The organism is Streptomyces sp. NPDC001381 (genome assembly GCF_042895685.1).
Lineage (GTDB): Bacteria > Actinomycetota > Actinomycetes > Streptomycetales > Streptomycetaceae > Streptomyces.
Genome location: NZ_JBIAWO010000002.1, coordinates 1097088 through 1154758 on the forward strand (window position 1 = coordinate 1097088; position 57671 = coordinate 1154758).

General features: G+C 72.1%; 46 protein-coding genes and 1 pseudogene (1 of these 47 only partly in view). 30 read left to right on the top strand and 17 right to left on the bottom strand.

Features of this window, described 5'->3' with window-relative positions; translation table 11 throughout:
- Positions 1-211 precede the first annotated feature (211 nt).
- Both ACFY2L_RS11880 and ACFY2L_RS11885 read right to left on the bottom strand, forming a co-directional pair.
- Entirely contained in the window at positions 212-1258 is a 1047-nt protein-coding gene (locus ACFY2L_RS11880) for a DUF6745 domain-containing protein (RefSeq protein WP_390822175.1), read from the bottom strand.
- Positions 1259-1295: 37 nt separating this feature from the next.
- Positions 1296-1622, bottom strand: coding sequence for a hypothetical protein (locus tag ACFY2L_RS11885; RefSeq protein WP_390656778.1), 327 nt, complete (start codon positions 1620-1622; stop codon positions 1296-1298).
- A gap of 171 nt (positions 1623-1793) precedes the next feature.
- Between ACFY2L_RS11885 and ACFY2L_RS11890 the strand changes: the two genes are divergently transcribed.
- The 5 genes from ACFY2L_RS11890 to ACFY2L_RS11910 are packed head-to-tail and all read left to right on the top strand — an operon-like array spanning position 1794 to position 6941.
- Positions 1794-2747, top strand: coding sequence for an STM4015 family protein (locus ACFY2L_RS11890; protein ID WP_390822177.1), 954 nt, complete (start codon positions 1794-1796; stop codon positions 2745-2747).
- Positions 2744-3868, top strand: a complete 1125-nt coding sequence (locus ACFY2L_RS11895) for an STM4014 family protein (protein WP_390822178.1) — start codon at positions 2744-2746, stop codon at positions 3866-3868. Before ACFY2L_RS11890 ends, ACFY2L_RS11895 begins: the two co-directional genes overlap by 4 nt.
- Before the next feature lie 7 nt (positions 3869-3875).
- Positions 3876-4694, top strand: a complete 819-nt coding sequence (locus ACFY2L_RS11900) for an STM4013/SEN3800 family hydrolase (RefSeq protein WP_390822415.1) — start codon at positions 3876-3878, stop codon at positions 4692-4694.
- Positions 4691-6028 carry an STM4012 family radical SAM protein gene (locus ACFY2L_RS11905; RefSeq protein ID WP_390822179.1) on the top strand — a complete coding sequence of 446 codons (1338 nt, stop codon included), beginning with the start codon at positions 4691-4693 and terminating at the stop codon, positions 6026-6028. Before ACFY2L_RS11900 ends, ACFY2L_RS11905 begins: the two co-directional genes overlap by 4 nt.
- 10 nt (positions 6029-6038) lie before the next feature.
- Positions 6039-6941, top strand: coding sequence for an STM4011 family radical SAM protein (locus ACFY2L_RS11910; RefSeq protein ID WP_390822180.1), 903 nt, complete (start codon positions 6039-6041; stop codon positions 6939-6941).
- 5 nt (positions 6942-6946) lie between these two features.
- On the opposite strand, the gene ACFY2L_RS11915 is transcribed toward ACFY2L_RS11910, so the two are convergent.
- The 5 genes from ACFY2L_RS11915 to ACFY2L_RS11935 all read right to left on the bottom strand — a co-directional run bounded on the left by ACFY2L_RS11915 (position 6947) and on the right by ACFY2L_RS11935 (position 14589).
- Positions 6947-8974 carry a glycoside hydrolase gene (locus ACFY2L_RS11915; RefSeq protein ID WP_390822181.1) on the bottom strand — a complete coding sequence of 676 codons (2028 nt, stop codon included), beginning with the start codon at positions 8972-8974 and terminating at the stop codon, positions 6947-6949.
- Between the two features lie 171 nt (positions 8975-9145).
- Positions 9146-11191 carry a beta-galactosidase gene (locus tag ACFY2L_RS11920; RefSeq protein ID WP_390656784.1) on the bottom strand — a complete coding sequence of 682 codons (2046 nt, stop codon included), beginning with the start codon at positions 11189-11191 and terminating at the stop codon, positions 9146-9148.
- Positions 11192-11271: 80 nt separating this feature from the next.
- The gene (locus ACFY2L_RS11925) at positions 11272-12609 is read right to left on the bottom strand and encodes an ABC transporter substrate-binding protein (RefSeq protein WP_390822182.1); all 1338 of its coding nucleotides are present in this window, start codon (positions 12607-12609) and stop codon (positions 11272-11274) included.
- 101 nt (positions 12610-12710) lie between these two features.
- Positions 12711-13658 (bottom strand): carbohydrate ABC transporter permease, encoded by a 948-nt coding sequence (locus ACFY2L_RS11930; protein WP_390656786.1) that lies wholly within the window; start codon positions 13656-13658, stop codon positions 12711-12713.
- A gap of 4 nt (positions 13659-13662) precedes the next feature.
- Entirely contained in the window at positions 13663-14589 is a 927-nt protein-coding gene (locus ACFY2L_RS11935) for a carbohydrate ABC transporter permease (protein ID WP_390656787.1), read from the bottom strand.
- A gap of 241 nt (positions 14590-14830) precedes the next feature.
- On the opposite strand from ACFY2L_RS11935, the gene ACFY2L_RS11940 reads away from it, so the two are divergent.
- Positions 14831-15874, top strand: a complete 1044-nt coding sequence (locus ACFY2L_RS11940; RefSeq protein WP_390822183.1) for a LacI family DNA-binding transcriptional regulator — start codon at positions 14831-14833, stop codon at positions 15872-15874.
- Between the two features lie 252 nt (positions 15875-16126).
- On the opposite strand, the gene ACFY2L_RS11945 is transcribed toward ACFY2L_RS11940, so the two are convergent.
- Positions 16127-16792 carry a lysophospholipid acyltransferase family protein gene (locus ACFY2L_RS11945; RefSeq protein ID WP_390656789.1) on the bottom strand — a complete coding sequence of 222 codons (666 nt, stop codon included), beginning with the start codon at positions 16790-16792 and terminating at the stop codon, positions 16127-16129.
- Between the two features lie 340 nt (positions 16793-17132).
- Between ACFY2L_RS11945 and pgm the strand changes: the two genes are divergently transcribed.
- Complete coding sequence (gene pgm / locus ACFY2L_RS11950; protein WP_390822184.1) at positions 17133-18773, top strand: phosphoglucomutase (alpha-D-glucose-1,6-bisphosphate-dependent); 1641 nt, start codon at positions 17133-17135, stop codon at positions 18771-18773.
- 137 nt (positions 18774-18910) lie between these two features.
- On the opposite strand, the gene ACFY2L_RS11955 is transcribed toward pgm, so the two are convergent.
- From ACFY2L_RS11955 to ACFY2L_RS11965, 3 genes are read right to left on the bottom strand one after another with little or no spacing between them, the layout of a single operon-like run.
- Entirely contained in the window at positions 18911-19222 is a 312-nt protein-coding gene (locus ACFY2L_RS11955) for a DUF6510 family protein (RefSeq protein ID WP_390656791.1), read from the bottom strand.
- An 18-nt stretch (positions 19223-19240) separates the two neighbouring features.
- Positions 19241-19981: an FAD-binding oxidoreductase gene (locus tag ACFY2L_RS11960; RefSeq protein WP_390822185.1), complete on the bottom strand. Its 741-nt coding sequence runs from the start codon at positions 19979-19981 to the stop codon at positions 19241-19243.
- Positions 19951-20550 carry a sulfite oxidase-like oxidoreductase gene (locus ACFY2L_RS11965; protein ID WP_390822416.1) on the bottom strand — a complete coding sequence of 200 codons (600 nt, stop codon included), beginning with the start codon at positions 20548-20550 and terminating at the stop codon, positions 19951-19953. The genes ACFY2L_RS11960 and ACFY2L_RS11965 overlap by 31 nt, the downstream gene beginning before the upstream one ends.
- Before the next feature lie 344 nt (positions 20551-20894).
- Between ACFY2L_RS11965 and ACFY2L_RS11970 the strand changes: the two genes are divergently transcribed.
- The 8 genes from ACFY2L_RS11970 (at position 20895) to ACFY2L_RS12005 (ending at position 28532) form a co-directional block, all read left to right on the top strand.
- Entirely contained in the window at positions 20895-21740 is an 846-nt protein-coding gene (locus ACFY2L_RS11970; RefSeq protein WP_390656793.1) for a PP2C family protein-serine/threonine phosphatase, read from the top strand.
- Between the two features lie 50 nt (positions 21741-21790).
- Positions 21791-22786, top strand: a complete 996-nt coding sequence (locus ACFY2L_RS11975; protein WP_390656794.1) for an MASE1 domain-containing protein — start codon at positions 21791-21793, stop codon at positions 22784-22786.
- A 137-nt stretch (positions 22787-22923) separates the two neighbouring features.
- On the top strand, positions 22924-23676 hold the full coding sequence (locus tag ACFY2L_RS11980; protein WP_390822186.1) for a YqjF family protein: 753 nt from the start codon (positions 22924-22926) through the stop codon (positions 23674-23676).
- A gap of 211 nt (positions 23677-23887) precedes the next feature.
- On the top strand, positions 23888-24973 hold the full coding sequence (locus tag ACFY2L_RS11985; RefSeq protein WP_390656796.1) for an S-(hydroxymethyl)mycothiol dehydrogenase: 1086 nt from the start codon (positions 23888-23890) through the stop codon (positions 24971-24973).
- The gene (locus tag ACFY2L_RS11990; RefSeq protein WP_390656797.1) at positions 24973-25602 is read left to right on the top strand and encodes an MBL fold metallo-hydrolase; all 630 of its coding nucleotides are present in this window, start codon (positions 24973-24975) and stop codon (positions 25600-25602) included. The genes ACFY2L_RS11985 and ACFY2L_RS11990 overlap by 1 nt, the downstream gene beginning before the upstream one ends.
- A 194-nt stretch (positions 25603-25796) precedes the next feature.
- Complete coding sequence (locus ACFY2L_RS11995; protein WP_390656798.1) at positions 25797-26159, top strand: bifunctional 3-phenylpropionate/cinnamic acid dioxygenase ferredoxin subunit; 363 nt, start codon at positions 25797-25799, stop codon at positions 26157-26159.
- Complete coding sequence (locus ACFY2L_RS12000) at positions 26156-27319, top strand: NAD(P)/FAD-dependent oxidoreductase (protein WP_390822187.1); 1164 nt, start codon at positions 26156-26158, stop codon at positions 27317-27319. The genes ACFY2L_RS11995 and ACFY2L_RS12000 overlap by 4 nt, the downstream gene beginning before the upstream one ends.
- Before the next feature lie 82 nt (positions 27320-27401).
- The gene (locus ACFY2L_RS12005) at positions 27402-28532 is read left to right on the top strand and encodes an aromatic ring-hydroxylating dioxygenase subunit alpha (protein ID WP_390656800.1); all 1131 of its coding nucleotides are present in this window, start codon (positions 27402-27404) and stop codon (positions 28530-28532) included.
- 14 nt (positions 28533-28546) lie between these two features.
- Here the strand turns inward: ACFY2L_RS12005 and ACFY2L_RS12010 are convergent, their stop codons facing one another.
- On the bottom strand, positions 28547-29293 hold the full coding sequence (locus ACFY2L_RS12010) for an IclR family transcriptional regulator (protein ID WP_390657131.1): 747 nt from the start codon (positions 29291-29293) through the stop codon (positions 28547-28549).
- A gap of 202 nt (positions 29294-29495) precedes the next feature.
- On the opposite strand from ACFY2L_RS12010, the gene betA reads away from it, so the two are divergent.
- Complete coding sequence (gene betA / locus ACFY2L_RS12015) at positions 29496-31166, top strand: choline dehydrogenase (protein ID WP_390656801.1); 1671 nt, start codon at positions 29496-29498, stop codon at positions 31164-31166.
- Positions 31167-31169: 3 nt separating this feature from the next.
- Positions 31170-32006 (top strand): 5,10-methylenetetrahydrofolate reductase, encoded by an 837-nt coding sequence (locus tag ACFY2L_RS12020; protein WP_390656802.1) that lies wholly within the window; start codon positions 31170-31172, stop codon positions 32004-32006.
- A gap of 61 nt (positions 32007-32067) precedes the next feature.
- Here ACFY2L_RS12020 and purU read toward each other — a convergent pair whose 3' ends face one another.
- Positions 32068-32940, bottom strand: coding sequence for a formyltetrahydrofolate deformylase (purU, locus tag ACFY2L_RS12025; protein WP_390656803.1), 873 nt, complete (start codon positions 32938-32940; stop codon positions 32068-32070).
- 217 nt (positions 32941-33157) lie between these two features.
- On the opposite strand from purU, the gene ACFY2L_RS12030 reads away from it, so the two are divergent.
- The 11 genes from ACFY2L_RS12030 to ACFY2L_RS12080 all read left to right on the top strand — a co-directional run bounded on the left by ACFY2L_RS12030 (position 33158) and on the right by ACFY2L_RS12080 (position 50461).
- Positions 33158-34627, top strand: a complete 1470-nt coding sequence (locus ACFY2L_RS12030; protein WP_390656804.1) for an aldehyde dehydrogenase family protein — start codon at positions 33158-33160, stop codon at positions 34625-34627.
- Positions 34628-34647: 20 nt separating this feature from the next.
- Positions 34648-35736: a glycine betaine/L-proline ABC transporter ATP-binding protein gene (locus tag ACFY2L_RS12035; RefSeq protein WP_390656805.1), complete on the top strand. Its 1089-nt coding sequence runs from the start codon at positions 34648-34650 to the stop codon at positions 35734-35736.
- Entirely contained in the window at positions 35736-37736 is a 2001-nt protein-coding gene (locus ACFY2L_RS12040) for an ABC transporter permease (protein WP_390656806.1), read from the top strand. Before ACFY2L_RS12035 ends, ACFY2L_RS12040 begins: the two co-directional genes overlap by 1 nt.
- A gap of 13 nt (positions 37737-37749) precedes the next feature.
- Positions 37750-38718, top strand: coding sequence for an ABC transporter substrate-binding protein (locus ACFY2L_RS12045; protein ID WP_390656807.1), 969 nt, complete (start codon positions 37750-37752; stop codon positions 38716-38718).
- 235 nt (positions 38719-38953) lie between these two features.
- Entirely contained in the window at positions 38954-41392 is a 2439-nt protein-coding gene (locus ACFY2L_RS12050) for an FAD-dependent oxidoreductase (protein ID WP_390822188.1), read from the top strand.
- A 126-nt stretch (positions 41393-41518) separates the two neighbouring features.
- Positions 41519-42379, top strand: a complete 861-nt coding sequence (locus ACFY2L_RS12055) for a bifunctional methylenetetrahydrofolate dehydrogenase/methenyltetrahydrofolate cyclohydrolase (RefSeq protein WP_390656809.1) — start codon at positions 41519-41521, stop codon at positions 42377-42379.
- On the top strand, positions 42376-43671 hold the full coding sequence (glyA, locus tag ACFY2L_RS12060) for a serine hydroxymethyltransferase (protein ID WP_390656810.1): 1296 nt from the start codon (positions 42376-42378) through the stop codon (positions 43669-43671). The genes ACFY2L_RS12055 and glyA overlap by 4 nt, the downstream gene beginning before the upstream one ends.
- Positions 43668-44900: a sarcosine oxidase subunit beta family protein gene (locus tag ACFY2L_RS12065; RefSeq protein WP_390656811.1), complete on the top strand. Its 1233-nt coding sequence runs from the start codon at positions 43668-43670 to the stop codon at positions 44898-44900. The genes glyA and ACFY2L_RS12065 overlap by 4 nt, the downstream gene beginning before the upstream one ends.
- Positions 44901-44920: 20 nt before the next feature.
- A complete protein-coding gene (locus ACFY2L_RS12070; RefSeq protein ID WP_390656812.1) occupies positions 44921-48124 on the top strand; it encodes a sarcosine oxidase subunit alpha family protein in 3204 nt (1067 codons plus the stop codon).
- Positions 48117-48734 (top strand): sarcosine oxidase subunit gamma, encoded by a 618-nt coding sequence (locus ACFY2L_RS12075; protein ID WP_390656813.1) that lies wholly within the window; start codon positions 48117-48119, stop codon positions 48732-48734. The genes ACFY2L_RS12070 and ACFY2L_RS12075 overlap by 8 nt, the downstream gene beginning before the upstream one ends.
- 86 nt (positions 48735-48820) lie before the next feature.
- A complete protein-coding gene (locus ACFY2L_RS12080; protein WP_390822189.1) occupies positions 48821-50461 on the top strand; it encodes a serine/threonine-protein kinase in 1641 nt (546 codons plus the stop codon).
- Here the strand turns inward: ACFY2L_RS12080 and ACFY2L_RS12085 are convergent.
- The gene (locus tag ACFY2L_RS12085; protein WP_390656815.1) at positions 50412-50729 is read right to left on the bottom strand and encodes an IclR family transcriptional regulator C-terminal domain-containing protein; all 318 of its coding nucleotides are present in this window, start codon (positions 50727-50729) and stop codon (positions 50412-50414) included. The two genes, ACFY2L_RS12080 and ACFY2L_RS12085, sit on opposite strands and share 50 nt — an antisense overlap.
- Positions 50726-51175, bottom strand: a pseudogene (locus ACFY2L_RS12090) (PP2C family protein-serine/threonine phosphatase); the annotation flags it as partial. The pseudogene ACFY2L_RS12090 and the gene ACFY2L_RS12085, both read right to left, overlap by 4 nt.
- 718 nt (positions 51176-51893) lie before the next feature.
- Between ACFY2L_RS12090 and ACFY2L_RS12095 the strand changes: the two are divergent.
- Complete coding sequence (locus tag ACFY2L_RS12095; RefSeq protein ID WP_390822190.1) at positions 51894-52553, top strand: hypothetical protein; 660 nt, start codon at positions 51894-51896, stop codon at positions 52551-52553.
- A 191-nt stretch (positions 52554-52744) separates the two neighbouring features.
- Positions 52745-54919, top strand: a complete 2175-nt coding sequence (locus tag ACFY2L_RS12100; RefSeq protein WP_390822191.1) for a SpoIIE family protein phosphatase — start codon at positions 52745-52747, stop codon at positions 54917-54919.
- Between the two features lie 55 nt (positions 54920-54974).
- Here the strand turns inward: ACFY2L_RS12100 and ACFY2L_RS12105 are convergent, their stop codons facing one another.
- Together ACFY2L_RS12105 and ACFY2L_RS12110 are read right to left on the bottom strand one after the other, a co-directional pair.
- A complete protein-coding gene (locus ACFY2L_RS12105; RefSeq protein WP_390822192.1) occupies positions 54975-56315 on the bottom strand; it encodes a DUF3500 domain-containing protein in 1341 nt (446 codons plus the stop codon).
- A 195-nt stretch (positions 56316-56510) separates the two neighbouring features.
- Positions 56511-57671, bottom strand: the 3' portion of a protein-coding gene (locus tag ACFY2L_RS12110) for a sensor histidine kinase (RefSeq protein ID WP_390822193.1). It continues 408 nt past the right edge of the window; 1161 of the gene's 1569 nt are visible here — the last part of the coding sequence; the start codon falls outside the window, past its right edge — the gene reads right to left on this strand; its stop codon occupies positions 56511-56513.

Consider the following 57671-nt stretch of genomic DNA (forward strand, 5'->3'; position numbering starts at 1 on the left):
GGGCTCCCGGTCTCCCGCACCCGACGCCCGCCCTTGAGGCCCGTCGGCTGCACGCCGCCCGCACCCGTGACGGCCCGGAGAGCCGTCCGACCCCCGTCTCCCGCACTTGGCGACGGCCCGGAAAGCTGTCAGGACCCCCGTCTCCCGCACCCGTGACGGCCCGGAGGGCCGTCCGGACCCCCGGGTCTCCCGGACCGCGAGGCGCTGCGCCTCACGTCTCCCGCACCGGCGCGTACACGTCCGCCTCCAGCCCGAACGTCCACGCGACGCCCTCGCGCGCCGTCCGGGTCGACGGCGGCACCCGCAGCCAGTAGGTGCGCCGCGTCCCGTCCGGCTCCGGGGTGGAGTTGAGGACCTCCACCATCACCACCGGCTCGTCGTCCGGGAGGTCGATCCGCCACAGGACGCCCGTCTCGTCCCGGTGGACGGGACGCGCCCCGGAGTCCGCCAGATAGCGGTCGTAGCCGTAGTACTCCAGCATCACCCGGCGCAGTTCGGCGTTCTCCTCGGAGCGGATGCGCTCCGGGGTCAGCGCCGGCAGCTCCGCCAGGAAACCGGCCGGCACCGGCATACCGCGCCAGGCGTACAGGGCGAAGCCGTCGGGGTAGGCGAGCGCCGGGCCGTCCCCGCGGTCGAGCCGGCCCGCCTCGTCGCGGTACAGCGCCACCGGCCGCTCGCACACCACCGCCACCCGCTCGAACGGCCACCACCAGCCGGCGCTGCGGCACACCGCGGCCAGCCCGTCGAGCGGGCCGTCGTCCGTGGGGAACGCGGCGAGCCACGGCGCGTCGTGCTGTCCCAGCACCGCGTCCAGCAGGATCAGCCGGATCTCCGCGGCCTCCCTGCCGGTCTCCCCGCCGGCCAGTTCCTCCAGGACGCCGGCCCGGATGCGGTCCACCAGCGTCTGGGTGGAGTCCCACAGCCGGCCACCGGTCGCCGCCCAGTGCGCCGCCCAGCCGGCCGGGCCCAACTCCTGGTGCAGCCGCTGCCGTTGTCCCGCCCAGGGGGCGCTGCGCACGGTCTCCCGCACGCTCGGACCGGTGCCGGTCGTCGCCCGGATCAGCGTCACCGCCTCGCGCGGCGAGCCCGCCCACACCACCTGCTCCGGTTCGGCAAGACCGGCCTGCCGGTAGGCACGGCGCACACCGGCCTCGGCGGCCGCCCGGTCGGCGGGACCGGTCGCCGCGGCACACGCCCGCCAGGCGCGGGCACTCTCGTCGGAGGCCCCTGCCGTCACCCGCGTCGCCGTCTTCGTCATCTGCGCTTCCCCCACTTCCGTTCAGTCCGCTCGCTGTTCAGTCCGCCACGATCCGCACGGACCCCGGCACGTACTCCCGCTGCCGGATCACCCGGTACCAGCCCTTCGGCAGGGCGATCACCGCGTGTTCCTCGTGCACCACCCGGCCGCCCTGCGGCAGATGCAGCAGCAGCGGACCGAACGGCCCCGGCTCGCGCACCAGATCACCCGGCCCCACCACGGCATGGGCGTGCCCGGTGACCTCGCCCAGCGCCAGCACCAGCCGCCCCCGCCCGTCCCGGGCCTCCCGCGGCGCCCGCGCCACGTGCGGCGGCACCGCCTCCGCGTCCACGGGCACGATCAGCACGTCTCCCTGCCGGTACATGGCTCTCCCCTCACCGCCGGGTGCACCGCGCACCGGCCTCATGACCACGAACGTACGGGCCACCACTGACAACGCCCCCGAACCCGGCCCCGCCGCCCGGCGTTGTCAGTGCCTGTTGGTACAACTGCGGGCATCAGGGATCGCACACGTTTTCCGCACAGGAGCAGCCCTATGTCCTACGCCACCCATCTCGTCTCGCTGTACGGGCTGCCCGCCTACACCTTCCCGGGCCCCGACGCGCGCACGGACGACCTGCCCGACGCGGACGGCTTCGCCTGGCGGATCAGCAGCGACGTCTACGACGCCGACGAGGACTGGACGGTGGCGTTCACCCGCTTCTGCGAGGCCGTCGACACCACCCGGGTGCGGGCCCTGATCGTCGGTGCCTGGCAGGAGGCGTACGACACCGAGCCCACCGCCGTCATCGAGGCCCTGGTGGGGGCCCGGGACCGCTTCCCCGCGCTGCGCGCCCTGTTCGTGGGTGACATGGAGTCGGAGGAGTGCGAGATCTCCTGGATCAACCAGACCGACGTCACCCCGCTGCTCACGGCCTTCCCCGCACTGGAGGAGTTCGGGGTGCGCGGCGGCTCCGGGCTGGAGTTCCCCTCGGTGCGCCACGGCGCGCTGCGCAAGCTCGTCATCGAGGCGGGCGGCCTGCACGCCGAGGTGGTGCGCGGGGTCGGCGGCAGCGACCTGCCCGCCCTGGAGCACCTCGACCTGTGGCTCGGCACCCCCGACTACGGCGGCGACAGCGAGGTCTCCGACCTGGAGCCGATCCTGTCCGGCGCCCGGCTGCCGAGCCTGCGTCACCTGGCCCTGCGCAACAGCGAGATGCAGGACGCCGTCGCCGCGGCCGTCTCCTCCGCGCCGGTCGTCGCCCGGCTGGAGGTGCTGGACCTCTCCATGGGCATCCTGACCGACGAGGGTGCCGCGGCCCTGCTCGGCGGCCAGCCGCTGACCCATCTCAAGAAGCTCGACCTGCACCACCACTACCTCACCGAGCCGCTCCAGGACCGCCTGCGGCAGACGCTGGCGGGCGTCGAGCTGGACCTCGACCGCGACGACGCCGACGAGGACACGGAGGACGACGGCACGGTCTGGCGCTACGTCGCCGTGGGCGAGTGAGCGCACCCGTCCCGCCGGGTCCGCGTTTCGCGGTGGTCGGCAACCCTGGGAACCGCCGCGTCGCCCTCTTCGGCGACGCGGTGTCCGCCGCCGGCCTCCCCGCCCCGCGGCTCGTCCCCTGGCGGGACGTGCTGTGCGGCGGGGGCGCCGACTTCGCCGCCGACGAGATCGTCCGCGTCGACTCACCCGGTGAGGACGACGAGGTCGACCGCCTGCTGCGGGGCACCGACGACCCCACCCGGGTCGAGGGCTCGGCCCGCTGGTACGCCCGCTTCACCGCCGCGGTGCGCGGCCTGCGCGGCGGCAGCCGCCTCGACGACCCGGACGACCTCGCCGTGCTGTTCGACAAACGCCGCTGCCACGCCGTCCTCGACGCCGCGGGGATCCCCGTGCCCGCCTCGCCCACCTCGGGCCCGGGCGCGGCCCCGGTGCGCGGCTGGGACGACGTACGGGCGCTGATGCGGGACCACCGGATGCACCGGCTGTTCGTCAAACCCGCGCACGGGTCGTCCGCGTCCGGCGTCCTCGCCGTCGAGTCGGGCGGCGGCGGCCGGATCAGGGCCACCACCTCGGTGGAACGCGCCCCGGACGGCCTTCTGTACAACTCCCTCAGGGTGCGCCGCTACGACCGCGAGCAGGACATCGCGGCCATCGTCGACGCGCTCGCCCCGGACGGCCTGCACCTCGAACGCTGGCTGCCCAAGGCCTCCCAGGACGGCCGCGCCGCCGACCTGAGAGTCGTCGTCGTGGCCGGGCGGGCCACCCACGCGGTGGTCCGCACCAGCCGCTTCCCCCTGACCAACCTCCACCTCGGCGGCAGCCGCGGCGACCTCGACGCCGCCCGGCGCGCCGTCGAGGCGGCGGGCGCCCGCTGGGCCGACGTCCTCGGCGTGTGCGAACGGGCGGCGGCCTGCTTCCCGCGCACCCTCTGCGTCGGCGTCGACCTGCTCCCGGCCGTCGGCTGGCGCAGAACCGCCGTGGGCGAGGTCAACGCCTTCGGTGATCTGCTGCCCCGCCTCACCGGCCTGCCCGGCAGCGGCGCCGAGGGCCTGGACACCTACGCCGCCCAGGTGGCCGCCGTACTGCACGACCGGCACAGAACAGGAACACCCCATGCCTGAGCCCGACATGAAGGAGGTCGTCGGCAGCCACGACATCCTCCTGGTCACCCTCGACACCCTCCGCTACGACGTGGCCGTCGAGCTGGCCGAGACGGGCCGCATCCCGAACCTCACCCGTCACCTCCCCGGCGGCCGCTGGGAGAAGCGGCACGCCCCGGGCAGCTTCACCTACGCCTCCCACCAGGCCATCTTCGCGGGCTTCCTGCCGACCCCGGCCGCTCCCGGCCCGCACCCGCGCCTGTTCGCGGCGAGCTTCGCGGGCAGCGAGACCACCGCCGACGGCACCTTCGTCTACGACACCCCGGACCTGGTCTCCGGCCTGGCCGAGGCCGGCTACCACACCGTGTGCGTCGGGGGAGTGGGGTTCTTCAACAAGCAGGGCCCGCTCGGCTCGGTGCTGCCCGGCCTCTTCCACGACTCCCACTGGACACCGGAGTTCGGCGTCACCTCGCCCCAGTCCTTCGAGAACCAGGTCGCCCACGCCGAACAGACCGTCCGGGAACTCCCAGCCGGCCAAAGGCTGTTCCTGTTCGTCAACGTCTCCGCGCTGCACCAGCCGAACTGGTTCCACCTGCCCGGCGCGACCCGCGAGGCCGGCGACACCCGCGCCACGCACGCCGCCGCCCTCGAGTACGTCGACCGGCACATCGGCCGGCTCTTCGCCGCCGCGAGCAGCAGACGCCGCTGTTTCGCGATCGTCTGCTCCGACCACGGCACCGCCTACGGCGACGACGGCTACACCGGCCACCGCCTCGGCCACGAGTCCGTGTGGACCGTGCCGTACGCCCACTTCTTCCTGGACCACCCCGCCGAGGCCGCCCGATGACCACAGCCCAGCTCACCAGCCCCTACCAGCACTACGTCTACGCCTACCCCCACAAGACCGCCTACCGCCGACTCCCCGACCGCCCCGCCCTCACCGACCTGTGGGCCACCGAACCCAAGAACACCCTCTCCCTCTATCTGCACATACCGTTCTGCGAGGTCCGCTGCGGCTTCTGCAACCTCTTCACCCGCATCGGCGCCCCCGACGGCCTGACCGGCGCCTACCTGGACGCCCTGGAACGGCAGGCGAGCGCCGTACGGGACGCCCTGGGCGACACGGACGAGGTCCGGTTCGCCACGGCCGCCTTCGGCGGCGGCACGCCCACCTTCCTCACCGCCGCCGAACTGGAGCGGCTCTGCGACATCGCCGAGCGGCGCATGGGCGCCGACCTGCGCACGGTCCCGCTGTCGGTCGAGGCCTCACCCGCCACGGCCACCGCCGACCGGCTCGCCGTCCTGGCCGACCGGGGCACCACCCGCCTCAGCCTGGGCATCCAGAGCTTCGTCGACGCCGAGGCCCGGGCCGCCGTACGCCCGCAGCGCCGCGCCGACGTCGAGGCGGCCCTCGGCCGCGTCCGCGCCGCCCGCATCCCGGTCCTCAACATCGACCTCATCTACGGCATCGACGGCCAGACCGAGCGGTCCTGGCGGCACTCCCTGGACGCGGCCCTGGCCTGGCGCCCCGAAGAGCTCTACCTCTACCCCCTCTACGTCCGCCCGCTCACCGGCCTCGACCGCCGCACCCGCGGCCCCGGCCCCGACCCCGCCTGGGACGAACAGCGGCTGCGCCTGTACCGCGCCGGCCGCGACCACCTCCTCGCGCACGGCTACACCCAGCAGTCCATGCGCATGTTCCGCCGCACCGACGCCCCGCCCCAGGGCGCCGACGACTACGCCTGCCAGACCGACGGCATGATCGGCCTCGGCTGCGGCGCCCGCTCCTACACGTCGGGCCTGCACTATTCCTTCGACTACGCCGTCGACATGCACCAGATCCGTGCCATCGTCGACACCTACGTCACGGCCGACGACTTCGCCCATGCCGAGGTCGGGTACCGCATGGACCCGCGCGAGGCACGCCGCCGCCACCTCCTGCAGTCGCTCCTCCAGGCCGACGGGCTCCCGGTCGAGGACTACCGCGCCCGCTTCGGCGGCACCCCGGCCGACGACTTCGGCCCGGAACTGCGGCGCTTCGCCGACCGGGGCTGGCTGGCCGACGCCGACCCCGCGACGCTGCGGCTCACCCCGGAGGGCCTGGCCCACTCCGACGCCATCGGCCCCGAGCTGTTCTCCCCGGCCGTGCGCGCCGCCATGGCCGCCTACGAGAGGAAGTGACCGGCCCGCCATGGACCTGACCCTCCTCTACCGGGGCCCGCTCGCCTCCTGCGACTACGACTGCCCCTACTGCCCGTTCGCCAAGCGCCGCGACTCGACCGAGCGACTGCGCGCCGACCGCGCCGCCCTGGAACGGTTCGCCCAGTGGGCCGCGGCCCGGACCGAGGACCGCCTCTCGGTCCTCTTCACCCCCTGGGGCGAGGGCCTCGTGCGCTCCTGGTACCGGCGCACCCTCACGGAGCTGTCCCACCTCCCGCACATCCGCCGGGTCGCCATCCAGACCAACCTCAGCTGCCGCACCGACTGGCTCAGCGAGGCCGACCACGACACCCTGGCCCTGTGGTGCACGTACCACCCGGGCCAGACGCCCTACGACCGCTTCCTCACCAAGTGCCGTGACCTGGCCGGGCGCGGGATCCGCTTCAGTGTCGGGATCGTCGGCCTCGCCGAGCACCTCGAAGCGGCCCTCCGGCTGCGCGCGGACCTGCCCGAGCACGTCTATCTGTGGGTCAACGCGGCCGAGGGCCACGTGTACACCGACGCCGAGGCCGAGGTGTGGACCGCCCTCGACCCGCTCTTCCCGTACAGCCGCCACCCGCACGCCAGCGCCGGACTGCCCTGCCGCACCGGAGAGTCGGTCGTCTCGGTCGACGGCGACGGCACGGTCCGCCGCTGCCACTTCGTCCGCGCCGAGCTCGGAAACCTCTACGACGGCACCTACCGCGCCGCCCTGCGCCCCCGGCCCTGCCCGCTCGCCGTCTGCGACTGCCACATCGGCTACGTCCACCTGGAGACCCTGCCGCTGTACGACGTCTTCGCGGGCGGCGTCCTGGAACGCGTCCCGGCCGAGGTCCCCGCACGGCACTCCGCCCGCATCACGACGATCGCGATGCGGGCGGAGGCCGGTGCCTAGGGGGGTTACGGGGTCACGTCCGTGACCCTCCAGCGCTGGTTGGAACCGGAGTTGGCCTGCCAGGTGGTGACGGCCGCGCCCTCGTTGGTCGCCTGGCCGCCGACCTCGAGGAGGCGTCCGGTGGCCACGTTGACCAGGGTCCAGGTGCCGTCACCGGTGGTCGACATGATCCACTCGGTGGCCGGGTCCCGCTCCCCGGTGTCGGGCTCCACCACGGGCACGTTGTCCCGGACGGCGAGCCGCTTGCCCTCGGCCGGGTTGGCGAACACGTACCGCTGGCGGTTGCCCTTCTTCCCGTGGCGGGCGTCCAGCCGCCACTCCTGGGCGACGGAGCCGTTGGCCGAGCCGATGACCAGGTTCGTGCCGTTGGCCGCGACGGTCACGGCCTTGCCGCTCTGCACGCCGGTCAGCGTGTAGGAGTGGCCCTTGCTGAAGAGACCCGCGTTCTTCGCGACGCCGGAGACGCCCTTGACGGCGAAGGAGGTCACGGACTGGGCCGGCACGGTGAACGAGGCCCTGCCGTCGACGACCTTGACCGGGGCCTGCTTGCGGAGCTTGCCGTCGGCGCTGGTGACGACCGGGGTGACGGTCGCGTCGCCCTTGACGGTGCGGAACTTCGACAGGTCGATGGTGACCGTGCGGGGCGCGGTGGTGGAGTTGACGTGGACGAGCGAGGCGCCCTTGCCGTTCTTGGTCACGGCGGCGGCGCTGGAGGTGTCGTCCACCTTGATCAGCTTGTCGCCGGGCTTGATGAAGTGCGTGAAGTTGCGCGCCGTGTCGAACTTGGTGTTCGTGTAGATCGGGCAGGACTCCAGCGTGTCCGCTGAGGTGCAGCTGAACGGCAGCTGGATGGAACCCCAGTTGCCGCCCTTCGCGGACTCGCCGCCCGGCTTCATGTTGTCGTAGTCCTCGACCGGCTGCCAGAACACCCAGGCCTTGGGCTCCAGTTCGCGCAGGTCGTTGACGATCTGCTGGGCGAGGCCGAGACCCGGGCGCATGTCGGTGAAGCTCTGCCCGTCGCCCCAGTCGCCCTCGACCTCGCTCATCCACAGCGGCTTGTCGGCCGCCTTGGCGAGGTCGCGCACGGTGGTGCGCTGCGAGGTGCCGTAGGTGTGGACGTTCATCTGGCCGACGGCGTCCTTGGAGGCCTGCGAGTAGGAGTTCCAGTTCGTCGCGAAAATGCCCGGGTTGGTCTCGTCCATCGCCGAGATCTCGGCCTTGACCTTGGCCTTCTTCAGCGCGGACGGCAGCGCGGCGAGCACCTTCTGCTGGAGTTCGGGCCCGATGTGGGCGCCCTCCTGCCGGCCGCCGACGGGCTCGCCGTCCGAGCCCAGGCGCGTGCTCCAGTAGCCGGTGTTGGGCTCGTTGAACGGGTCGATCGTGTCGACCTCGATGCCCTCGGACTTCTCCAGGAGCTTGGTCGCCCCGGCGAGGTAGGCGGCGAAGTCGTCGACCGAGGCGGTCTTGAGCTGGTCGGTGTTGGCGTTGAAGCCGCCGGAGACGTATCCGCTCTCGGTCATGAACCACGGCGGGGAGTTGCTGAACGTCTCCCAGTGGTCGATGTCGTCCTTGATGCGCTCCACCCACCAGCGCTGCGTGGCGTCGGCGTCCTTGTTCCAGTCCGCCGGGTCGTCCGCGCTCCACCAGTCGGTGTCCGTGCGGGTCGTGCCCTCGGGGGCCTTCCACCAGCCCTCGACGGCACCGCCGGCGCGCAGGTAGTCCTTGACGTCCGGCGCGTTGCCGCCGCCGATGTTGTACCGGGCGATGTTCAGCGCGAGGCCGTCGTCGTCGAAGAGGAGCTTCGCGAGCTTCTCGCGGATCGCGGGCGGGTAGTCGCCGGTCGCGTTGGCGAACCAGACCAGGCTGGTGCCCCAGCCCTCGAACGCGTCCTGCCCGTACGACGGGTCCGGCGTCACCGTGACGGCGGCGTCGGCCTGCGCCTGAGCGGGGACGCTCAGCAGGGCGGCCCCGGTGGCCAGGGCGGTCAGCGCGGCGGCCGCGAGAAACCGTCTGCTGTGGGTACGGCGTGCCATCAGTGCTCCCAACTGCGGTGGTGGTCGCTGTGGTGTGCCCCTCCCGCCGCGCGGGCGGGAGGGGACGGCCCCCGGCACGGGTCAGGCCGCGCCGGGGAGTCGTGGGGTGCGGGTGCGATGTCCTGCTAGGGGGTGTTTCGAAAGTCCTGTGCGGGACTTTCGAAACACCCCCTAGGGGGCCTGGCGCAGTACGGCGACCGCGCGCGGCCCGAGGACGAGGGCGCCGTCCGTGCGCTCCCCGCCGGTGAGGAGGTCCCCCTCCAGGCCGGTCACCGGCACGGTCTCGTCGGTCCGGTTCACCAGGAACAGGAACCGTCCCTCGGCTCCCCGCCGGACGGTCAGCTCGACCGAGCCCCGTACGTCCTCGGGGAGTTCACTGCTCACCCCGGCCGGCTCCAGCAGCCGCGGCAGCAGTGAGCGCAGCCCGTCGGCCCCGAGCCGGGTGGAGACGTACGCGGCCGAACCGGTGCCCGTCGTGCGCCGGGTGACCGCGGGACGGCCCGTGTGCACACCGGTGCGGTAGCGGGCCAGGACCTGCGTGTCGGCGTCGTCGGTGACGGTGATCCGGTCGGTCCACAGGGTGCCCGTGGTGGAGTCGTCCAGTTCGACGCTCTCCCCGTCGAGCAGCGGACCGAACTCCTCGATGCGGATGCCGAGCAGGTCGCGCAGGGCGCCCGGGTAGCCGCCCAGCCAGACGTGGTCGTTCTCGTCGACGACCCCGGAGAAGTAGGTGGTGACCAGATGGCCGCCCTGCTCGGCGTACCGCGTCAGCTCCTTGGCGAGTCCGGCGGGCACGACGTGCAGCACCGGCGCGATCAGCACCTGGTGGCGGGAGAGGTCGGCGCGGGTGGTGACGAGGTCGGCGCGAACGCCGAGCGCGAGGAGCGCCGAGTACCAGTCCAGCGCCTCCTGCCGGTAGTCGAGCAGCGAGGTGGGGTGCGAGTCCTGCTCGCTCGCCCACCAGGACTCCCAGTCGTAGAGGATGCCGACGGCCGCCGTCTCCCGCTCCGAACCGGCCACCGGGGCCAGGGCCTCGAGGGTGGCGCCGAGGTCGGTCACCGCGCGGAAGAGGTCGCTGTCCGCGCCGGCGTGGGGCACCATCGCCGAGTGGTACTTCTCGGCGCCGGCCGCGGACTGCCGCCACTGGAAGAAGCACACCGCGTCAGCGCCGTGCGCCACGTGCAGCAGCGAGTCGCGGGCCAGGTCGCCGGGGCGCTTCGCCACGTTGACGGCCTGCCAGTTGACGGCGCTGGTGGAGTGCTCCATCAGGAACCACGGGCGGCCCCCGGCGATGCCGCTGACCAGGTTCGCGGAGAACGACAGCTCGTCGCGGTCCTGCGGGCCGGGGTGGACGTAGTGGTCGTTGGAGACGAAGTCGATCTCGCCCGCCCAGTCCGGGTAGTTCATGCCCTTCGTGCCGCCCATCACCATGAAGTTGGTGGTGACCGGGACGTCGGGGGTGATCTCCCGGAGGATCTCCCGCTCGGCGATCAGATGGTCCTTCAGCGCGTCCGAGGAGAACCGCTTGAAGTCCAGCTGCTGGGTCGGGTTGGGGTGCGAGGCGGCCAGCCGCGGCGGCAGGATCTGCTCCCAGTCGCTGTAGCGCTGCGACCAGAACGCCGTGCCCCAGGCGTGGTTGAGGGCGTCCAGCGTGCCGTAGCGGGCGCGCAGCCACACCCGGAAGGCGCGGGCCGCGTCGTCGGAGTAGTCGTAGACGTTGTGGCAGCCCAGCTCGTTGGAGACATGCCAGGCGACGAGGGCGGGGTGGTCCCGGTAGCGGGTGGCGATCTCCCGGACCAGGCGCAGGGCGTGCTCGCGGAAGACGGGCGAGGTGGGCCGCCAGTGCTGGCGGGCGCCGGGCCACACCGTCTCGCCGTTCGCGGTGACGGGGAGGATCTCCGGGTGGGCCGTGGTCAGCCACGGCGGCGGGGAGGCGGTGGCGGTGGCCAGGTCGACGCCGATCCCGCCCGCGTGCAGCAGGTCCATGACCTCGTCGAGCCAGCCGAAGTCCCAGGTCTCCGGGCCCGGCTGGATCCGGGCCCAGGAGAAGATCCCCACGGAGACGACGGTGACACCCGCCTCCCGCATCAGCCGGACGTCCTCCTCCCACACGTCCCTGGGCCACTGCTCGGGGTTGTAGTCGGCGCCGTAGGCCAGACGCGGGGCGGGGTCACCGTCCGCCCCGCGCCGCATGCGGGACTGGAGGGTGGAGATCATGGCGGTCCTTCCGAAGGGGTGGTGCACGGGGGCGGCGCGGCCCGGGTGCCGCGCCGCCCGGTGTTCTGCTGCGTCGAGAACTACTTCTCGACGGTGAAGCCCTGCTCCTCGCCGTACTTGACCGAGGCCTCCTGCCAGGCCTTCAGACCGTCCGCCAGCGTGGTGCCGGAGACGTAGGCCTTGCCGACCGTGTCGTTGAAGATCGAGTTGGCGTACTGCTGGAAGGGCAGGTACGACCAGTCGTCGGCGACGTTGGCCGCGGACTGGGCGAAGACCTCGTTGGCCTTCTGGCCGCCCAGGTACTCGAACTCCTTGTTGAGGAACTCGGAGGACTGCAGCTCCGCGTTGGTGGCGGGGAAGGCGCCCTCGCTCACCCGGGTGGTCACGCCGTCACCGGCGTTGGCGTACTCGACGAAGGCGTAGGCGATTTCCTTGTTCTTGCCCAGCGCGGGCAGTGCCAGGGAGCTGCCGCCGTTCTCCGCGCTCGCCTTGTCGCCCTTGGCCCAGGCCGGCAGAGCGGCCGCGCGCCAGTCGCCGGACGCGCCCGGCACGCCGGTCACGAAGTTGGCCGGCATCCAGGCACCGGTGGCCAGGGTGGCGATGGTGCCGTCACCCAGACCCTTGTACCAGTCGTCGGTCCAGCCGTTGATGGGCGCGAGGAGCTTCTCGTCGATCAGCTTCTGCCAGACGGCCTCGAACTTCTTGGCGCCCGCGTCGTTGAAGTCGATCTTCACCTTGGTGCCGTCGACCTTGTAGGGGCGCGAACCGGCCTGCCACAGCATGCTGGTGGTGAAGCCCGCGTCACCCGCGTCGTTGGCGATGTAGACCTTGGGGTCGGCCTTGTGCAGCTTGCGGGCCGCCTCCAGGTACTCGTCCCAGGTGGTCGGAACGGCGATCTTGTACTTGTCGAAGACCTTCTTGTTGTAGAACAGCGCCATCGGACCGGAGTCCATCGGCAGGCCGTAGACCTTGTCACCGTCGTTCACGGCGTTCCACGGGCCGGGGGTGTACTTGGAGGCGAGCTTGTCGGCGCCGTACGGGGCCAGGTCGGTCAGGCCCTTGGTGAGGGCGTACTGACCCAGCGCGAAGTACTCGACCTGGGCCACGTCGGGCACGCCCTTGCCGGCCGATATGGCGTTCGACAGCGCGGTGTAGTGCTTGTCACCGGACCGCTCGCTGACCAGGTTGATCTTGACCTTGGGGTACTTCTTCTCGAAGTCGGCGGCGACCGACTTGAGCGTGGGCTCCCAGGCCCAGACGGTGACCGTGCCGCCCTTCTTCAGGGCCGCCTGGATGTCCGAGGCGGAGACGGCCTTGGTGTCGGAGCTGTCGTCCGAGCCGCCGCAGGCGGTGGCGCCCAGGGCGAGGGTGGACAGGAGGGCGAGGCCGCGCAGCAGGCGGCCGGTCTTTCTGCGCATGAAGGTGCTTCCACTTCTTCGTGGGTGGGACAGGTGAGGGTGGGGGTTGCGCAAACGCGGGGTCGAACGTGGGGCTTGGGGGCGGCCGGCGGGCCGCGGGGTCACTCCTTGACGCTTCCGGCGGCGAGGCCCGACTGCCAGTACTTCTGCAGGAACAGGAACGCGGCGATCAGCGGCAGGATGGTGAGCAGGGAACCGGTGATCACCAGGTTGAAGATCACCTCGCCGCCGATGGTCTCCGCCTGGGAGTTCCACGCGCTCAGGCCCAGGGTCAGCGGGTACCACTCCGGGTCCTTGAGCATGATCAGCGGCAGGAAGTAGTTGTTCCAGGTGGCGACCGTGGTGAACAGCAGCACGGTCACGATGCCGGGGGCGAGCAGCGGCAGGGCCACGGTGAAGAAGGTGCGGGCCTCGCCGGCCCCGTCGATGCGGGCCGCCTCGAGGAGTTCGGTGGGGATGGCCTCGGTGGCGAACACCCACATCAGGTAGAGGCCGAACGGCGACACCAGCGACGGGATGATGACCGCCCACGGGGTGTCGGTGAGGCCCATCTTGCTGAACATCAGGAAGGTGGGCACCGCCAGAGCCGTGGCGGGGACCGCGACCGCGCCGATCACCGTGGCGAAGATGCCGCGCTTGCCGGGGAAGTCGAACTTCGCCAGCGCGTAACCGCCCAGGACCGCCAGCAGCGTGGCACCGCCGGCGCCGAGCACCACGTACAGAAGGGTGTTGAGCAGCCAGCGGGTGAACACGCCGTCGTCGTAGGTGAACGTGTCGCGGACGTTGTCCCACAGGGCGAAGTCGTGCGCGAACCACAGACCGTTCGAATCGGCCAGGCCCGCCTGGGTCTTGGTGGCGTTGATCGCCAGCCAGATCAGCGGTACCACGGTGTAGAGGACCACCAGGGAGGTCAGCACCGTCAGCAGTGTGCTGCGCTTCGGCTGCCCGGGGGTGTGCTTGCGGGAACCGCGCAGGCGCGGGGTGCTCCGGCCGGGGCCCGCGGTCTTGGCGGGGGCGCTGGGGGAGGCGGTGGTGAGAGGGCTGCTCATCGGGTCACGCTCCCTTGCGCATGCCGCGCAGCTGCACGACGTAGGCGATGACCATCGTGATCAGGCCCATGATGATGGCCACGGTCGCGGAGTAGTTGTGCTGCTGGCCGTTGAAGGACAGCGAGTACGTGTAGAAGTTCGGGGTGTAGTCCGTGGTGATGGCGTTGCGCGCCAGCGGACGCAGGATGCTCGGCTCGTTGAAGAGCTGGAAGCTGCCGATGATGGAGAAGATCGTCGCGATGACCAGGGCGCCCCGGATGGCGGGGAGCTTGATCGCGGTGATCACCCGGAGCTGCCCGGCGCCGTCGATCTCCGCCGCCTCGTAGAGGGAGTTGGGGATGACCCGCAGCGCCGAGTAGAAGATCAGCATGTTGTAGCCGACGAACTCCCACGTCACGATGTTGCCGATCGACGCCAGCACCAGGTCGGGGGAGAGCGGGTCGGGCAGCGTGACGCCGAAGGCGCCGTTGATGTCGCCCACCAGGCCGTACTTGGTGCCGTACATGAAGCCCCACATCAGGGTGGCGACCACGGCGGGCACCGCGTACGGCAGGAAGATCGTGATGCGGAAGAAGCTCTTGCCGTAGAGCCGCCCGCTGTCCAGGGCCAGGGCCACCAGCAGGGCGATCCCCAGCATGATGGGCACCTGCACCACGAGGAAGAGCGCCACCCGGCCGACGGAGTCCCAGAACTGGTCGTCCTTCAGCGCCTGCGTGTAGTTGTCCAGACCGACGAACGTGGTGCCGCCGATGAGCTGGTCGCGGAACAGGCTCAGGTAGATCGAGTAGCCGATCGGGGCCAGGAAGACCAGGGCGAACACGGCCACGAAGGGACCGATGAAACCCCACCCCGCCCAGGAGCGTCGGTCCCGTCTCGCCGGAGGGGGTGCCGGCCGCGGCGCGGCGGCCGCCGGCGGTTGCAGCGTCGTCATGTCGTTCCTCGCTCGTGCGGTGGTGGAACAGGCGGCGGGTCGTTGCACGGACGTTTCCGATCGCCCCGCCGGCACCATGATGTTTACGCAAACATCGGCCACGCAAGAGCCTGGGCGGACTGTTATGTTTACGTAAACATCTGATGGCGGCATGTCTACACTCCCCTGATTACGATGGTCAAGGGTCCTTTGGGGGCGACCGTGGCACCTGCGCGAACAGAGAGGTGGGGACACTGTGGACATGGCTGAAACAACCCCGGCCGAGACGACGAGACGCCGGACGACAGCCTCCATGGCCGACGTGGCCCGCCTGGCGGGTGTCTCCTCACAGACCGTCTCCCGGGTCTCCAACGGTTACGCGGGGGTGAACGAGGAGACCCGGAGGCAGGTGCTCGCCGCCATGAAGGAGCTCGGCTACCGGCCCAACAGCGCCGCCCGCGCCCTCAAACGCGGGGAGTTCCGCACCATCGGCGTGATCACCTTCTCGCTGTCCAGCACGGGCAACGTCCGCACCCTGGAGGCCATCGCCACCTCCGCCGCCGCCGAGGGCTACGCGGTGACCCTGCTGCCGGTCGCCATCCCCACCCAGGACGAGGTGCGCGGCGCGTTCACCCGGCTCGAGGAACTGGCCGTCGACGCGGTGATCGTCATCATGGAGGTGCACCTCCTGGACGCCGCGACCATCATGCTCCCGCCGTACGTCCAGGTCCTGGTCGTCGACTCCGACGCCGGCGACCACTACACGGTCGTCGACACCGACCAGGCCGGCGGCAGCCGCACCGCCGTCCAGCATCTGCTCGGCCTCGGGCACGAGACGGTGTGGCATCTCGGCGGCCCCGAGGACTCCTTCGCCGCACAGCGCCGCACCGACGCCTGGCGCGCCGCCCTCACCGAGGCCGGCCGCACCCCGCCGCCGCTCATCCGGGGCGACTGGTCCGCCGAGTCCGGCTACCGCGCCGGTCTCGAACTCGCCGCCCGCGAGGACTGCACCGCCGTCTTCGTCGCCAACGACCAGATGGCCCTGGGCCTGCTGCGCGCCCTGCACGAACGCGGGCGGCGCGTGCCCGAGGACGTCAGTGTCATCGGCTTCGACGACATCCCCGAGGCCGGTTCCTTCCTGCCCCCGCTCACCACGGTCCACCAGGACTTCGCCGAGGTCGGGCGGCTGTGCGTGCGGGCCGTGCTGCGGAAGATGCGGCAGCAGGACACGGAGCGGGGGACGACGCTGGTGCCCACCCGGCTGGTGGTGCGGGAGAGCACGGCTCCGCCGTCCAGCGCCGTGTAGGGCCCGTGGCGAAAGTGGCGCCTGCCGCGCGACGCCCGGCAGGCTCCCCCACTGCGTTGAGGGCGTGGGGGGTACCCCCCATTCGCCGCGCCGCCCGAAGGCCCGAGTACGCCTGGTACGAGGGCTTGCGGGCGGCACGCCGAGAGCACGCTCCCCCACGCTCGGCTTCGCTCGCGCGGGAGGGGCCCCACGACGCCGGGCGGCCGCCCTTCGGGCGACGAGGCCGCTCTCGCAACAGGCCCTGGGCGTCCGTCAGCTCCGGCCCCGCAGAGCCGGTTCCCCGGCCGCTCGTACCGCCGTGCGCCATGCCGCCGTGACCGCCTGGTGGGCCGCTCTCGTGCCCCGGTCGGTCTCGGCGGGCAGCCGCATCGGGGCGCCGAGGTGGACGTGGCAGCGGGGGCGGCGGACCGGGGCCGTCAGGGTTCCCGCCAGTTGCTTGGTCGCCGAGCCCGAGGCGATGCGGCGGGCGCCGGCGTGACCGACCGGCACGACCAGCGCGCCGGACCGCTGCGCGAGCCGGGCCAGACCGGTGCGGAACGGCTCCGGCGGTGTCGGCGCCGCGTCCCGGCGGCGCGGCAGGCCGCCCTCGCCGTACAGGAGCACGTGCCGGCCGCCGGCCAGCGCCTCGGCGGCGGCGTCGAGGGCGAGCGCGGCGCGGGCCGTACCCCGGTGGACGGGGATGTGCCCCTCGCGGGCCAGCACCTTCCCCAGCAGCGGGATCCGCCACAGCCCCGCCGTCGCCAGCACCACCGGTTCCAGATCGAAGCGGCGCAGCGCCGCCATCACGACGGCGGGGTCGGCCATCGAGTCGTGGTTCGCGACGAAGATGCTCCCGGCGGGCAGGCGCAGCTTGATCTCACTGGTCACGGTGAGCCGCCCGAAGTACGGGGTCAGGGCGATGACGGTTCGGCTGAACACGGGCGGGCCTCCCTCGGGACGATGATCCGGTCATAGTTTCGCGGGGGCGGAGCGGCGGCGCCTGAGTACGGATACTCATCCGACGGGACGTGACGGGACGTGACGGGAGGGGACCGTGCTGGTCGACCGGCCGGGCGGACGCGTTCGCCGGGGGCGCCCGCACGTCCGCGGGGCCGGGGCCTCAAGTCGGCTCGCCGGCAGGCCGCGTCGAACACGCCACGACGCGCCCCGCTGCCGTGACCCGCCGCCGTGTCCGGGCCGCAGACCTCGCGGGTGATCACCGCGACGGGGGAAGATGGAACCGCAAGCCAATGGTCAACCGACATGGAGGAGCGGGCACATGCAGCACGAGCGAGCGGGCCGGCCGGCCGGCCCCGAGGACCTCGTCGACGTCGCCCGGCTGGTCACCGCGTACTACGCGCTGCACCCCGACCCGGCCGATCCCGCGCAGCGCGTCGCGTTCGGGACTTCGGGCCACCGCGGTTCGTCCCTGAACACCGCGTTCAACGAGGACCACATCGCCGCCACCAGCCAGGCCATCTGCGAGTACCGTGCCGCCCAGGGCACCGACGGCCCCCTCTTCCTCGGCGCCGACACCCACGCCCTGTCCGAGCCCGCCCGCGTCACCGCCCTGGAGGTGTTCGCGGCCAACGACGTCACCGTGCTCATCGACAGCGCCGACGGCTACACGCCCACCCCGGCCGTCTCGCACGCGATCCTCACCCACAACCGCGGCCGCACCACCGCCCTCGCGGACGGCGTGGTCGTCACCCCCTCGCACAACCCGCCCGCCGACGGCGGCTTCAAGTACAACCCGCCGAGCGGCGGTCCGGCCGGCTCCGACGCCACCTCCTGGATCCAGGACCGGGCGAACGACATCATCGCGGCCGGCCTGAAGGACGTACGGCGCATCCCCTACGCCCGCGCCCTCGCCGCCCCCACCACCGGCCGTCACGACTTCCTCGGCTCGTACGTGGCCGACCTCCCCGCCGTCCTGGACCTGGAGGCGATCCGCGCCGCCGGCATCCGGATCGGCGCCGACCCGCTCGGCGGGGCCTCGGTCGCCTACTGGGGCCGGATCGCCGAGCAGCACCGCCTCGACCTGACCGTGGTCAACCCGCTCGCGGACCCCACCTGGCGTTTCATGACGCTGGACTGGGACGGCAAGATCCGCATGGACTGCTCCTCGCCGTACGCGATGGCCTCGCTCATCGACCAGCGCGACCGGTTCCGGATCGCGACGGGCAACGACGCCGACGCCGACCGGCACGGCATCGTCACCCCGGACGCCGGCCTGATGAACCCCAACCACTACCTCGCCGCCGCCATCGCCTACCTCTACGCGCACCGCGAGCAGTGGCCCGCCGACGCGGGGGTCGGCAAGACGCTGGTGTCGTCCTCGATGATCGACCGGGTCGCCGCCGACCTGGGGCGCCGGCTCGTCGAGGTGCCCGTCGGCTTCAAGTGGTTCGTGGACGGCCTGGTCGACGGCTCGCTCGGCTTCGGCGGCGAGGAGTCGGCCGGCGCGTCCTTCCTGCGCCGTGACGGCTCCGTGTGGACCACCGACAAGGACGGCATCATCCTGGCGCTGCTCGCCTCCGAGATCACCGCGGTCACCGGGAAGACCCCGTCGGAGCACTACGCCGCGCTGACGGACCGTTTCGGCGAGCCCGCCTACGCCCGCATCGACGCGCCCGCGACCCGCGAGGAGAAGGCGCTGCTGGCCAAGCTCTCGCCCGCCCAGGTCACCGCCGACACCCTGGCCGGCGAGGCGGTCACCGGTGTGCTCACCGAGGCCCCCGGCAACGGCGCGGCGCTCGGCGGCATCAAGGTGACCACCGCCAACGCCTGGTTCGCGGCCCGCCCCTCCGGCACGGAGGACGTCTACAAGATCTACGCCGAGTCGTTCCTCGGCACCGAGCACCTCGGCCGGGTGCAGGAGGAGGCCAGGGGCGTGGTCATGGCGGCACTGAAGGGCTGAGCCCGCGGCGGTGGGCGGACGCCTGTCCGGCACGATCCGCCGGACAGGCCTCGCCACGGCGCGACGGAACCACCCACCGACTCGCCGTCAGCAACCGCCTGTACCCGTCAGCAGCGGCTCCGCAAGGGGCGGCCGCCTCACGAACATGGTCCGCCCGGTGAACCGGACGACGCCGCCTGGGCAAGAGCGAAGCGGAACGCGCCCGTTCCTCCGCCGAGCGTCAGCCACACGTACCGTCCCTCCCGTACCAGCCGCAGCGCGACGTGGGCGCAGCCGGGGCAGCGGGCGGTGAGGCCCGGCTCGGGGCCGTAGACGTGCAGCTCGGCCAGCGGGCCCGAGCGGGCGCACTCGGGACAGCGCCACCAGGCGGCGGTGGCCTCCACGGAGAGGATCTCCGAGAGCGGTCCGGCGAGGCAGTTGCCGTCGAGATGCGGGGCGGTCCGCGCCATGGGGTTCTCCAAGAGGGGTCAGCCGAAGCGTTCGGTGCGGATGGTGGCGGGGTCCCGGCCGAGACCGGTCAGCAGATCGCCGACCGTCTCGACGAAGGCGGTCGGGCCGCAGACGTAGACCGGACTCGTCGGCGCCAGCCCGGCCGCAGCCTCTGCCAGGTCGGCCGCGGTGACCCGGCCGGGCCCGCGGGAGTCCCCGGGCGGGGACGTCCGCGTGTACACGAAGCGCACGTCGAGGCCGTCCCCGCCCGTGAGGTGCTCGCGGTACCAGACGTCGTCGGGGCCGCGGACCGAGTACAGCAGCCGGAAGTCGCCGCCGCCCCGGGACCGGCGGCGGGCCCGGACCATCGCGGCCAGCGGGACGACCCCCGAGCCGCCCGCCACCAGCAGCACCGGCTCCGTCCGCCCCGGCCGCCACACGAACCAGTTCCCGAGCGGCCCGCGCACCTCCACGTCCGCCCCGACCGGCAGCCCGTCCGCCAGGTACGGCGACACCTCGCCGTCCGGCACGGTCTGCACGCCCAGCTCGATCCGCCCGCCGTCGGCGGGCGCGGCCAGCGAGTAGCTGCGTACGGCCTGATAGCCGTCGTCCGCGGTCAGGCGCACATCGACATGCTGACCGGCCAGGTGTCCGGGCCAGCCCTCGACGGTGAAGAGCAGGGTGCGGGCGGTGGCGTTCTGCGGGCGCCGCTCGACGAGCCGGGCCCTGCGCCAGACGAGGCCCACCCTCAGTCGCCCCAGTTGCGCTGCTCGCGCCACGGGTCGCCGTATTCGTGGTAGCCGACGCTCTCCCAGAAACCGGGCTCGTCCTCGTGCGACAGCCGGAGCCCGCGGATCCACTTGGCCGATTTCCAGAAGTACAGGTGCGGCACCAGCAGCCGGGCGGGGCCGCCGTGCTCGGGGGAGAGGGGATCGTCGTCGTACGTGTGCGCGAGCCAGGCTCGGCCGTCGAGGAGGTCCTCCAGCGGCAGGTTCGTGGTGTAGCCGCCGTAGCTGGTGACCACGACGTGGTCGGCGGCCGTCTCGACGTCCTCGAAGAAGGCGTCCAGGGGCACGCCGCGCCACCGGGTGTCGAACTTCGACCAGCGCGTCACGCAGTGGATGTCCTGCACGGTCTCCTGCTGGGGGAGCGCCATCATCTCGTCCCAGGTCCACGCGTGCGTCTCGCCCGTCTCCGAGGTCACCGTGAACCGCCAGGTGTCGGTGGGCACCCTCGGTGTGGGGCCCGCCGACAGCACGGGGAACGACTCGGTCGGGTACTGGCCCGGCGGCAGCTTGTCGGCCATCCGCCGGGCGCGCCCCCGGAAGCCGGGGGAGAAGGAGTTCACAGCGGTCATCTCCTGAGCACGTCCACCTGCCCGGGGGAGCGTGCGGGTTCGGTAGTCCAGTGTCCGGCGGTGCGGGCCCCGGCACCACTCGGTCGCAGGCGAACGGTAGGACGGCCCGGCGGGCCGGTGTTGCCCGCGCGTGCACGGGCACTGGTCCGCCCGCGCACGGTCCCGGCGACGGGCGCGGTCCGCCCGCTCCGCCCGCGTACGGTCCCGTCCGCACTCTCCCCCGTCTCCGTCACGCCGTCCGGCCATGCCATCGTCCGGATATGATCCTCTAAGCATAAAATGTGAGTTTTGCCCGAAGAGGCTGCCGCCCCGCCGGAGTGATCCCGGAGTGATCGATGTCCCGCATGCGCCCCCCGGACGAAGGCGACGAGCTGCTGGCCAGGCTCGGCTCGCTGACCGCCCAGGCGCGCGAGCGCGCGGAGCTGCAACGCTCCCGCGTCGAACTGGCCCTCGCCCTCCAGCGCGGCATGCTGCCCAGGGACCTGCCCGTCGCCCCCGGATTCCGTCTGGCCGTCCAGTACGCCCCCGCCTGCTACGGCCTCAACGTGGGCGGCGACTGGTACGACGCCTTCACCCTGCCCGACGGCCGCCTGGGCCTGTCCATCGGTGACGTCCAGGGCCACAACATAGAGGCGACCTCGTTCATGGGACAGGTCCGGGTCGGCCTGCGCGCCCTCGCCTCCGTCACCGGCGAGCCCGGCCAGCTGCTCGCCCGCACCAACGACCTGCTCCTCTCCCTCGGCAGCGACCTCTTCGCCACCTGCACCTTCATGCGGCTCGACCCCGCCAGCGGCGTCCTGGAGAGCGCCAGGGCCGGACACATCCCCTGCGTCTGGGCCACGGCCGACGGCAAGTCCGGCATCGCCGAGGACGAGGGCGGACCGCCCCTCGGCGTGGTCGCCGGGACGGACTACCCGGTCACCCGATACCGCCTCACCAAGGGCGGGGTCTTCGTCCTGCTCACGGACGGCGTCGTCGAGGGTCCCACCCTGAACGTCGAGGAGGGCCTCGAACAGGTCGTACGCCTCGCGGGCGCCGCCGCCGTGGCCGGGATGGAGGCGGACGCCCTCGCCGCCGCCGTGATCAAGGGCGCCGAACGCGTCGGACACGAGGACGACGCGGCGGTCCTGGTGGTCGGACACGACGGACTCGTGACGGACGTACCCCGGATGCAGCCATAGCGCCCGCGAGCGCGTTTCACGCCTGGCCGACCGCCCCGTGACGGTGTCTGATGGCTGCTGTGGTGGGTATCCCGGACCTGGACCGGCGCAGCACGGCCCTCTTCGTCCTCCAGACGCTCGCGGTCGCCGTCTGCTACTACGCGGCCGGGCGGCTGGGACTCGTGCGGCAGCTCGTCGTCGAGGGAGCCGTGTTCACCCCGATCTGGCCGCCCACGGGCGTGGCGGTCGCCTGTCTGCTGATCCTCGGCCTGCGCGCCTGGGTGGGCATCGCCCTCGGCGTCCTCCTCGTCATCGTGTCGATCACCTCGCTGCGCCCCCTCGTCCTGATCAACGTGGTGGGCAACACCGCCGCCCCCGTCTGCGCCTGGCTCCTGCTGCGCAAGGTCGGCTTCCGCACCGATCTCGCCCGGCTGCGCGACGGCCTCGCCCTGGTCTTCCTCGCGGCGCTCACCGCGATGCTGCTGAGCGCCAGCGTCGGCGTGGGCCTGCTCGTCCTCACCGGCCGGCTCGACGCGCAGTCCTTCTGGCCGGTCTGGCTGGGATGGTGGGTGGGGGACGCGATGGGCGTCCTGCTCGTCACGCCCGTCCTGCTCCTGCTCCTGTCGGCGCGCCGCACCGTGAACCTGACCCGCTGGAAGGAGGCGGCGGGGCTCGCCGTGATCTGCGTGGCCCTCGTCCCCCTGGCCACCCGGAGCCCGGTCAGCCTGCTCTTCCTCGTCTATCCGCTGCTGATCTGGGCTGCCCTGCGCTTCCTGCTCGTCGGCAGCATGCTGTGCGCCCTGTTCACCTCGGTCATGGCCACGGTCGCCGCGACGGACCGGATCGGTCCGTTCGCCCGGCTCAGCCATGTGGAGGTGATGATCAAACTCCAGGCCTTCAACGGCACGATGGCCCTGACCGCCCTGCTGCTCTCGGCCGTGATCATGGAACAGCGCAACACCAGACGCTCGGTCGAACGGGCCTGCCAGGAACTCGTGGAGGTCCTGGAACACCTCACGGCGGGCGACACCTCGCACGGCCGTCCGGCGAAGGACCAGGACATCTGAGACGCGGGACGTCCGAGACGCGGGACGCCGGAGAGCCTGGACGCCCGAGTGGCTGGACGCTCGCGAGCCGCGCTGCCCGAGAGCGCCGGCCCGGACCCGGGCCGGGTCCGCCGCGGGGCGCCTGACATGCTGACGCCGTGCACAAGCCGGCCCCGCTCAGCCCCGACGCCCCGAGCGCCATAGCCTCCCCGCTTCTCACGCAGCAGTGGCTCGACCTGTGCTTCCTCCACTGGTCGGTCGCTCCGGAGACGGTGGCGGGACTGCTGCCGCCCGGGACCCTCCCGGACACGCACGACGGGACGACCTACGTCGGACTCGTCGCCTTCCGGATGCACCGGGTCGGCTGGCTCCGGCTGCCCGGTGTCCCGTACCTCGGGTCGTTCCCGGAGACCAACGTCCGCCTGTACTCCGTCGACGGGCACGGGCGGCGCGGCGTCGTCTTCCGGTCGATGGACGCGGCACGGCTGATCCCGGTGGCGATGGGGCGGGCCGGCTTCCGGCTGCCGTACCTGTGGTCCCGGATGAGCGTGCGCACGGTCGGCGACACCGTCACCTACACCAGCTCCCGCCGCTGGCCCGGCCCGCGCGGCGCGTACAGCCGTATCGCCGTGCGGCCGGGGGAACGCATCGAGGAGCCGACGGAGCTGGAGCACTTCCTCACGGCGCGCTGGGGGATGCACAACACCTTCTTCGGCGGAGCCGCCTACCTCCCCAACCACCATCCCCGCTGGCCCCTGCACCGCGCCGAGCTGGTCATGTGCGAGGAGAACCTGATCGCCGCGGCAGGCCTCCCCGTGCCGCGAGAGGAGCCGGTCAGCGTCCTGTACTCCCCGGGAGTGCCGGTGCGCCTGGGCCGGCCCGCACGCCCGGCGGGCATCCCCACGCCCTGAGGGCATCGGGGGCGGCGCTCCGCTCCCGCACGAGCGGGACCGCCGACCGGGGCGGCATCGGTGCCGTCGCCGGGACCGACCACGGCCGGTGGACCGCGTCGGCGAACCCTTGACCCGCGATCGGCGCTCCGTGATGCTGTGTTGCGGCACATGCGATGTGTGCCGTAATGAGCAACATCCGTCTCAGTCCCGTACCAGCCGAGGAGTGGCCATGGCTCACCAGGTCCGTGCTGTCGTCGCGCGCGCGAAGGGTGCCCCCGTCAGCCTGGAGACGATCGTCGTCCCCGACCCCGGTCCGGGGGAGGCCCTGGTGAAGATCCAGGCGTGCGGGGTCTGCCACACCGATCTGCACTATCGCGAGGGCGGCATCAACGACGACTTCCCCTTCCTTCTCGGCCACGAGGCGGCGGGTGTGGTGGAGTCGGTGGGGGAGGGGGTGACCGATGTGGCGCCCGGGGACTTCGTCGTTCTCAACTGGCGTGCGGTGTGCGGGCAGTGCCGGGCCTGTCTGCGGGGGCGTCCGTGGTACTGCTTCGACACGCACAACGCCCGGCAGAAGATGACTCTGCTGGACGGTACCGAGCTCTCTCCGGCGCTGGGTATCGGTGCTTTCGCGGAGAAGACGCTGGTCGCGGCGGGGCAGTGCACGAAGGTGGACGCGTCGGTGTCGCCGGCGGTGGCGGGGCTGCTGGGCTGCGGTGTGATGGCGGGCATCGGCGCGGCCATCAACACCGGCAGCGTGGGGCGTGGCGACACGGTCGCGGTGATCGGCTGCGGCGGGGTGGGGGACGCGGCGGTCGCCGGTGCGAACCTGGCCGGCGCGGCGAAGATCATCGCCGTCGACATCGACGACCGCAAGCTGGAGACCGCGAGGAAGCTGGGCGCGACCCATGCCGTCAACTCCCGGGAGACGGACCCGGTCGAGGCGATCCGAGAGCTCACCGGCGGTTTCGGCGCGGACGTCGTCATCGAGGCGGTCGGCCGTCCGGAGACGTACAAGCAGGCCTTCTACGCCCGTGACCTGGCCGGCACGGTCGTCCTCGTCGGTGTTCCCACCCCGGAGATGAAGCTCGAACTCCCCCTGCTCGACGTCTTCGGGCGCGGCGGGGCCCTGAAGTCCTCCTGGTACGGCGACTGCCTGCCCTCCCGTGACTTCCCCATGCTGATCGACCTGCATCTCCAGGGCCGTCTGGACCTGGAGGCGTTCGTCACCGAGACGATCGCCCTCGACGAGGTGGAGAAGGCCTTCGAGCGGATGCACCACGGCGACGTGCTGCGCTCGGTGGTGGTGCTGTGATGGCCGCGCGCATCGAACGGCTCGTCACCTCGGGCCGGTTCAGCCTCGACGGGGGTACCTGGGAGGTGGACAACAACGTGTGGCTCGTCGGTGACGACCACGAGGTCGTCGTCATCGACGCGGCCCACGACGCCACCGCGATCGCCGAGGCCGTCGGAGACCGGCGGCTGACCGCCATCGTGTGCACCCACGCCCACAACGACCACATCGACGCCGCACCCGCCCTCGCCGCGCGCACCGGCGCCCCGGTCCTGCTGCACCCCGACGACCTGCCGCTGTGGAAGCAGACCCACCCCGACCGCGCGCCCGACGGCGACCTGTCCGACGGTCAGGTCCTCACCGTGGCCGGCGTGGACCTGACCGTGCTGCACACCCCGGGCCATGCCCCCGGCGCCGTCTGTCTGTACGCGCCCGCCCTGAGCGCCCTCTTCAGCGGCGACACGCTCTTCGAGGGCGGGCCGGGGGCCACCGGGCGGTCGTACAGCCACTTCCCGACGATCGTCGACTCGATCCGGGACCGGCTGCTGACCCTGCCCGCCGACACCGTCGTGCACACCGGACACGGTGGGACGACGACCGTCGGCGCGGAGGCCCCGCACCTCCAGGAGTGGATCGACCGCGGCTTCTGACCGTTTCGCCGCGGCCCCCGCACGGCGCCCGCACCCCCTGTTCCCGCAGGTGGTGCGGGCGTTTCGAGCTGCCCCGGAGGCGTGCGGCGGACCGGTCCGAAGCGGTCCTTTGGACGCCTTGACAAGGGTTCAGGGCGACCCCAGACTGATGTTGCGCTTACCGCAATCCGTTTCGCTATACGCACCGAGGTGTCATGATGATTCCCGCGTGCCGTCTCGCGGATCTCCCGCGAGGCGAGGCCCACCGGCTCGACATCGACCCGCCGGTCTCGGTGTTCCACACCGACGACGGCGAGGTCTTCGCCATCGACGACACCTGCACCCACCAGGACGCCTCGCTCGCCGACGGCTGGCTGGAGGGCTGCGAGGTGGAATGCCCGCTGCACGCCTCCAAGTTCGACCTGCGGACCGGCGCCGTCGACGCCCCGCCGGCCAAGCTCCCGGTCCGCACCCACGAGGTCGTCGTCGAGGACGGCATGATCTACGTCAAGGTGTCGACCGAGGCCCCGAACCTCCCGCCCTGCCTCGCGTCCCGGCTCGCCGGGGGACCCGCGTGAGGAGCGTCGCCGTGGTGGGCGCCTCGCTGGCCGGGCTGTCGGCGGCGCGCTCGCTGCGGAAGCAGGGCTACGACGGGCGGCTCGTCGTCATCGGCGACGAACTCCACCGCCCTTACGACCGGCCCCCGTTGTCCAAGGAGTTCCTGGCCGGCACCCTCGGCGAAGCGGACCTCGCGCTGGAGGCGGACGACGAGGACCTGGGCGCGGAGTGGCTGCTCGGCGCCCGCGCCACCGGACTCGACCGGGCCGACCGGGCCGTACGGCTCGCCGACGGACGAGAGGTACGGGCCGACGGCATCGTCCTCGCGACCGGCGCCGCAGCCCGCACCCTGCCCGGCTCCGCGGGACTGGCCGGCGTGCACACCCTGCGCACCCTGGACGACGCCCGCGCCCTGCGCGACGAACTCGCCCGCGGCGGGCGGCTGGTGGTGATCGGCGGCGGGTTCATCGGCGCCGAGGTGGCCTCCACCGCGTACGGCCTCGGCCTCGACGTGACGGTCGTCGAGGCGGCCCCGACACCGCTCGCCGGACCGCTCGGCGCCGAGATGGGCACTCTCGTCTCCGCCCTGCACGCGGACCACGGCGTACGGCTCCTGTGCGGTGTGGGCGTCAAGGGGCTGAGCGGGGAGACCCGTGTCGACGCCGTCCTGCTGGAGGACGGCCGCTCCCTCCCCGCCGACACCGTCGTCGTGGGCGTGGGCGCCCGCCCCTGCGTCGACTGGCTCGAAGGGTCGGGCGTCGACCTCGACAACGGCGTCAGGTGCGGTGCCGACGGCCGCACCAGCCTGGCCTCGGTGGTCGCGGTCGGCGACTGCGCCAACTGGTACGACCCCCGGGCCGGCGTGCACCGCCGGGTCGAGCACTGGACCGGCGCGCGCGAGCGCCCCGAAGCCGCCGTGGCCACGCTGCTGGCGGGCGGCGCGGTGGAACCGGGCGTGCCCAGGCCACCGTACTTCTGGTCCGACCAGTACGGCGTGAAGATCCAGTTCGCCGGTCACGCGGCCGGCGCCGACAGCGTGACCATCGAGGAGGGCGCCGCAGACGGGCGCAACGTCCTCGCCGTCTACCGGCGGGCCGGCACCCCGGTCGCCGTACTCGGGATGAACCAGCCGCGGCTGTTCACCCGCTGGCGCAAGCAGCTCGCCTCCGCCACCTCTTGACACCGCCGACCCAAACGCCGTCCGGAGTCGCTCTTCCCGGCGCGTGAATGACCCCTCCACGACGTATCCCGAGGAGTGCACCGTGACCTCGACCAGCCTGCCGGACAGCCTGATCGCCACCCTCCCCGGCTCCTCCTACACGGATCCGGGGATCTTCGCCCAGGAGCAGGAGCGCATCTTCGAAACCATGTGGTTCTGCGTCGCGCGCGCCTCCGAACTGGCCAAGCCCGGCGCCTTCCGCACCGTCGACGTCGGCCGCGAGAGCATCCTCGTCACCCGGGCCCGGGACAACTCCGTCCGCGCCTATTTCAACGTCTGCCGGCACCGCGGCGCCAAGATCTGCACGGAGGAGACCGGTGAGGTGAAGCGGGCCTTCCAGTGTCCGTACCACGCCTGGACCTACGACCTGAACGGCAAGCTCGTCGCCGCGCCCAACCTCACCAAGATGCCCGACGTCGGCCGCACCGAGTACGGCCTGGTGAGCGTCGCCGTGCGGGAATGGCTCGGCTACGTCTGGGTCTGCCTCGCGGAGGACCCGCCCTCCTTCGAGGAGGACGTCATCGGCGAGGTCGTCACCCGCCTCGGCGACGTCGAGTCGATCGAGCGCTACGGCATAGAGAACCTCTCCGTCGGCAGGCGGATCGTCTACGACGTCAAGGCGAACTGGAAGCTCATCATCGAGAACTTCATGGAGTGCTACCACTGCGCCACGATCCACCCCGAACTCACCGAGGTGCTGCCCGAGTTCGCGGACGGCTACGCGGCCCAGTACTACGTCGGCCACGGCGCCGAGTTCGGCGAGGAGATCCAGGGCTTCACGGTCGACGGGTCCGAGGGCCTCGACCGCATCCCGGGGGTCTCCGAGGACCAGGACCGCCGCTACTACGCGATCACCGTCAAGCCGCAGGTCTTCATCAACCTCGTCCCCGACCACGTGATCTTCCACCGGATGTACCCGGTGGCCGCCGACCGCACCATCGTCGAGTGCGACTGGCTCTACCTCCCGCACGTCGTCGAGAGCGGCAAGGACGTCAGCCGGTCCGTGGAGCTGTTCGACCGGGTCAACCGGCAGGACTTCGACGCCTGTGAGCGCACCCAGCCCGGCATGAGCTCCCGGATGTACGCCAAGGGCGGCGTGCTCGTGCCCAGCGAGCACCACATCGGCGCCTTCCACGACTGGGTGAACGAGCGCCTGGGCGCCCCCCGCCCGTAGCCGGGAGGCAGGGATCAGCCGAGGTAGCCCATCCGGTGGCTGATCTCCTCCGCGCCCTTGAGCAGGACCGGGGAGAGTTCGTGCAGCCGCTCCTCGGTGAGGCGGTACGAGGGGCCGGAGGCGCTGAGCGCGGCGATGACCTCGCCGTCCCGGTTGCGGATCGGGGCGGCCATCGCGTGCAGCCCGATCTCCAGCTCCTCCAGGGTCCAGGCGTAGCCCCGCTCCCGTGCGTCGGCGAGGTTCTTCTCCAGCTTCGCCTTCGCGGTGATCGTGTGCGGGGTGACCTTCTCCAGGCCGGCCGCGGCCAGCAGCGCGGCCCGCTCCTTGGTGGGCAGGTGCGCCAGCAGGATCTTGCCGCTCGACGTCGCGTGCAGCGGGGTCAGCTCCCCGACCCAGTTGTGCGCGGCGACGGCCGCCGGACCGCGGACCTGGTACAGGTTGATCGCGTAGTGCTCCTGCATGACCGCGATGTTGACCGTCTCGCCGAGCTCCTCCGCGAGCCGCTCGCAGACCGGCCGGCCCTGCTGGGTGAGGTCGAGGCGACCCGTGACCGCGCCGGCCAGGCGTACGATGCCGAAACCGAGCCGGTACTTGCCGCGCTCGCCCGCCTGCTCCACCAGACCGCGCGCCTCCAGGGCGCCGAGCAGGCGGAACGCGGTGGACTTGTGAACATCGATCTCGGCGGCCACTTCGCTGACGCCCGCCTCGCCGCGCTGGGCCAGGATTTCCAGCACGCTGATGGCGCGGTCGACCGACTGCACTCCGCCGGACTGCGCGGTCGTCGTTTCGGTGTCTGTGCTGTAGTTGCTCACAGCGAAACTATACGCGCAGTAAACAACACCTGTGCAAGTAACCGGATGGAAATGAAGGCCACGTAAGTTGCGTGGACCGCAACCTAGTGCGCATAGCGCTACTGGTACTAGCATGCCTCGCGTATCTGTGGCGCGAGCGAGACGAGGCACCATGGCTTCCCTGCAATACGACTTCGTCATCGTCGGCGGTGGATCGGCCGGCAGCGCACTGGCGAACCGGCTCTCCGCGGACCCCTCCCACCGGGTCCTGGTGCTGGAGGCCGGCCGGTCCGACTACCCGTGGGACGTGTTCATCCACATGCCCGCCGCGCTGACCTATCCGATCGGCAGCCGGTTCTACGACTGGAAGTACGAGTCCGAGCCCGAGCCCCACATGGGCGGCCGGCGCATCTACCACGCGCGCGGCAAGGTCCTCGGCGGCTCCAGCAGCATCAACGGCATGATCTTCCAGCGCGGCAACCCCATGGACTACGAACGCTGGGCCGCAGATCCGGGCATGGAGACCTGGGACTACGCGCACTGCCTGCCGTACTTCCGCCGGATGGAGAACTGCCTCGCGGCCGACCCGGACGACGAGTTCCGCGGCCACGACGGGCCTCTCGTCCTCGAACGCGGGCCGGCCACCAACCCCCTCTTCGAAGCCTTCCTCAAGGCCACCCAGGAGGCGGGCTACGCGCCCACCGACGACGTCAACGGCTATCGGCAGGAAGGTTTCGCCAGGTTCGACCGGAATGTCCACCGCGGGCGCCGGCTCTCGGCCTCCAAGGCGTATCTCAAGCCCGCCAGGAAGCGGCCCAACCTGACGGTGAAGACCCGTGCCCTCGTCACCCGCGTCCTCTTCGAGGGCAAGAAGGCCGTCGGTGTCGAGTACCAGCGCGGCAGGGGCGCACTCCAGCAGGTCCGGGCCAAGGAGGTCATCCTCTGCGGCGGCGCGATCAACTCCCCGCAGCTGCTGCAGCTCTCCGGCGTCGGCAACGCCGGGGAACTGGGCGCCCTCGGCATCGACGTGGTCCACGACCTCCCGGGTGTCGGCGAGAACATGCAGGACCACCTCGAGGTCTACATCCAGTACGCCTGCAAGCAGCCCGTCTCCATGCAGCCGTACCTGGCGAAGTGGCGCGCCCCCTTCATCGGGCTCCAGTGGCTCTTCCGCAAGGGTCCGGCCGCCACCAACCACTTCGAGGCCGGCGGCTTCGCCCGCAGCAACGAGGACGTGGACTACCCCAACCTGATGTTCCACTTCCTGCCCATCGCGGTCCGCTACGACGGCTCCGTGCCGGCCGGCGGCCACGGCTACCAGGTCCACGTCGGGCCCATGTACTCCGACGCCATCGGCTCCGTGAAGATCAGGAGCAAGGACCCGCGCGAGCACCCGGCCCTGCGCTTCAACTACCTCTCCACCGAGCAGGACCGCCGCGAGTGGGTCGAGGCGATCCGGGTGGCCCGCAAGCTCCTCAACCAGCCCGCCCTCGCCCCCTACAACGACGGCGAGATCTCGCCCGGCCCGTCCGTGGAGACCGACGAGGAGATCCTCGCCTGGGTCGCCAAGGACGGCGAGACGGCCCTGCACCCGTCGTGCACCTGCAAGATGGGCACCGACGCCATGTCCGTCGTCGACCCCGCCAGCATGCGCGTGCACGGCCTCGAGGGCATCCGGGTGGTCGACGCCTCGGTCATGCCGTACGTCACCAACGGCAACATCTACGCCCCGGTGATGATGATCGCCGAGAAGGCCGCCGACCTGATCCTCGGCAAGGAGCCCCTGGCCCCGTCCAAGGCCGCGTACTACCGCCACCGCGACGCCCAGCAGCAGGCCGGGTAGACCTTGGCCGCCGAAGGGCTGCGGACGCTGCTGGAACACGTCCGCTACGAGGTGCTGCCCGCGAAGGCGACCGAGGACAAGGTCCTCGCCCATGTCCCGCGCGACGTCGTCGTCACCGTGACGGCGTCGCCGGTCAAGGGCCTGGAACCGACCCTCGGTCTCACCACCCGGCTCGCGGCGCACGGCTACCGCGTCGTCCCGCACGTGCCCGCGCGGCTGCTGCGGGACGACGCCCACCTCAAGGAGGTCGCCGGCCGGCTCCGCGAGGCCGGCGTGGACGACGTCTTCGTCCCCGCGGGCGACGCGGACCCGCCCGCCGGGCCCTACGAGGGTGCCCTGCCCGTGCTGCGCAGGCTGGGCGAGCTGGGCAGTCCCTTCGCCCGGGTGGGCATCACCGGCTACCCCGAGAGCCATCCCCTCATCCACGACGACGTCACCGTCCAGGCGATGTGGGACAAGCGCGAGCACGCCACGTACATCGTGAGCAACCTCTGCTTCGATCCGCGCGTGCTGGGGGAGTGGATCGCCCGGGTACGGCGCCGGGACGTGGTGCTCCCGGTCCACGTGGGTGTCGCCGGGCCCGTGCAGCGGGCGAAGCTGATGGCGATGGCGACGAAGATCGGCGTGGGGGAGTCGGCGCGCTTCCTGACGAAGCACGCGTCGTGGTTCCTGCGGTTCGCCGCGCCCGGCGGCTACTCGCCCGAGCGGCTGCTGCGCCGCACGGAGGCGGCCCTCACGGCCCCGGGGGCGGGCGTGGCGGGCCTGCACCTGTTCACCTTCAACCAGATCGCCGAGACGGAGAGGTGGCGGCGGACTCTGCTGGACCGGCTCGGTGGCTGACGGAGAACCGTATACGGAAAGGGCGGGGCTGGAAGACCAGCCCCGCCCCCTGTGCGCCCGCTCAGCGGAAGACCACCGTCCGGTTGCCGTCCACCATCACCCGGCTCTCGCTGTGCCACTTCACCGCGTGCGCCAGCACCTGGGCCTCCACGTCCCGGCCGACCGTGACCAGCTCCCCGGGGTCGAGCGAGTGGTCCACCCGGACCACGTCCTGCTCGATGATCTGCCCCTCGTCCAGGTCCGGTGTCACGTAGTGCGCCGTCGCGCCGACCAGCTTCACCCCGCGGTCGTAGGCCTGGTCGTAGGGCTTCGCGCCCTTGAAGCTGGGGAGGAAGGAGTGGTGGATGTTGATGGCCCGCCCTTCCAGCTGCTTGCACAGGTCGTCCGAGAGGATCTGCATGTAGCGGGCGAGCACCACCAGGTCGACGTCCAGCTCCCGCACCAGCTCGAGCAGCCGCGCCTCGGCCTCGGCCTTGGTGTCCCTGGTCACCGGGATGTGGTGGAACGGGATGCCGTAGGTCTGCGCCAGACCTTCGAAGTCACGGTGGTTGGAGACGATCGCCGGTATCTCGATGTTGAGGGCGCCCGTGCGCCGGCGGAACAGCAGATCGTTCAGGCAGTGGCCGAAGCGGGACACCATGATGAGCGTCCGCGTCGGCGTCGACGCGTCCCGCAGGGTCCAGGAGATCCGATAGGCCTCCGCCACGGGACCGAACCGGTAACGCAGATTTTCCAGACCGGCGGTTGGATCGGACACGTCGAAGTGGACCCTCATGAAGAAACGGCCCTGGAGCCGGTCGTCGAACTGCTGGCTCTGCAGGATGTTTCCGGAGTTGCGGACGAGAAAGCCGCTCACGGCGTGAACCAGTCCCGCGCTGTCCGGACACGAAAGGGTGAGGACGTACTCACGGCCAGGCTGCGGTCGAGGGGACATGACGACCTCCGTCGATGCGTAATGCACAACTCGGTGAGCGATACGCAACATACTTGGGCGGGATGGGGCTCTTGGTCAAGAGAGAAGGGTCGAGCGGCCCCTTGTGAAATCGTCATCCGCCAACCTCTTGACGTATGTCCGCACATTGGCCAGGGTGTTCCACCACAAGCAATTGGATGCACGATGCGCAACGCATTTCGGCTGAAGGGCTTGGCGCGTGGCAGATCTGTATGTGGACGGTGAATGGCGGGATCCGGTGGCCGGAGGCCTCCGGGAGATCCGATGTCCCGCCGACGGCACGCTCAGCGCGTCCGTATCGGAAGGGACACGTCCCGACACCGAGGCGGCGATCGCCGCGGCCCGACGCGCCTTCGACGAGGGCCCCTGGCCGCACACCCCCGAGCGCGACCGCGGAGCGCTGCTGCTGCGCACCGCCGACATCGTCGAGCGCGACGCCAAGTCGTTCGCCCGCGCCGAGTCGCTGGACACGGGCAAGCGGCTGGTGGAGAGCGAGTACGACATCGCCGACGTCGTCTCCTGCTTCCGATACTACGGGGGCCTCGCCGGAACCGACGCCGGCCGTGTGATCGACACCGGCCGCGACGACGCCGTCAGCCGCGTCGTGTACGAGCCGGTCGGGGTCTGCGGCCTGATCACCCCCTGGAACTACCCCCTCCTCCAGGCGTCCTGGAAGGTCGCCCCCGCCCTGCTCGCGGGCAACACCTTCGTCCTCAAGCCCAGCGAGCTCACCCCCTCCACCTCGATCCTGCTGCTGAAGGCGCTGGAGGAGGCCGGGCTCCCGGCCGGCGCCGGCAACCTCGTCCTGGGCACCGGCCCCGAGGCCGGCGCCCCGCTCTCCGAGGACCCGGCCGTCGACCTGGTCTCCTTCACCGGCGGTCTGGAGACCGGCAAACGGATCATGGCAACCGCCGCGGCGACCGTGAAGAAGGTGGCGCTGGAACTCGGCGGCAAGAACCCCAACGTGATCTTCGCCGACGCCGACTTCGAGACGGCCGTGGACTTCGCCCTCACGGCCGTCTTCCTGCACTCCGGGCAGGTCTGCTCGGCCGGCGCCCGCCTGATCGTCGAGGACTCCGTCCACGACGCCTTCGTCGACGAGGTCGTGCGCCGGGCCCGGCGGATCCGCCTCGGCGGACCCTTCGACCCCGACGCCGAGACCGGGGCGCTGATCTCCGCCCAGCACCTGGCCAAGGTCGAGGCGTACGTCGCCGCGGGCCTCGCCGAGGGCGCCGTCCTGCGCTGCGGCGGTGAGCGCCCCGCCGACCCCGCCCTCGCGAACGGCCACTACTACCCGCCGACCGTCCTCGACGAGTGCCGGCAGGACATGCGCGTGGTGCACGAGGAGTCCTTCGGACCCGTGCTGACCGTGGAGCGCTTCACCGGTGAGGACGACGCCGTCCGCATCGCCAACGACACCGAGTACGGCCTCGCCGGGGCCGTCTGGACGCAGGACGCGGGCAGGGCCCAGCGGGTCGCCCGGCGGCTGCGCCACGGCACCGTGTGGATCAACGACTACCACCCCTATGTGCCGCAAGCGGAATGGGGTGGCTTCGGGCACTCGGGCGTGGGCCGGGAGCTGGGACCGACCGGCCTGAACGAGTACCGAGAGCCCAAGCACATCTGGCAGAACATCCAACCCCGGCCGCAGCACTGGTTCCGCGGCTGAACGCCGAAAAGAGGTCGATCGTGACCCCCACACAGACCGAGGTGCCGCAGCGGCGCGGCACGCCCCAGGACGCGGAGGGCACTCCGGTCATCTCCGTGCGCAATCTGTGGAAGGTGTTCGGGCCGAAGGCCGACCGGGTACCGGGCTCCGAGGAGCTGTGCGGCCTCACCCGCCGCGAGCTGATGGACCGCACCGGATGCACCGCGGCCGTACGCGACGTGAACTTCGACGTCCGCAAGGGCGAGGTGTTCGTCGTCATGGGCCTGTCCGGCTCCGGCAAGTCCACCCTGGTGCGCTGTCTGACCCGGCTGATCGAACCCACCTCCGGCGAGGTCGTCTTCGAGGGCCAGGACATCCGCCAGGCCGACGACAAGCACCTGCGCGACCTGCGGCGCCGCAAGTTCTCCATGGTCTTCCAGCACTTCGGGCTGCTGCCCCACCGCCGTGTGGTGGACAACGTGGCCTTCGGCCTGGAGATCCGCGGCATGAGCCGGGCCGAGCGCACCCGGCGGGCCCTGGAGGTCGTCGAGCTGGTCGGCCTCGCCGGCTACGAGAACTCCTACCCGGACCAGCTCTCCGGCGGTATGCAGCAGCGCGTCGGCCTCGCCCGCGCCCTGGCCGGGGACCCGGACGTCCTCTTCTTCGACGAGCCGTTCTCCGCGCTGGACCCGCTGATCCGCCGGGACATGCAGAACGAGGTCATCCGCCTCCACCACGAGGTCGGCAAGACCATGGTGTTCATCACCCACGACCTCGCCGAGGCCCTCAAGCTGGGCGACCGCATCCTCATCATGCGCGACGGCAAGATGGTCCAGTGCGGCACCGGCGACGAACTCGTGGGCGCCCCGGCCGACGACTACGTACGCGAGTTCGTCAAGGACGTGCCGCGCGGTGACGTCCTCACCCTGCGCTGGATCATGCGGGCCCCCGAGGACGGCGACGAACTGGACGGTCCCGAGCTGGGCCCGGACGTGGTGGTCCGGGAGGCCACCCGGGCCGTGCTGGCCGCCGACAAGCCGGTCAAGGTCGTCGAGGACGGCAAGCTGCTCGGCATCGTGGGCGACGAGGAGATCCTGGCGGTCGTCGCCGGGCAGGAAGGCGGCAGGTGATGGCCGTCGTCATGGAGAAACCGGAGACGACGGAGAAGGCCGCACCGGCCGCACCCGCCAGGGCCGCCCGCAGGATCAGCAGGCCCATGGCCGTCGGTGCGATCCTCGTCGGCTGGCTGCTGCTCTTCGCGGTCCTGCGCGGGAGACAGACGCTCACCCTGGCGGCGGCGGACCTCACCGGTCTGCACCGCTGGTTCAACGACGTCAACGACTCCATCGGCGCCCACCGCAACTCCAACCCGCTCTTCCTCTACTTCTTCAACGAGATCCGGCTGGTCATCGACAACCTGGTGACCTTCGTCCAGGACCTGATCTCCCAGCCCTCCGGTGCCCGCCCCGTCCCGCAGATCGGCTGGCTCGGTGTCGTCGGGATCGCCGGCTACGTCTCCTGGGCCGTGGGCAACTGGCGGGTGGCGCTGCTGGCCGTCGCCGGGTTCACGTTCTTCGGGCTGCAGGGGCTGTGGCAGGAGAGCATGGACACCCTGGCCCTGACCCTCTCCGCGGTCCTGGTCGCGCTGCTGTTCGCGATCCCGCTCGGGGTGTGGGCGGGCCTGTCCGACCGGTTCAACCGGATCGTGACCCCCTTCCTGGACTTCATGCAGACGATGCCGACCTTCGTCTACCTGGCCCCGCTCACCCTGTTCTTCCTCATCGGCGGCGCCTCGGCCGTGATCGCCACCGCGATCTACGCGGCCCCGCCGGCCATCCGCATCACCGCGCACGCCCTCCGCTCCGTGCCCGAGACCACCGCCGAGGCGGCCGAGTCCCTGGGCGCGACCCGGCGGCAGGCCCTGCTGAAGGTGCTGCTGCCGATGTCCAAGCGGACCGTGGTGATGGGCGTCAACCAGTCGATCATGGCCGCGCTCGCCATGGTCACCATCGCCGCCCTGATCGACGCACCCGGCCTCGGCAAGACCGTCGTCCAGGCCCTGCAGTCGCTCGACGTCGGCACGGCCTTCAACGCGGGGCTGGCCATCGTCGTCATGGCGATCGTCCTGGACCGGGTCACCACCGCGGCCAGCGCCCGCCAGGAGGCGGCCCGGAGGTCGAAGAACCGCTTCCTCAGGTGGCGCCGGCCGCTGCTCGGCGTGGGCGCGGCGGTCACGGCGGTCCTCGTCTACCTCTCGCACACCTACGTGTGGGCGGCGGAGTTCCCCGGCGAGGGGAGCACGGGAAGCTCGATCGCGAGCGCGGCCGACACGGCGACGACCTGGGCCCAGGACAATCTGTCGGGTCTGACCAACGCCTTCCGCGACGCCCTCACCAACGGCCTGCTCAACCCGTTCCAGTCGCTGCTGACCGACTCCCCGTGGTGGGTCGTGGCCGCGGTCCTCGTCGCACTCGCCGTCGTCCTCGGCGGCGTGCGCTCCGGCGTCACCACGGCCGTCTGCGTGGGCCTGCTGGTCGGCACGGGCATGTGGTCGGACGCGATGACGACGCTCGCGTCGACCCTCGTCGCCACGGTCCTCGTGATGGTGCTCGGCATGGTCTTCGGGGTGTGGATGGGCCGCAGCACGCTCGTGGACCGGGTGCTGCGGCCGACCCTGGACGCGGCACAGGTGATGCCGCCGTTCGTCTATCTCGTGCCGTTCCTGGCGCTGTTCGGCGCGACCCGCTTCACCGCGATCGTCGCCGCCGTCGTCTACGCGGCACCGGTGGCCATCAAGATCATCGCCGACGGGGTGCGGGCCGTGCCCGAGACCACCGTGGAGGCGGCCACCTCCGCCGGGTGCAACACCTGGCAGATCATCACCAAGGTTCAACTGCCGATGTCACGCAGTGCCCTGACGCTCGCGACCAACCAGGGCCTGATCTACGTGCTGTCGATGGTTGTTGTGGGCGGCCTGGTAGGGGCGGGCGCCCTCGGCTACGACGTCGTGGCCGGATTCTCGCAGGGCGAGCTGTACGGCAAGGGGCTGGCGGCGGGACTCGCCATCGTACTGCTCGGAGTCATGTTCGACCGGATCACTCAGGCAGCGGCGCGACGCGCGAGCGCATAAGGAGCAGGACACCATGGCAAGACACTGGCGAGCCGGCGCGGCCGGCCTGGCCGTCCTCGGCCTCACCCTCACCGCGTGCGGCGGCGCGAAGGTGGGCGCGGACTCCTCGGGCTCGGACAGCTCGGGCGGCTCCGGCAAGTGCGGCACCTTCAACCTCGCGGTCAACCCGTGGGTGGGCTACGAGGCGGACGCGGCGGTCGTCGCGTACGTCGCGGAGCACGACCTCGGCTGCACGGTCAACAAGAAGGACCTCAAGGAGGAGATCGCCTGGCAGGGCTTCGGGACCGGTGAGGTCGACGCCGTCCTGGAGAACTGGGGCCACGACGATCTGAAGAAGAAGTACATCACCACGCAGAAGACCGCCGTGGCGGCCGGCTCCACCGGCAACAAGGGCATCATCGGCTGGTACGTGCCCCCGTGGCTGGCCAAGGCCCACCCGGACATCACCGACTACAAGAACCTCAACAAGTACGCGGCCGAGTTCAAGACCTCCGAGTCGGGCGGCAAGGGCCAGCTCCTCGACGGCGACCCGTCGTACGTCACCAACGACGAGGCGCTGGTGAAGAATCTGAAGCTGGACTTCAAGGTGGTGTACGCGGGCAGCGAGACCGCGCTCATCCAGGCCTTCCGCAAGGCGGAGAAGAACAAGGAATGGGTGATCGGCTACTTCTACGAGCCGCAGTGGTTCCTCTCCGAGGTTCCGCTGGTCAAGGTGAACCTGCCGGCGTACACGTCCGGTTGTGACGCGGACGCGGCCAAGGTCGCCTGCGACTACCCCGTCTACGACCTGGACAAGATCGTCAGCGCGAAGTTCGCCAAGTCCGGCAGTCCCGCCTACGACCTGGTGAAGAACTTCTCCTGGACGAACGACGACCAGAACACCGTGGCGAAGTACATCGCGGTCGACAAGATGACGGCCGACGCGGCGGCGAAGAAGTGGGTCGAGGCCAACCCCGACAAGGTCAAGGCCTGGCTGAAGTAGCCCCGGCTCCAGGGCGGTCGAACATGCCCGGCGGGCGGTGCGCACCTGCGCGCACCGCCCGCCGGGCATTGCCGTGTCCGGGCCCGTGCCAGGGCCGTGTTTCCGCCTGTTTTCCGACGTCACGGACCCCTTGACACCCCCTCCCCGAGGCGGGCACATTGAGTTGCGCAACCTGAACCTTGTTGCGCAGACAGCAACTGAACCGGCTGGGCCGGTTTGATTCGGAGGTGCGGCGATGGCGGGACCCCGAGTGGTGATCATCGGAGCGGGCGTCGTGGGAGCGGCCCTGGCCGACGAGATCTCCGCGCGAGGCTGGACCGAAGTGACCGTGGTCGACCAGGGCCCGCTCCCCGCCACCGGGGGCTCCACCTCACACGCCCCGGGCCTGGTCTTCCAGACGAACTCCTCCAAGACCATGACCGAGCTGGCCCGCTACACGGTCGAGAAGTTCTGTTCCCTCGACGTCGACGGCAAGCCCTGCTTCCTCCAGGTCGGCGGCCTCGAAGTGGCCACCACCCCCGAGCGCCTCACCGAACTCCACCGCCGGCACGGCTGGGTCACCGCCTGGGGCATCGAGGCGCGCCTGCTCACCCCCGACGAGTGCGTCGAGCGGCACCCCCTCGTCAACCGCGACAAGGTCCTCGGCGGCCTCCTCGTCCCCACCGACGGCCTCGCCAAGGCCGTCCTCGCCGTCGAGGCCCAGATCCGGCGGGCCACCGAGCGCGGCGTGACCTTCCTGGCCCGCCACGAGGTCCTCGACGTCCGGCAGACCGACGGCGAGGTGACCGGCGTCCTCACCGACCAGGGCGAGATCCCCGCCGACATCGTCGTGTGCTGCGCGGGCATCTGGGGCCCGAAGATCGCCCGTATGGTCGGCATGAACCTGCCGCTCACCCCGCTCGCCCACCAGCTCGCCTGGACCGGCCCCGTCCCCGCCCTCGCCGGCCAGACCGAGGAGGCCGTCCGCCCGATCCTGCGCCACCAGGACGCCGACCTCTACTACCGCGACCGCTTCGACGGCCTCGGCATCGGCTACTACGGCCACCGCCCGATGCCCATCACCGCCGACGAGATCCTCTCCGTCGACGAGGCCGAGTCCATGCCCTCGGTCCTGAAGTTCACCGAGGAGGACTTCGAGGACGCCTGGACGGAGACCCGGTCCCTCCTGCCCGCCACGAAGGAGGCGAAGGTCGAGGAGGGCATCAACGGCCTGTTCTCCTTCACCACCGACAACTTCCCGCTGCTCGGCGAGTCCCAGGACGTCAAGGGCTTCTGGGTCGCCGAGGCGGTCTGGGTCACCCACTCCGCGGGCGTCGGGCGGGCGATGGCCGAGTGGCTGGTCGACGGCTACTGCTCCTCCTTCGACCTGCACGAGTGCGACGTCAACCGCTTCGAGCCGCACCAGCTGACCCCGGAGTACGTCCTGGCCCGCGACTGCCAGAACTTCGTCGAGGTCTACGACATCCTCCACCCGCTCCAGCCCTCGGGTGAGCCGCGCCCGATCCGCAAGAGCCCCTTCCACGCCCGCCAGCAGGAGCACGGCGCCTTCTTCCTGGAGGCGAACGGCTGGGAGCGCCCGCAGTGGTACGAGGCCAACGCCCCGCTCGTCGAGGGCCGCAGCATCCCCACCCCCAACGACTGGGCGGCGCAGTACTGGTCGCCGATCGTCGGCGCGGAGGCGCAGCGCACCCGCGAGACCGTCGCGCTCTACGACATGACGGCCCTCAAGCGCCTGGAGGTGACCGGCCCCGGCGCCGGCGACTTCCTGGAGCGGCTGACCACCAGCAAGGTCGCCAAGTCCGTCGGCTCCGTGACGTACACCCTGTTGCTGGACCACGACGGCGGCATCCGCAGCGACATCACCGTCGCCCGGCTCGCCCGCGACCTCTTCCAGGTCGGCGCCAACGGCAACCTCGACCTCGACTGGTTCAGCCGCCACCTTCCCGCCGACGGCACGGTCCAGGTCCGCGACATCACCCCCGGGACCTGCTGCGTCGGCCTGTGGGGCCCGCTGGCCCGCAAGGTGCTCCAGCCGCTGACGGACGAGGACTTCTCGGGCGACGGCCTGAAGTACTTCCGCGCCAAGCGCGCCCACATCGGCAGCGTGCCCGTCACCGCGATGCGGCTGTCGTACGTCGGCGAACTCGGCTGGGAGCTGTACACCACCGCCGATCTCGGCCAGAAGCTCTGGGACACCCTCTGGCAGGCGGCCGAGCCGCTGGGCGGCATCGTCGCCGGCCGCGGCGCCTTCAACAGCCTCCGCCTGGAGAAGGGCTACCGCTCCTTCGGCACCGACATGACCTACGAACACGACCCCTACGAGGCCGGCGTCGGCTTCGCCGTCAAGCTCGACAAGGGCGACTTCGTCGGCAAGGAGGCGCTGGAGCGGCGCAAGGCCGATGTACGGCGCAGGCTGACCTGCCTGACCATCGACGACCCCCGGTCGGTGGTGATGGGCAAGGAGCCGGTGTTCGACGGTGAGCGTGCGGTCGGGTACGTCACGAGTGCGGCGTACGGCTACACGATCGGCAAGGGGATCGCGTACGCCTGGCTCCCGGCGGAGCTCGCCGTCCCCGGCGCCGTGGTCCACATCGGCTACTTCGATCAGCGCGTCGAGGCGGTCGTGAGCGAGGAGCCCCTGTTCGACCCGACCATGTCCCGTCTTCGTGGCTGAGCGTTCCGGTCGTCGTTCGGGCGCGGCGCCGTCGTGGCTGGTCGCGCCCCGCGGCGGAGCCGCTGATCGACACAGCCCCGCGCCCCGCGGGGACATGCGGTCCCCATTCGGGAAGGAGTACCGTCGGTGAGCGCACAACTCCTGGACGGCAAGGCGACCGCCGGTGACATCCGGCGGGAACTCGCCGAACGCGTCGCCAAGTTGACCGTCGGCGGCGGTCGGCCGCCGGGGCTCGGCACGGTCCTCGTCGGGGACGACCCCGGCAGCCGTGCCTACGTCGCCGGAAAACACCGGGACTGCGCGCAGGTCGGTATCGCCTCCCTCCGGCGGGACCTGCCCGCCGACGCCACCCAGCGGCAGGTCGAGGACGTCGTCGACGAGCTCAACGCCGACCCCGCCTGCACCGGCTACATCGTCCAGCTCCCGCTCCCGGCCCATCTGGACGCCCACGCCGTACTGGAGCGCATGGACCCGGCCAAGGACGCCGACGGACTCCACCCGGTCAACCTCGGCCGGCTCGCGCTCGGCGTCGACGCCCCGCTGCCGTGCACCCCGCGCGGCATCGTCGAACTGCTCCGCCGCCACGACGTCCCGCTCGCCGGAGCCCGGGTGTGCGTGATCGGCCGGGGCATCACCGTCGGACGCCCCCTCGGCCTGCTCCTCACCCGCAGATCCGAGAACGCCACCGTCACCCTCTGCCACACCGGAACCAAGGGCCTGCCCTGGCACGTACGCGAGGCGGAGATCGTCGTCGCGGCGGCCGGCTCGCCCGGACTGATCACCAGGGACATGCTGCGTCCCGGGGCGGCGGTCCTGGACGTCGGCATCACCCGCACCGACCAGGGACTGGCCGGCGACGTCCACCCGGAGGCCGCCGCGGTCGCCGGATGGGTCGCGCCGATGCCCGGGGGCGTGGGCCCCATGACCCGAGCCATGCTGCTCGCCAATGTCGTCGAGGCCGCCGAGAGGAACGCGAACGCCGCATGAACGCGCTGAACAGCCCCCTGGCGGAGCTGGACCCCGAGGTCCACGAAGCCCTCACCGCCGAACTGCACCGTCAGCAGTCCACCCTGGAGATGATCGCCTCCGAGAACTTCGCGCCGTCCGCCGTGATGGAGGCGCAGGGCTCGGTCCTCACCAACAAGTACGCCGAGGGTTACCCCGGACGCCGCTACTACGGCGGCTGCGAACACGTCGACGTCACCGAGAGGCTGGCGATCGAGCGGATCAAGTCGTTGTTCGGCGCGCGTCACGCCAACGTCCAGCCGCACTCCGGCGCCCAGGCCAACACCGCGGTCTTCTTCGCCCTGCTCCAGCCCGGCGACACGGTCCTCGGCCTCGACCTCGCGCACGGCGGCCACCTCACCCACGGCATGCGCCTCAACTACAGCGGCAGGATGCTGAACGTGGTGCCGTATCACGTGTCCGAGGAGGACCACCGTGTCGACATGGACGAGGTCGAGCGGCTCGCCAAGGAGCACCGGCCCAAGATGATCATCGCGGGCTGGTCGGCGTACCCCCGGCAGCTGGACTTCGCCGCCTTCCGCCGGATCGCCGACGAGGTGGGTGCCCTGCTGATGGTGGACATGGCGCACTTCGCGGGCCTGGTGGCCGCCGGACTGCACCCCAGCCCCGTCCCGCACGCCCACGTCACGACCACGACGACGCACAAGACGCTCGGCGGACCGCGGGGCGGAGTCGTCCTCACCAACGAGCCCGACCTCGCCAAGAAGATCAACTCGGCGGTCTTCCCCGGCATGCAGGGCGGCCCCCTGGAGCACGTCATCGCCGCGAAGGCGGTCTCCTTCAAGGTCGCCGCGTCCCCCGAGTTCGCCGAGCGCCAGGCCCGCACGCTCGCCGGCGCCCGCATCCTCGCCGAGCGTCTCACCCGGCCGGACGCGGCGGCGGCCGGCGTGAAGGTGCTGACCGGCGGCACGGACGTCCACCTCGTCCTCGTCGACCTGCGCGACGCCGAGCTGGACGGCCGCCAGGCGGAGGACCTCCTCCACGGGATCGGCATCACCGTCAACCGCAACGCCGTGCCCTTCGACCCGCGCCCGCCCATGGTCACCTCGGGCCTGCGCATCGGCACCCCTGCGCTGGCCACCCGCGGCTTCACCGAGGAGGACTTCGCCGAGGTGGCCGATGTGATCGCCCTCGCCCTCCAGCCCGCCCCCGACCTCGCCGCCCTGCGTGCCCGCACGCGGACGCTGGCCGCGAAGCACCCGCTCTACCCGCACCTGTCCCAGGCAGCAGCAGAAGCCGGAGACGCCCGATGAGCCCCAGCACCCCCGGTGCCGACCTCCCCGACCACCCCGACTGGCTGTGGCGCGACCCCGAGCCCGCGCGGTCCTACGACGTGGTGATCGTCGGCGGCGGCGGCCACGGTCTCGCCACCGCCCACTACCTGGCGAAGAACCACGGCATCACCAACGTCGCCGTACTGGAGAAGGGGTGGCTCGCGGGCGGCAACATGGCCCGCAACACCACGATCATCCGCTCCAACTACCTGTGGGACGAGAGCGCCGGCATCTACGAGCACGCGCTCAGGCTCTGGGAGGGACTGGAAGAGGAGCTGGACTACCCGATCCTCTTCTCCCAGCGCGGCGTGCTGAACCTCGCCCACAGCCTCCAGGACGTCCGCGACAGCGTGCGCCGCGTCGAGGCCAACCGCCTCAACGGCGTCGACGCCGAATGGCTGGACGCCGAGCAGGTCAGGGAGGTCTGCCCGATCGTCAACATCTCCCCGGACGTGCGCTACCCGGTCCTCGGCGGCACCTACCAGCCGCGCGCCGGCATCGCCAAGCACGACTACGTCGCCTGGGCCTTCGCCCGCTCCGCGGACGCGGCGGGCATCGACATCATCCAGAACTGCGAGGTCACCGGGCTGGACGTGACCGACGGCCGGGTGACCGGCGTGCGGACCACGCGCGGCCCGATCGCCGCGGGCAAGGTGGCCCTGTGCTCGGCCGGCCACACCTCGGTCCTGGCCGCCATGGCGGGCATCGAACTCCCCCTCCAGAGCCACCCGTTGCAGGCCCTGGTCTCGGAGCTCCTGGAGCCGGTCCACCCCACCGTCGTCATGTCCAACGCGGTCCACGTGTACGTCAGCCAGGCGCACAAGGGCGAGCTGGTGATGGGCGCGGGCATCGACGCGTACAACTCCTACACCCAGCGCGGCGCCTTCCACATCATCGAGGAGCAGATGTCGGCGGCCCTGGAGCTCTTCCCGGTCTTCGCCCGCGCCCACGTGCTGCGCACCTGGGGCGGCATCGTCGACGTCAGCCCCGACGCCTCACCGATCGTCGGCCTCAGCCCGGTGGACAACCTCTACCTCAACTGCGGCTGGGGCACGGGCGGCTTCAAGGCCACCCCCGGCGTCGGCTGGGTCTACGCCCACACCATCGCCCACGACACCCCGCACGCCCTCAACGCCCCCTTCTCGCTCGACCGTTTCACCACCGGCGCGCTCGTCGACGAGCACGGCGCGGCCGCGGTGGCCCACTAGGACCACTAGGGAGCCGAACCATGCTGCTCATCCCCTGCCCGTGGTGCGGGCCCCGCGACGAGGCCGAGTTCCACTACGGCGGACAGGCCCATGTGCCCTACCCCGAGAACCCGGCGGCCCTGACCGACGAGGAGTGGGCCCGCTACCTCTTCTTCCGCGACAACCCCAAGGGACCCTTCGCCGAGCGCTGGAGCCACGCGGCGGGCTGCCGGCGGTGGTTCAACGCGGTGCGGGACACGTCGACGAACGAGATCCTGGCGGTGTACCGGGCGGGGGAGGAGCGCCCGGAGACCCCCGAGCGTCCTGCGGCGCCCGCCCAGCCCGGTCCGGCACACCCGGCCCGTCCGGGGGAGCTCGCGGACGAGGCCCCTTCAGGGCCGGACGGGGCTCTCGCGGCGGAGCCCCCGGCGACCACCCACCGATCGGCCACCCATGGCCGGACCCACGGCGGCGAACCCCTCACCTTCACGTTCGACGGCACCGCATACCAGGGCTTCGAAGGCGACACGCTCGCCTCGGCCCTCCTGGCCAACGGCGTCATCACGGCAGCGACCAGCATCAGACTCGGCCGCCCCCGCGGCATCTTCTCCGCCGGCGTGGAAGAACCCAACGCCGTCGTGCAGATCGAGGCCCCCTTCCCGGAGCCGATGCTGCCCGCGACGACCGTCGAGCTGTACGACGGCCTCGTGGCGAGCAGCCTCCCCGGCCAGGGCCGCCTCGCGACCACGCCGGACCCGGCCCGCTACGACGCCGTACACGCCCACTGCGACCTCCTGATCGTCGGCGCGGGCCCCGCCGGCCTCGCCGCCGCCGCGGCCGCCGCCCGCAGCGGTGCCCGTGTGATCCTCGCCGACGAACAGCCGGAACTCGGCGGCAGCCTGCTGTCGACCGCCGAACACCTCGCCTGGGTGGCACAGGTCGCCGCACTGCTCGCATCCGCTCCCGAGGTGCGCGTCCTGCGCCGCACCACCGTCTTCGGCCACTACGACGACAACCACCTGCTCGCCGTCGAGCGCCGCACCAACCACCTCGGCGCCGCGGCCCCCGCGCACGTCTCCCGCGAGCGCGTCTGGCGCATCCGCGCCCGCCGGGTCGTCCTCGCCACCGGCGCTCACGAGCGCTCGATGGCCTTCGCGGACAACGACCGCCCCGGCGTGATGCTCGCCGCGTCGGCCCGCGCCTACGTCAACCGGCACGGTGTCCTGCCCGGCCGCCGTGCCGTCGTCTTCACCACCAACGACAGCGCCTACGAGGCCGCGCTGGACCTGCACGCCGCCGGGGTGGCGGTGCCGGCGATCGTCGACACGCGCCCCGACGCGGGGGAGTGGGCGGAGCGCGCCCGCGAGGCCGGCATCGAGGTGCTGACCGGCCACGCCGTCGTCGGCACCGAGGGCGACCCCCGGATCACCACCGTGAGCGTGGCGCCGTACGGCGAGACGACGGGGCAGCGGGAGATCGCCGCCGACCTGCTGCTGGTCTCCGGCGGCTGGAACCCCGTCGTGCACCTGTTCAGCCAGGCGGGGGGCACACTGCGCCACGACGAGACGCTCGGCGCCTTCGTCCCCGACGTCTGCTCTCAGGCGGTCGAGGTCGCGGGCAGCGCGAACGGCGTCCTGGACCTCGCCGGTGTCCTCGCACAGGGCGCGGCCGCCGGCGCCCGCGCGATCGAGGCCGCGGGCCACACCCCCGAGGCGCCCCGTCTCCCGGAGGCGCCCGCGCAGCCGTACACGCCGCCCATGCAGGTCTTCACCGTGCCGGGCCGGGACGGCGCGCCGCGTTTCGTCGACCTCCAGCGCGACGTCACCGTCGACGACCTGGCCCGGGCGACCGGCGCCGGCCTGCGCTCGGTCGAGCACACCAAGCGCTACACCACGGCCGGCACCGCCAACGACCAGGCCAAGACCTCCGGCATCCTCGCCGGCGGCGTCGTCGCCGAACTCCTGGGAGTGGACATCTCCACCCTCGGCACCACCACCTTCCGCCCGCCCTACACCCCCGTCTCCTTCGCCGCCCTCGCCGGCCGCCACCGTGGCGCCCTGCTCGACCCGATCCGTACGACCGCCCTGCACGAGTGGCATGTCGCGCACGGCGCCCGCTTCGAGAACGTCGGCCAGTGGAAGCGCCCCTGGTACTACCCGCAGGACGGCGAGGACATGGAGACGGCCGTGCTGCGCGAGTGCGCCGCCGCCCGCGAGGGCGTCGCCTTCATGGACGCCTCCACACTCGGCAAGATCGACGTGCAGGGCCCGGACGCCGCCGTCTTCCTCGACCTGCTCTACACCAACATGATGAGCACCCTGAAGGTCGGCATGATCCGCTACGGCGTGATGTGCCGCCTGGACGGCATGGTCTTCGACGACGGCACGGTCATCCGCCTCGCCGAGGACCGCTTCCTGGTCACCACGACCACCGGCAACGCGGCCGCCGTCCTGGACTGGATGGAGGAGTGGCTCCAGACCGAGTGGCCCGGACTGCGCGTGCACTGCACCTCGGTCACCGAGCAGTGGGCCACCGTCGCCCTCGTCGGCCCCAAGTCCCGCGCCGTCCTCGGCTCGCTCGCGCCCGGACTCGCCGTGTCCAACGACGACTTCCCGTTCATGGCCTGGCGCGAGACGACCGTCGCGGGCCTCGACGCCAGGGTGTGCCGGATCAGCTTCTCCGGTGAACTCGCCTACGAGATCAACGTGTCCCCGTGGGAGGCCCTCGCCCTCTGGGAGGCCCTGTACGAGGCCGGCGCCCCCTACGGCATCACCCCGTACGGCACCGAGACGATGCACGTCCTGCGCGCCGAGAAGGGCTACCCGATCATCGGCCAGGACACCGACGGCACCGTCACCCCCCAGGACCTCGGCATGAGCTGGGCGGTGTCGAAGAAGAAGCCCGACTTCATCGGCAAGCGCTCCTTCGCCCGCGCCGACACCGTCCGCCCGGACCGCAAGCACCTGGTGGGTCTGCTCCCCGAGGACCCCGGCACCTTCCTGCCCGAGGGCACGCACCTCGTCGCCGACAGCGTCCTGCCGGCCCCGCCCGTGCCGATGCTCGGCCACGTCACCTCCAGCTACCGCAGCGCGGCCCTCGGCCGGACCTTCGCCCTCGCCCTGGTCAAGGGCGGCCGCGACCGCATCGGCGAACGGCTGTACGCCCCGGTCGGCGACCGGCTGGTCCCGGTGACCGTCGCAAGCCCCGTCCTCTACGACCCCGAGGGAGCCCGCCGCGATGGCTGACACCACCTCCGCCGCCCCGCTCCGCAGCCCCCTGTGGCACGACAGGAGCCGTCTCGCCGCCGCCACCCGCACCTCCGGCGGCGCGGTCCGGCTCGCCGAACTCCCCTTCCTGGCCCAGCTCGACGTCCGCCTCGACGCCAAGGGCCCGGCGGCCGACGCGGTCGGCGTCGCCCTCGGTCTCCCCCTTCCCCTCGAACCCGACACGGTCGTACGCACCCGGGACCTGACGGCGCTCCGGCTCGGCCCGGACGAATGGCTCCTGGTGGGGCGGCCCGGCACCCAACGGGACCTGGAGAGCCGCATCCGCGCGGCCGCCGGCGACGAACACGTCTCCGTCACCGACGTCTCCGCCCAGCGCACCACCCTCCTCGTCGCCGGCCCCCGCGCCCGCGACCTCCTGGCCCACGGCTGCCCCCTCGACCTGCATCCGCGCGCCTTCGGCCCCGGGCGCTGCGCCCAGACCACCCTGGGCCGCACCCAGATCGTCCTGGTCGCCAGGGACGAACCCGGGGGCGGATTCTGGGTCCTGGTCCGCTCCTCCTTCGCCGGACACCTGGCGGACTGGCTGCTGGACGCGGGGACCGAGTACAGCGCACCGGTGGACCTGTGAGCGGCCCCGCCCCGGTCCTCGGCTAGAGTCTCGCCTCGTCCTCGGTCGGACGTACCGCCCGGGGTGGCGCGCTGGGGGTACGGCACATGGGGCCCGAAGGATTGGCACTGTCCGGATACGAGATCCACGAGGTGCTGGGGCAGGGCGGTTTCGCCACGGTCTACCGTGCCCGGCAACTGGCCGTGGGCAGGGAGGTCGCGCTGAAGGTGGACAGCCGGGTGCTGTCCACCCCGCGCGACCGGCAGCGTTTCCTGCGCGAGGTCACGGCCGCCGGGCAGTTGTCCGGACACCCGCACGTGGTGCCGGTGTACGACGCGGGGGTCCTCGCCGACGACCGGCCGTACATGGTGCTGGAGTTGTGCCCCGGCGGGTCGCTGGGCGAGCGGCTGCACCGGCAGGGCGCCTTCCCGCCGAAGGAGGCGCGCGACATCGGCGTGGGTCTCGCGGACGCGGTGGCCGCCGCCCACGCGGCCGGGGTGCTGCACCGTGACATCAAGCCCGGCAACGTCATGGTCAACCGGTACGGCGGGGTGGCCCTCACCGACTTCGGGCTCGCGGCCATGCCCCGGCCGGGGCGGGACCTGTCCGTGACCCGGGAGGCGCTGACCCCCGCGTACGCGCCGCCCGAGGCCTTCCAGCTGGCCGAGCCCACCCCGGCCGGCGACCTGTACTCACTGGCCGCCACGCTCTACGCCCTGCTGCGCGGCTTCCCTCCGCACCACCCGGACGACGGGACCCAGCTCAGCCTCGCCGAACTGATCGTGCGGCACACCTGGCCGTACCCCGCCCTGCCCGGCGTGCCCCCCGCCCTCAACGAGGTGCTCCGGCGCGCACTCGCCGCGGACCCGGCCGAGCGGCTGTCCGACGCGGGCCTGTTCCGGGACGCCCTCGCCGCCGTCGACCTCGGCGCCGCGGGCCCGGCCGCGGGGGGCTTCGGCCCGGCGCCGACCACCGTCCCGTTCCACCGGGACACGCCCCCCGTCGCGGACGCACCGCGGTTCGTGGACGCACCGCCTGTCCGGGACGCGGTCCCCGCCATGACCGGGACCCCGCCGCTGCCGGCCGGAGCGGGCGCCACCACCGCGGTCACCGGACCGGGCGGGGCCGAGGGCGGGCGCAAGGGCACGGGACGCTCCCGGCTGATCGCCGCGGTGGCCGCCGTCGCCGTCTCCGTGAGCGTCTCGGTCACCGTCGTGACGTACCGGTACGGCGGCTCGGAGGGCGGAGGCGGGAACCCGGTGTCGGCCGCCGCCCCCTCCGCCGGCGCCACCAGCGGGGACAAGGGCACGGCGGGCTTCGGCGTCGCCACCACGACCGGCGGCTGTCCCGCGACGACCGTCGACGGCGTGGGCGGCCGGTGCGTCGCGAGTCCCGAATGCTGGAGCGGCATCGTCGACATCTCGGGCATCGTCACCGTCAGCCGTGCGGACTGCGCGACCAGGCACGTGTGGGAGACCTTCGCGATCGCCCCGCTGCCGGAGGACGGCATGACGAACAACGCGCGGGACCTGATCAGACATCCGGACGTCAAGGCCCTGTGCTCGCAGAAGGTCATGGCCGCGACGATGGCGCCCGACGGCCGCGAGACCGCCGCGGAGTGGCAGACCGACATCATCCCGCCCACGGCCGCCGAGTGGGACAAGGGCCTGCGGGTCTTCCGCTGCGTGGCCGCGGCACTCACCGAGGACGGGGAGAAGACCGGGAGCCAGTTCGCCGTGCGGAGCTGACCTCTTGACCGCCGCTCGGCCCGGCGCGCGCTCCACTCCCCGCAGCGCGTCCCCCAGCCAGCGGCCCCAGCGCAGCGCCGCCCGCGCGCGCTCCTCGGTCCGGTCCGCGAGCCGGGACACGGGGGCCGACGACCTGAACGGCGGCGACGACCTCGTCACGGAAGTCCCGTACCGGTACCGCGACCGAGTACAGACCCGGCTCGGCCTCCTCGTCCACGACCGAGTACGCGCGCTCCCAGCCCGTCCGCGCAGCGCCTCGCGTGCTCACTCGCGTCGGATGAGCAGCAGGGCGATGTCGTCGCTGCGCGGGGCGGTGCGGCGGGCGTGGCGGACGAGGGTGTCGGCGAGGGCGTTCATGGTCGGGGCGTCGCTCCGCGCGAGGGCGCCGGCTAGCCGGTCGATGGCGTCGCCGATGTCGGAGCCCGGGGCCTCGACGAGTCCGTCGGTGTACAGGACCAGCATCGAGCCGGACGGCAACGGGATCCGCAGGGACGGGTAGTGGGCGCCGGGATCGATGCCGAGGAGGAGTCCGGGCGGCACGGCGAGGATCTCGGTGCGGCCGTCGGGGTGGCGCAGCAGCGGGGGCGGATGTCCGGCGCTGGCGAGGAGGACGCGGTGCGCCGCCAGGTCGAGGTGGGCGTAGAGGCAGCTGGTGAAGAGGCCGGGGTCCAGGTCGGTGAGGAGGCGGTTGGTGCGGGTGAGGCAGAGGCTGGGAGCCGGGGCGTATGGGACGGCCGTCGAGAGCGGCCTGCCGCAGCACCCGGCTCAGCCGGTGACAGCCGCCGATGACGGTGTCGCGCTCCCGCGGGGACAGCCGCGCCGGGTGCGAGGCGGGCCACTGCAGCACGACTCCGCCCCAGGTGTCCGGGCCGCTGGTCAGGGAGGCGGCGGCCAGCGTGAAACGGTACGGCACGACGAGCGCCAGCCGCGGGTAGCGGCGCGCCAGCTCCTCAGGGCCGCCCACCCACACCAGGCGCTTCTCCCGGACGGCGTCGGACACGGGGGACGCGGTCTCCGGCGCCACCCGCGCCCAGGGCCGCGCGATGTCCCACGGAACGCCGCCCAGGACCGCCAGCTTCAGCACGGGCTCGTCCGCCGACGGCAGATACACCGCTGTCACGGAGGCGCCGGTCTGCCGCGACAGTTCGAGCACGGCAGGCCGCAGCAGCTCCAGACCCGACTCCCCCATGTATGGACCATAAGCCCGCCCACCGGTGACAGCATTCCGGTGAGGTGGTCGGCGGTGACCGCGGCACCTCGCGCGCGACGGTCAGTGCGTGGCCGTCCCGCCAGCAGCCGGGTGCGTCGATCCCGCGGAAGGAGTCCTCGCGCCTGTGACAGGGCTGTGACCGTCCGTGTGATGCCGGTCACGGCCGGGCGGCAGGGGTCCCACCAAGATCATCGAATGCGGAGAAACCTGTTACCCGACCGTATGACCGCACGCCCGGTGGTGGCCGTCCTGGCGGCCGCCGGTGTCCTCGCGGGCGTCCTCGTCGGCTGGCCGGGCCTCGACACCGTCAACGGATGCGGAGTCCCGGTCGACCGTCACCCGTCCGCATCGGCGCGGGACTGGGTGCGGTACGCCGATGTCGTGGTCGTCGGCCGGGCCGTGCGGGAACGGGAGAGCGGGCGCGAGGAACTGGCGGTCGGGGCATACCGCTACGCGCTGGAGCGGACCGTGCGACTGGACGTGCGGGCCACGCCGTTCAGCTCCCGCACCCGCTCCCACCCCGCCGTCGGGTCCGCCCTCGACTACATCGCCCCGGGCTGGAAGGTGCTCCGCTCCGACGGCACGACCCGCGTCCCGCAGCTGACCGGCGACGCCCCGCGCGTCGTACCGGGCCACACCTACATCCTCGCCCTCCGCTGGGAGCAGGAGCGATGGGTCGCCCTCGGGGAGGGGGCCCTGGTGCCGTTCGACGGAGGGACGGTCGGCCGGGGCGAGTGGTGCGGGCAGATCGTGGACACCGACGGCTTCGCACAGGGCGAGCGGACCGGCCGCGAGGACGACCACAGCCTGGAGAAGACACTCCTCGGCCGGGGCCTGCCGGCCGTCGAGCGGGCACTCGAGGCGGCGGCCCGGCAGGACTGAGCCGCGACAATGCCCCACGCCACCGCCACCGCCTCGGGCCGCCGCGGCCGCCGGGAAGCGTGCGGCGGGCCGCTCGCCGACGCGCGGCCGGGGCGCCGACCCCGTTCACGGGAGACCTCGGTCCGTGAGCCCCGGGGGCGCGCCGTCGGCGGGAGCATGCCGAGGGCTCCTCATCGGCGTAGCGTCCCCCTATGAGCGAGGTTGGGGACGTCGGCCCGAGACCTGCCGCGCCCGGTGCGAAGCAGCCGGCCGGCACAGGCGGCGCTGCCGCCCGCGTCGAGGAACTGGACGCCGTCTTCGCGGAGACGGTGCGCCGGACCGGCGCGTCCATCGGCGCCCTGTACCTGGTGTCGCCGGACGAGCAGGTGCTGTGCCTGGAGGCGCTGTGCGGCGCGCCGGCAGAGTTCGCCGCGCCGTGGGTCAGGGTGTCCGCCGCCGCCCCGGCGCCGGTCGCCGACGCCTTCCGTGAGGACCGCGTCGTCTGGGTGGGCAGCCAGGGGGAGATGGCCCACTCGTACCCGCGGACCGCGATCGCGCTGCCGTACCCCCTGATGCTGGCTGCCGCGCCGCTCACCGGCGTCCGCCGGTGGGGGGCGCTGCTGCTCATGTGGCCGGCCACCCGTCCGCCGTACATGACCGGACGCGAGCGTGGGCACATCTCGGCCCGCTGCCGGCACCTGGCCCGGCTGGTGGAGGATGCCGTCGAGCACGGCTGGTCCCCGGCCTGCGGCGATCTGCCCCGCGTCGTGCCCACCGGCGCCGGGCAGCGGGCCGAGAGCCCCGCGATGGCCGTCGCCGACTTCGCCGAGCGCCTCCCCGGCGGAAGCTGCGCCCTGGACCTGGACGGCTACTTCGCCTACGTCAGCGACGGGGCCTGCGAACTCCTGGGCCGGGAGGCCGGCCAGTTGCTGGGCACCCTGCCGTGGCAGTCGCTGCGCTGGCTCGACGACCCCACGTACGAGGACCGCTACCGCGCCGCGGTGATCAGCCGTGAGCCGGTCTCCTTCACCGCCTGCCGCCCGCCGGACCGGTGGCTGGACATCCACCTCTACCCTGACGCGAGCGGCATCAGCGTCCGGATCGTCCCCAGCGGTGCCCAGCCCCCGCCGTCGCCCGCGCCCCGCCGGCCCGCGCGCACCGACGACCCGGCCCGCGCCGGCCGGCTCTACCAGCTCACGCATCTGGCCGCCGCGCTCACCGAGGTCGTGGGCGTCCAGGACGTCATCGACCTGGTCGCCGACCAGATCATGCCGGCCTTCGGCGCCCAGGGCCTGGTCCTGTCGACCGCCGAAGCGGGCCGGCTGCGGATCACCGGATACCGCGGCTACACCCCCGAGGCCGTCGAACGTCTCGACGGTCTGCCCCTGGACACCGGCCTCACCCCAGCGGGCCGTGCCCTCGCCAAGGGCATCCCCGCCTTCTTCTCCGACCCGCAGGAGATGCGGCGCATCTACCCCGAGGCCCCGCAGATGAGCGGCAAACAGGCCTGGGCCTTCCTGCCCCTGATCATCTCCGGCCGGCCCGTGGGCATCTGTGTGCTGTCCTACGACCGTCCGCACACGTTCCCGGCCGAGGAACGCGCCGTCATGACCTCACTCGCCGGCCTCGTCGCCCAGGCCCTCGACCGGGCCCGCCTGTACGACACCAAGCACGAACTCGCCCACGGTCTCCAGCAGGCACTGCTCCCGCGCACCCTCCCCACGATCAGCGGACTGCGGGTCGCCGCCCGCTATCTGCCCGCCACCCGGGGCATGGACATCGGCGGGGACTTCTACGACGTGATCCGGCTCGGCGAGACCGCCGCCGCGGCCGTCATCGGGGACGTCCAGGGCCACAACGTCGCCGCCGCCGCTCTGATGGGACAGGTGCGGACCGGTGTCCACGCGCACGCGGCCCTCGGCACGCCCCCGGACGAGGTGCTGTCCCGGACCAACCGGCTGCTCATCGACCTCGCCCCCGACCTGTTCACCAGCTGCCTCTACGCCCATCTCGACCTCGCCGGCCGGCGGGCGACGCTGGCCAGCGCCGGCCACCCGCCACCCCTCGTGCGCATCCCCGGTCACGGCACCCGGCCCGTCGCCATCCAGCCCGGACCGCTCCTGGGCATCGAGCCCGGCGCCGACTTCCCCGTGACCGAACTCCCGCTCACCCCCGGGCTGATGCTCGCCTTCTACACCGACGGCCTCATCGAGTCGCCGGGGACCGACCTCGACGACTCCATCGACGACCTGGCGCGGCATCTCGCCCGCGCCGACGACCGGGACCTGGACGCGCTCGTCGACACGCTGCTGAGCGCGACCGGCATGGTGGGGCAGCGCATGGACGACATCGCCCTGCTGGTCCTGCACTGCGCGGCGTCCGGGTGACGGCGGTACCGGGCCGGGACGACGGGGCCCCGGCCCGGTGGTCATGCGGTCCGTGTCACCGGTGGTGCGGCGACGTCAGGTAGTGCTGGCGCAGGAGTTCCTTCCCGTAGTCGTTGCCGTTCGGGGTGCGGATGACGGAGTGGACGTGCTTCTGCGTGGCGCCGCTGCCCTGGGTCGCGCCGTAGGCGCCGGCGAGCGGTCCCGGGGCCTGGCAGTCGACCTCGACCCATACGACGGGGCTGTGGACGCGGACGTAGAAGGCGTCGTCGTCGCCGGTGCCGCCGGCCCAGGTGACGTAGGTGTCGTCGAGGTGCTTGCGGACCTCGGCCAGCTTCACCTTCGCCACGTCGGCCTTGGCGCGGCCGGTGAAGGCCCGGACGATGCCCAGAAGCCTCGTCTTCTGGGCCGCGGTCAGCGCGTTGCCGCGGATGCCGGTGTACTCCTGGACGGTGTTGTCGGAGAACGCGCCCGCCTTCATCGACTCGTTCGACTTGCTCGTCGACTCGACGGCGACGGCCTGCTGCGCCTCGGTCAGGGAGTTGATGAAGGCCAGGCTCGCGACGACCTCCTCGTGGCAGACCGTCACGGTCTCGCCGTCGATCTCCATCGAGGTCGGCTCCGACCCCCAGAAACAGGGGCTCATGACGACCTGGTCGCCGAGCACGAAGTAGTTGACGACGAGGTGGTGGCCGTCGAACTGGAAGCCCCAGGGCTCGGTCTTCGACGGCGTGCCCATGACCGTCCAGTAGTAGGCGTCCTCGTTGAAGGCCGTCGTGTTGCCGATCGCCTCGCCCGCCGCCTGGTTGATGCGGCGGATCTTCTCCGTGGTCTCCAGACCGTCCGCGCTCAGCGCCGCCTTCAACAGGGCGGTGCCCAGGGCCTTCTGGTCGTCGCTCAGGTCGGCGAGGGAGACGCCCTGGCGGTCGTAGGAGTCGATGTTGCTCCACAGCCGCCACTCGGTGGAGTGGACCGTGAACTGCGCGGAGGACTTCTGGTCGTCGGTCAGTCCGGCCAGGAAGGCGTTCGCGGCCGATATCACCGGCGCGGTGGCCACGCCGGTGGAGTGGATCGTGAACAGGTCGTCGATCCGGTTGCCGTCGGTGGTGAGACCGAAGAAGTCCTCGGTGATCGACTGGTTGCCGGGGCCGCCGGCGCCGCCCCCCGGCCCGCCGCTGGGCGCGCCGCTCGGCGCGGCGGAGGCGGAGGGATCGGCGGTGGTGGTGGCGTCGTCGGCCATCGCGGCCCACGCACCCGCACCGCCCATGGTCGCGACGGCGGTGGCGCCGCTGGCGAAGAAGACCTTCCGCATGAAGGTGCGGCGGCTCGCGTGAGCACCGCTGCCGGTCCCGGACTGAGGGTTCTCGGCCGTCGGCTCACCGGTGTCGAGCTCGGTCATCGTCGCTGATTCCCTTCGTCTTGGGCACATCCACGATGGACGGCCGCCCTGGGATCACTCTTGATCAGCGAACTTAGCCAGGCCTTAAGGAGGGGCGGCCCGCCCGACGGAGGGGGTGCCCGGACACCGAGTGCGGGCAGCCTGAACTGCGGTTCTGTGAGAGTGCTGAGAGTTCAGGGCAGCGGAACGGCCGGGTCACCCGTCGAGGGGGAGGGCCACGGTGAACTCGGTGCGCCCCGGCTCGCTCTCGACCTCGATCCTGCCTCCGTGCGCCTCCACGAGAGCGGCGGCGATGGCCAGGCCCAGGCCGGAACCGCCCTCCTTGCCGGGGGCGCGGGAGCGGGAGGCGTCGGCCCGGGTGAAGCGTTCGAAGATCGTGGGGAGCAGGCCGGGCGGGATGCCCGGACCGTTGTCCCGCACGCGGATCACGCACCCGGTGCCCCGGCCGGCGCCGACGTTCTCTCCCGTCGCCGTCGCCGTCGCCGTCGCCGTCGCATCCGCCCCCGCCTCTGATTCCCTCTCAGGCTCCGTCTCCGTCTCCGTCTCCACGACGACCGTGATCTTCGTACCGGCCGGTGTGTGCACCCGGGCGTTGGCCAGCAGGTTGGCCACCACCTGGTGGAGCCGGGACGGGTCGGCGACCACCGACACCGGGCCGTCGAGGCGCAGCGCGAGCCGCCAGTCGTGCTCGCCGCCCGCCGCCTGCGCGTCCCAGACCGCCTCGGCGACCAGCGTCGCGAGATTCACCTCGGCCCGCTCCAGGGGCCGCCCCTCGTCGAGGCGGGCGAGCAGCAGAAGGTCCTCGACGAGATCCGTCATACGCGCCGACTGCGCGGAGACGCGGTGCCAGGCGAGCTCGGGCTCGATGGTCCGGTGGTCGCCCTTCATGTATTCGGCGTAGCCGGCGATCGAGGCCAGCGGGGTGCGCAGTTCATGGCTGGCGTCGGCGAGGAACCGGCGCATGCGCTGCTCGGTGCGCCGGCGTTCGGCGAGCGACGACTCGACGTGGTCGATCAGGCGGTTGAGCACGGCGCCGACCTGACCGGCTTCGGTGCCGGGGTCGGTGTCCCGCGCGTCGACACGGGCGAGGGCCGCGACCTCGCCGCGGTCCAGCGGCACCCGGGCGACCTCGGCGGCGGTGGCCGCGACCCGGCCGAAGGGGCGCAGCTGACGCCGTATGACCACCGCGGAGGTACAGGCGGCGCAGGCCAGGCCGGCTGCGGCGATCACCGCCTCCACGACCACCAGACGGTCGATCACCCGCTGGACGTCCGCCATCGGCAGCCCGGCGAGCACGGGGACCCCGTCGCCGCCGATGGCGGTCACCCGGTAGGTGCCCAGGCCCGGGATGGTGCG

What these genes read in the sequence shown, in the direction of transcription:
- ACFY2L_RS11955 (WP_390656791.1), bottom strand. Translation starts at nt 19,222, where the DNA reads ATGGCGCGGACCGCCCCGCATCTCGACGGCAACTGCCTCGCCGGACCG.
- ACFY2L_RS11985 (WP_390656796.1), top strand. Translation starts at nt 23,888, where the DNA reads ATGGCTCACCAGGTCCGTGCTGTCGTCGCGCGCGCGAAGGGTGCCCCC.
- ACFY2L_RS12065 (WP_390656811.1), top strand. Translation starts at nt 43,668, where the DNA reads ATGAGCCCCAGCACCCCCGGTGCCGACCTCCCCGACCACCCCGACTGG.
- ACFY2L_RS11990 (WP_390656797.1), top strand. Translation starts at nt 24,973, where the DNA reads ATGGCCGCGCGCATCGAACGGCTCGTCACCTCGGGCCGGTTCAGCCTC.
- ACFY2L_RS11930 (WP_390656786.1), bottom strand. Translation starts at nt 13,658, where the DNA reads ATGAGCAGCCCTCTCACCACCGCCTCCCCCAGCGCCCCCGCCAAGACC.
- ACFY2L_RS12075 (WP_390656813.1), top strand. Translation starts at nt 48,117, where the DNA reads ATGGCTGACACCACCTCCGCCGCCCCGCTCCGCAGCCCCCTGTGGCAC.
- ACFY2L_RS11900 (WP_390822415.1), top strand. Translation starts at nt 3,876, where the DNA reads ATGAAGGAGGTCGTCGGCAGCCACGACATCCTCCTGGTCACCCTCGAC.
- ACFY2L_RS11925 (WP_390822182.1), bottom strand. Translation starts at nt 12,609, where the DNA reads ATGCGCAGAAAGACCGGCCGCCTGCTGCGCGGCCTCGCCCTCCTGTCC.
- ACFY2L_RS11970 (WP_390656793.1), top strand. Translation starts at nt 20,895, where the DNA reads ATGTCCCGCATGCGCCCCCCGGACGAAGGCGACGAGCTGCTGGCCAGG.
- ACFY2L_RS12050 (WP_390822188.1), top strand. Translation starts at nt 38,954, where the DNA reads ATGGCGGGACCCCGAGTGGTGATCATCGGAGCGGGCGTCGTGGGAGCG.
- ACFY2L_RS11880 (WP_390822175.1), bottom strand. Translation starts at nt 1,258, where the DNA reads ATGACGAAGACGGCGACGCGGGTGACGGCAGGGGCCTCCGACGAGAGT.
- ACFY2L_RS11975 (WP_390656794.1), top strand. Translation starts at nt 21,791, where the DNA reads ATGGCTGCTGTGGTGGGTATCCCGGACCTGGACCGGCGCAGCACGGCC.
- ACFY2L_RS11915 (WP_390822181.1), bottom strand. Translation starts at nt 8,974, where the DNA reads ATGGCACGCCGTACCCACAGCAGACGGTTTCTCGCGGCCGCCGCGCTG.
- ACFY2L_RS11935 (WP_390656787.1), bottom strand. Translation starts at nt 14,589, where the DNA reads ATGACGACGCTGCAACCGCCGGCGGCCGCCGCGCCGCGGCCGGCACCC.
- ACFY2L_RS11995 (WP_390656798.1), top strand. Translation starts at nt 25,797, where the DNA reads ATGATGATTCCCGCGTGCCGTCTCGCGGATCTCCCGCGAGGCGAGGCC.
- ACFY2L_RS12045 (WP_390656807.1), top strand. Translation starts at nt 37,750, where the DNA reads ATGGCAAGACACTGGCGAGCCGGCGCGGCCGGCCTGGCCGTCCTCGGC.
- ACFY2L_RS12040 (WP_390656806.1), top strand. Translation starts at nt 35,736, where the DNA reads ATGGCCGTCGTCATGGAGAAACCGGAGACGACGGAGAAGGCCGCACCG.
- betA (WP_390656801.1), top strand. Translation starts at nt 29,496, where the DNA reads ATGGCTTCCCTGCAATACGACTTCGTCATCGTCGGCGGTGGATCGGCC.
- ACFY2L_RS12095 (WP_390822190.1), top strand. Translation starts at nt 51,894, where the DNA reads ATGACCGCACGCCCGGTGGTGGCCGTCCTGGCGGCCGCCGGTGTCCTC.
- ACFY2L_RS11910 (WP_390822180.1), top strand. Translation starts at nt 6,039, where the DNA reads ATGGACCTGACCCTCCTCTACCGGGGCCCGCTCGCCTCCTGCGACTAC.
- ACFY2L_RS11885 (WP_390656778.1), bottom strand. Translation starts at nt 1,622, where the DNA reads ATGTACCGGCAGGGAGACGTGCTGATCGTGCCCGTGGACGCGGAGGCG.
- ACFY2L_RS11940 (WP_390822183.1), top strand. Translation starts at nt 14,831, where the DNA reads ATGGCTGAAACAACCCCGGCCGAGACGACGAGACGCCGGACGACAGCC.
- ACFY2L_RS11920 (WP_390656784.1), bottom strand. Translation starts at nt 11,191, where the DNA reads ATGATCTCCACCCTCCAGTCCCGCATGCGGCGCGGGGCGGACGGTGAC.
- ACFY2L_RS11905 (WP_390822179.1), top strand. Translation starts at nt 4,691, where the DNA reads ATGACCACAGCCCAGCTCACCAGCCCCTACCAGCACTACGTCTACGCC.
- glyA (WP_390656810.1), top strand. Translation starts at nt 42,376, where the DNA reads ATGAACGCGCTGAACAGCCCCCTGGCGGAGCTGGACCCCGAGGTCCAC.
- purU (WP_390656803.1), bottom strand. Translation starts at nt 32,940, where the DNA reads ATGTCCCCTCGACCGCAGCCTGGCCGTGAGTACGTCCTCACCCTTTCG.
- ACFY2L_RS11890 (WP_390822177.1), top strand. Translation starts at nt 1,794, where the DNA reads ATGTCCTACGCCACCCATCTCGTCTCGCTGTACGGGCTGCCCGCCTAC.
- ACFY2L_RS12105 (WP_390822192.1), bottom strand. Translation starts at nt 56,315, where the DNA reads ATGACCGAGCTCGACACCGGTGAGCCGACGGCCGAGAACCCTCAGTCC.
- ACFY2L_RS12070 (WP_390656812.1), top strand. Translation starts at nt 44,921, where the DNA reads ATGCTGCTCATCCCCTGCCCGTGGTGCGGGCCCCGCGACGAGGCCGAG.
- ACFY2L_RS12100 (WP_390822191.1), top strand. Translation starts at nt 52,745, where the DNA reads ATGAGCGAGGTTGGGGACGTCGGCCCGAGACCTGCCGCGCCCGGTGCG.
- pgm (WP_390822184.1), top strand. Translation starts at nt 17,133, where the DNA reads ATGCAGCACGAGCGAGCGGGCCGGCCGGCCGGCCCCGAGGACCTCGTC.
- ACFY2L_RS12080 (WP_390822189.1), top strand. Translation starts at nt 48,821, where the DNA reads ATGGGGCCCGAAGGATTGGCACTGTCCGGATACGAGATCCACGAGGTG.